The sequence below is a fragment of the Candidatus Zixiibacteriota bacterium genome (genome assembly GCA_040756055.1).
GTDB lineage: Bacteria > Zixibacteria > MSB-5A5 > GN15 > FEB-12.
Genome location: JBFLZR010000010.1, coordinates 1 through 52,045 on the forward strand (window position 1 = coordinate 1; position 52,045 = coordinate 52,045).

At 52.2% G+C, this 52,045-nt stretch carries 44 protein-coding genes and 1 tRNA gene; 37 read left to right on the forward strand and 8 right to left on the reverse strand.

The window, feature by feature from the left end; translation table 11 throughout:
• From AB1483_13835 to AB1483_13895, 13 genes are all read left to right on the forward strand, one after another.
• The coding region (locus AB1483_13835; protein MEW6413532.1) for a CHAT domain-containing protein at positions 1 to 389 on the forward strand (389 nt) is incomplete at its 5' end.
• A gap of 322 nt (positions 390 to 711) precedes the next feature.
• Positions 712 to 1,038: a hypothetical protein gene (locus tag AB1483_13840; GenBank protein ID MEW6413533.1), complete on the forward strand. Its 327-nt coding sequence runs from the start codon at positions 712 to 714 to the stop codon at positions 1,036 to 1,038.
• Positions 1,004 to 3,166, forward strand: coding sequence for a sigma 54-interacting transcriptional regulator (locus tag AB1483_13845; protein MEW6413534.1), 2,163 nt, complete (start codon positions 1,004 to 1,006; stop codon positions 3,164 to 3,166). The genes AB1483_13840 and AB1483_13845 overlap by 35 nt, the downstream gene beginning before the upstream one ends.
• Positions 3,167 to 4,714: 1,548 nt before the next feature.
• On the forward strand, positions 4,715 to 5,653 hold the full coding sequence (locus tag AB1483_13850; protein ID MEW6413535.1) for a hypothetical protein: 939 nt from the start codon (positions 4,715 to 4,717) through the stop codon (positions 5,651 to 5,653).
• Positions 5,654 to 5,780: 127 nt separating this feature from the next.
• The gene (locus AB1483_13855) at positions 5,781 to 6,536 is read left to right on the forward strand and encodes a hypothetical protein (GenBank protein MEW6413536.1); all 756 of its coding nucleotides are present in this window, start codon (positions 5,781 to 5,783) and stop codon (positions 6,534 to 6,536) included.
• A gap of 208 nt (positions 6,537 to 6,744) precedes the next feature.
• Complete coding sequence (locus AB1483_13860) at positions 6,745 to 7,167, forward strand: hypothetical protein (protein MEW6413537.1); 423 nt, start codon at positions 6,745 to 6,747, stop codon at positions 7,165 to 7,167.
• An 890-nt stretch (positions 7,168 to 8,057) separates the two neighbouring features.
• Complete coding sequence (locus AB1483_13865) at positions 8,058 to 8,426, forward strand: hypothetical protein (protein MEW6413538.1); 369 nt, start codon at positions 8,058 to 8,060, stop codon at positions 8,424 to 8,426.
• A 29-nt stretch (positions 8,427 to 8,455) separates the two neighbouring features.
• A complete protein-coding gene (locus tag AB1483_13870; protein ID MEW6413539.1) occupies positions 8,456 to 8,692 on the forward strand; it encodes a hypothetical protein in 237 nt (78 codons plus the stop codon).
• A 438-nt stretch (positions 8,693 to 9,130) separates the two neighbouring features.
• Complete coding sequence (locus AB1483_13875) at positions 9,131 to 9,532, forward strand: hypothetical protein (protein MEW6413540.1); 402 nt, start codon at positions 9,131 to 9,133, stop codon at positions 9,530 to 9,532.
• Between the two features lie 91 nt (positions 9,533 to 9,623).
• On the forward strand, positions 9,624 to 10,214 hold the full coding sequence (locus tag AB1483_13880) for an O-methyltransferase (GenBank protein ID MEW6413541.1): 591 nt from the start codon (positions 9,624 to 9,626) through the stop codon (positions 10,212 to 10,214).
• 301 nt (positions 10,215 to 10,515) lie between these two features.
• On the forward strand, positions 10,516 to 11,646 hold the full coding sequence (gene rsgA, locus AB1483_13885; protein MEW6413542.1) for a ribosome small subunit-dependent GTPase A: 1,131 nt from the start codon (positions 10,516 to 10,518) through the stop codon (positions 11,644 to 11,646).
• Between the two features lie 26 nt (positions 11,647 to 11,672).
• Positions 11,673 to 12,689: a phosphotransferase gene (locus AB1483_13890; protein MEW6413543.1), complete on the forward strand. Its 1,017-nt coding sequence runs from the start codon at positions 11,673 to 11,675 to the stop codon at positions 12,687 to 12,689.
• A gap of 267 nt (positions 12,690 to 12,956) precedes the next feature.
• On the forward strand, positions 12,957 to 14,411 hold the full coding sequence (locus AB1483_13895) for an FG-GAP-like repeat-containing protein (protein MEW6413544.1): 1,455 nt from the start codon (positions 12,957 to 12,959) through the stop codon (positions 14,409 to 14,411).
• A gap of 100 nt (positions 14,412 to 14,511) precedes the next feature.
• Here AB1483_13895 and AB1483_13900 read toward each other — a convergent pair whose 3' ends face one another.
• Positions 14,512 to 16,188: a fructose-bisphosphatase class II gene (locus AB1483_13900; protein ID MEW6413545.1), complete on the reverse strand. Its 1,677-nt coding sequence runs from the start codon at positions 16,186 to 16,188 to the stop codon at positions 14,512 to 14,514.
• A 323-nt stretch (positions 16,189 to 16,511) separates the two neighbouring features.
• Between AB1483_13900 and AB1483_13905 the strand changes: the two genes are divergently transcribed.
• From AB1483_13905 to AB1483_13920, 4 genes are all read left to right on the forward strand, one after another.
• Complete coding sequence (locus AB1483_13905; protein ID MEW6413546.1) at positions 16,512 to 17,276, forward strand: ABC transporter ATP-binding protein; 765 nt, start codon at positions 16,512 to 16,514, stop codon at positions 17,274 to 17,276.
• Entirely contained in the window at positions 17,273 to 19,945 is a 2,673-nt protein-coding gene (locus AB1483_13910; protein MEW6413547.1) for a Gldg family protein, read from the forward strand. The genes AB1483_13905 and AB1483_13910 overlap by 4 nt, the downstream gene beginning before the upstream one ends.
• 3 nt (positions 19,946 to 19,948) lie before the next feature.
• Positions 19,949 to 21,304 carry a DUF4340 domain-containing protein gene (locus AB1483_13915; GenBank protein ID MEW6413548.1) on the forward strand — a complete coding sequence of 452 codons (1,356 nt, stop codon included), beginning with the start codon at positions 19,949 to 19,951 and terminating at the stop codon, positions 21,302 to 21,304.
• A 185-nt stretch (positions 21,305 to 21,489) separates the two neighbouring features.
• Positions 21,490 to 22,230, forward strand: coding sequence for a carboxypeptidase regulatory-like domain-containing protein (locus AB1483_13920; protein MEW6413549.1), 741 nt, complete (start codon positions 21,490 to 21,492; stop codon positions 22,228 to 22,230).
• Between the two features lie 167 nt (positions 22,231 to 22,397).
• On the opposite strand, the gene AB1483_13925 is transcribed toward AB1483_13920, so the two are convergent.
• The 3 genes from AB1483_13925 to AB1483_13935 all read right to left on the reverse strand — a co-directional run bounded on the left by AB1483_13925 (position 22,398) and on the right by AB1483_13935 (position 27,618).
• A complete protein-coding gene (locus AB1483_13925; GenBank protein ID MEW6413550.1) occupies positions 22,398 to 23,456 on the reverse strand; it encodes an NAD(P)-dependent oxidoreductase in 1,059 nt (352 codons plus the stop codon).
• A gap of 141 nt (positions 23,457 to 23,597) precedes the next feature.
• The gene (locus tag AB1483_13930) at positions 23,598 to 26,435 is read right to left on the reverse strand and encodes a M14 metallopeptidase family protein (GenBank protein ID MEW6413551.1); all 2,838 of its coding nucleotides are present in this window, start codon (positions 26,433 to 26,435) and stop codon (positions 23,598 to 23,600) included.
• A 97-nt stretch (positions 26,436 to 26,532) separates the two neighbouring features.
• Complete coding sequence (locus tag AB1483_13935) at positions 26,533 to 27,618, reverse strand: AI-2E family transporter (protein ID MEW6413552.1); 1,086 nt, start codon at positions 27,616 to 27,618, stop codon at positions 26,533 to 26,535.
• Between the two features lie 416 nt (positions 27,619 to 28,034).
• Between AB1483_13935 and AB1483_13940 the strand changes: the two genes are divergently transcribed.
• Both AB1483_13940 and AB1483_13945 read left to right on the forward strand, forming a co-directional pair.
• Positions 28,035 to 28,439, forward strand: coding sequence for a hypothetical protein (locus AB1483_13940; GenBank protein ID MEW6413553.1), 405 nt, complete (start codon positions 28,035 to 28,037; stop codon positions 28,437 to 28,439).
• Positions 28,440 to 28,565: 126 nt separating this feature from the next.
• A complete protein-coding gene (locus AB1483_13945; protein MEW6413554.1) occupies positions 28,566 to 28,913 on the forward strand; it encodes a cupin domain-containing protein in 348 nt (115 codons plus the stop codon).
• 212 nt (positions 28,914 to 29,125) lie between these two features.
• Here AB1483_13945 and AB1483_13950 read toward each other — a convergent pair whose 3' ends face one another.
• Complete coding sequence (locus AB1483_13950) at positions 29,126 to 29,746, reverse strand: superoxide dismutase (protein MEW6413555.1); 621 nt, start codon at positions 29,744 to 29,746, stop codon at positions 29,126 to 29,128.
• Positions 29,747 to 30,047: 301 nt separating this feature from the next.
• On the opposite strand from AB1483_13950, the gene AB1483_13955 reads away from it, so the two are divergent.
• Positions 30,048 to 30,120 (forward strand) — tRNA-Lys (locus AB1483_13955).
• Positions 30,121 to 30,207: 87 nt separating this feature from the next.
• On the forward strand, positions 30,208 to 31,632 hold the full coding sequence (locus AB1483_13960) for an O-antigen ligase family protein (protein MEW6413556.1): 1,425 nt from the start codon (positions 30,208 to 30,210) through the stop codon (positions 31,630 to 31,632).
• Between the two features lie 45 nt (positions 31,633 to 31,677).
• On the opposite strand, the gene AB1483_13965 is transcribed toward AB1483_13960, so the two are convergent.
• Positions 31,678 to 34,020 (reverse strand): DUF5686 family protein, encoded by a 2,343-nt coding sequence (locus AB1483_13965; protein MEW6413557.1) that lies wholly within the window; start codon positions 34,018 to 34,020, stop codon positions 31,678 to 31,680.
• A gap of 218 nt (positions 34,021 to 34,238) precedes the next feature.
• On the opposite strand from AB1483_13965, the gene AB1483_13970 reads away from it, so the two are divergent.
• The 16 genes from AB1483_13970 (at position 34,239) to AB1483_14045 (ending at position 49,748) form a co-directional block, all read left to right on the forward strand.
• Positions 34,239 to 35,147 (forward strand): heme o synthase, encoded by a 909-nt coding sequence (locus AB1483_13970; GenBank protein MEW6413558.1) that lies wholly within the window; start codon positions 34,239 to 34,241, stop codon positions 35,145 to 35,147.
• A gap of 265 nt (positions 35,148 to 35,412) precedes the next feature.
• On the forward strand, positions 35,413 to 36,060 hold the full coding sequence (locus tag AB1483_13975; protein MEW6413559.1) for a cytochrome c3 family protein: 648 nt from the start codon (positions 35,413 to 35,415) through the stop codon (positions 36,058 to 36,060).
• Positions 36,057 to 39,035: a TAT-variant-translocated molybdopterin oxidoreductase gene (locus tag AB1483_13980; protein ID MEW6413560.1), complete on the forward strand. Its 2,979-nt coding sequence runs from the start codon at positions 36,057 to 36,059 to the stop codon at positions 39,033 to 39,035. Before AB1483_13975 ends, AB1483_13980 begins: the two co-directional genes overlap by 4 nt.
• 71 nt (positions 39,036 to 39,106) lie before the next feature.
• Positions 39,107 to 40,447, forward strand: coding sequence for an NrfD/PsrC family molybdoenzyme membrane anchor subunit (nrfD, locus tag AB1483_13985; protein ID MEW6413561.1), 1,341 nt, complete (start codon positions 39,107 to 39,109; stop codon positions 40,445 to 40,447).
• Positions 40,444 to 40,992: a DUF3341 domain-containing protein gene (locus tag AB1483_13990; GenBank protein MEW6413562.1), complete on the forward strand. Its 549-nt coding sequence runs from the start codon at positions 40,444 to 40,446 to the stop codon at positions 40,990 to 40,992. Before nrfD ends, AB1483_13990 begins: the two co-directional genes overlap by 4 nt.
• The gene (locus AB1483_13995; GenBank protein MEW6413563.1) at positions 40,982 to 41,620 is read left to right on the forward strand and encodes a cytochrome c; all 639 of its coding nucleotides are present in this window, start codon (positions 40,982 to 40,984) and stop codon (positions 41,618 to 41,620) included. Before AB1483_13990 ends, AB1483_13995 begins: the two co-directional genes overlap by 11 nt.
• Entirely contained in the window at positions 41,617 to 42,816 is a 1,200-nt protein-coding gene (locus AB1483_14000; protein ID MEW6413564.1) for a hypothetical protein, read from the forward strand. The genes AB1483_13995 and AB1483_14000 overlap by 4 nt, the downstream gene beginning before the upstream one ends.
• A 10-nt stretch (positions 42,817 to 42,826) precedes the next feature.
• Entirely contained in the window at positions 42,827 to 43,162 is a 336-nt protein-coding gene (locus tag AB1483_14005; protein ID MEW6413565.1) for a hypothetical protein, read from the forward strand.
• A gap of 26 nt (positions 43,163 to 43,188) precedes the next feature.
• On the forward strand, positions 43,189 to 44,058 hold the full coding sequence (locus AB1483_14010) for an SCO family protein (protein ID MEW6413566.1): 870 nt from the start codon (positions 43,189 to 43,191) through the stop codon (positions 44,056 to 44,058).
• A 6-nt stretch (positions 44,059 to 44,064) separates the two neighbouring features.
• Positions 44,065 to 45,030, forward strand: coding sequence for a cytochrome c oxidase subunit II (coxB, locus tag AB1483_14015; protein MEW6413567.1), 966 nt, complete (start codon positions 44,065 to 44,067; stop codon positions 45,028 to 45,030).
• Positions 45,023 to 46,642, forward strand: a complete 1,620-nt coding sequence (ctaD, locus tag AB1483_14020; protein MEW6413568.1) for a cytochrome c oxidase subunit I — start codon at positions 45,023 to 45,025, stop codon at positions 46,640 to 46,642. Before coxB ends, ctaD begins: the two co-directional genes overlap by 8 nt.
• Positions 46,642 to 47,289 (forward strand): cytochrome c oxidase subunit 3 family protein, encoded by a 648-nt coding sequence (locus tag AB1483_14025; GenBank protein MEW6413569.1) that lies wholly within the window; start codon positions 46,642 to 46,644, stop codon positions 47,287 to 47,289. Before ctaD ends, AB1483_14025 begins: the two co-directional genes overlap by 1 nt.
• A 4-nt stretch (positions 47,290 to 47,293) precedes the next feature.
• Positions 47,294 to 47,710 (forward strand): cytochrome C oxidase subunit IV family protein, encoded by a 417-nt coding sequence (locus tag AB1483_14030; protein MEW6413570.1) that lies wholly within the window; start codon positions 47,294 to 47,296, stop codon positions 47,708 to 47,710.
• Positions 47,711 to 47,809: 99 nt separating this feature from the next.
• Positions 47,810 to 48,742: a COX15/CtaA family protein gene (locus AB1483_14035; protein ID MEW6413571.1), complete on the forward strand. Its 933-nt coding sequence runs from the start codon at positions 47,810 to 47,812 to the stop codon at positions 48,740 to 48,742.
• Positions 48,739 to 49,338: an SCO family protein gene (locus AB1483_14040; protein ID MEW6413572.1), complete on the forward strand. Its 600-nt coding sequence runs from the start codon at positions 48,739 to 48,741 to the stop codon at positions 49,336 to 49,338. The genes AB1483_14035 and AB1483_14040 overlap by 4 nt, the downstream gene beginning before the upstream one ends.
• A complete protein-coding gene (locus AB1483_14045) occupies positions 49,335 to 49,748 on the forward strand; it encodes a DUF420 domain-containing protein (GenBank protein ID MEW6413573.1) in 414 nt (137 codons plus the stop codon). Before AB1483_14040 ends, AB1483_14045 begins: the two co-directional genes overlap by 4 nt.
• Positions 49,749 to 49,862: 114 nt before the next feature.
• Here the strand turns inward: AB1483_14045 and AB1483_14050 are convergent, their stop codons facing one another.
• Together AB1483_14050 and AB1483_14055 are read right to left on the reverse strand one after the other, a co-directional pair.
• A complete protein-coding gene (locus AB1483_14050; GenBank protein ID MEW6413574.1) occupies positions 49,863 to 51,143 on the reverse strand; it encodes a DNRLRE domain-containing protein in 1,281 nt (426 codons plus the stop codon).
• Between the two features lie 342 nt (positions 51,144 to 51,485).
• Positions 51,486 to 52,045, reverse strand: a 560-nt coding sequence (locus AB1483_14055; GenBank protein ID MEW6413575.1) for a hypothetical protein, incomplete at its 5' end; no start/stop codon positions are given.

Consider the following 52,045-nt stretch of genomic DNA (forward strand, 5'->3'; position numbering starts at 1 on the left):
CCGGAGACAGAAGTACCAACGACGGCGATGATGGTATTTTAACAGCTCTTGAGGTGTCGGGGTTGAATTTTGTGGGAACGGATCTGGCGGTGTTGTCGGCGTGCGAGAGCGGGGTAGGGGATCTGGTGGATGGCGAGGGGATCTTTGGTCTTCGTCGGGCGTTTCAGCACGCGGGGGTGAACAGTATTGTGATGAGTTTGTGGTCGGTACCGGATCGTGAGACCTCGCAGCTCATGGAGGGGTTTTACCGTCGGTGGCTGGGGGGTGAAAGCAAGCGTGACGCTTTGCGCGGTTCGGCTTTGGAGCTATTGAACCAGTCGCGGGCGAAGCGCGGCTGCGGCCATCCTCTTTTGTGGGGCGGGTTCATTCTGGCCGGAAATCCTAATTAGGAGTTGTCCGGTCCGCTTTCGGTCACGGCCGGTGATACTCTGCCCGAAAAGTGTCCTGTCGGATTTTTTTACTTGACATAATATGGATAGTGTGGTATCCTTTAGTCGACAATCGAAAGGAACAAAACACCGTTCGGGTGAGGGAGTGCTTTTGTCCGTCACTGATTCCCGACATTGATTTGCTGCTACCAGCTTAACTTGAGCCTGTTTCTCGGGCTTTGTTAAGGTGTACATCTCGGGACATTCAGCATTTACTCATCACAATCAAACGGCTTTGGAGCCGCTTTCTTACCCGACCGAATTCAGTTGGAGATATTGTGTTATGAAGCAGTTTGTGAAAAGCGCTTTAGTCGCGCTAATGCTGGTGGCCCTCGGGGTTGCCGTTTTACCTCCAACCGCCACAGGTGAAGATACATTACCGTATACCAGAATTGAGCAGGATGCTGTGGATGTGAGTGATGAACATCCATGGGGCGATAATTCTAATCCCGGGTCGAGTCCGGGTGTCTACCGCATTACGATTCAAATTGCCTTATCAGTCTATGATGCGATTTACGGTGGACAGATCTCTAACGAGTCAAACGTAGCGGACATGCATAAGAAGAATAGGATCAATGACGATACTCAAAACGTCACAACTTTTAGATAAAGCCAGGCAGCATCTCCGAAACAGAGACCATAAGAAGGCTCTGGATGTTCTTCGTGAGATTGATGCTGGATCGCTAGGCGACGCTCAACTGGGGCTGTATTACCTGGCGAGCGGCGAAGCTCTCATATTGGCTGGCGAGTGCGGACACGATTTTATCGAGAAGGCTATCGCTATACTGAAAGGTCTGGACGACAATTTTGCCTTTGCTCATGCCAAGTTTCTGAGGGGATGGCAACTTCAAGCGATAGGAGAGCCCCTGAAGGCGAAGGAACCGCTGATAGAGTCTTATACCGCGTTTCTCCGGATTGATAATTTCGACTCGGCTGCCAGAGCTTTGAACAGGCTGGCTATGATATCTTTTCATATGGGGGATGTTGATCAGGCTTCAGAGAGTCTTTCCAAGAGCATTACGTATTATACAAAGGCAGGAAACGATAGGTTGAGCAACGTTGCCAAGGGTAATCTGGCGCTCGTGCGTTTCTTGAGCGGCCAGGTGCAGGCAGCGAGGAGGAACTACGCGGAGATCGGAGAGCAGTTGTCGCTCCTCGATTTGAAAAATAGATGTGTCTTCCTCCTAGGTTACGCGATGGCGATAGCTCTTTCGGGCGACGTGTCTGGCGCGAAGAAGAAACTGGCAGAAGCAGGGAAACTTGCCGCGGACTTCAGGAGAGAAGAGGCAAGCTACTACGAATACCTCGGATGGATAGAAATCCTCGATAAGAACTACAAGGCGGCCGAAAAGGCGCTTGAGACGGGATTGAAGCTCTCGCTCGAGATAGCCCCGGAGTCGGCGCTGGTGTCGCAGATAAAGAGACTTCTTGCGGATACATACGTAGCGACCGGCAAGTTCGATGAGGCTGAGAAAGTTGGCAGGGAAGCGCTGGCAGTCGCGGAAAAAATAAACGAGCGCGTAGAAATCGCCGCCGTGTATCGGGTGTTCGCGCAGGTTGAAGCGCACAGAAAATGCAGCGCCAAAGCTTGCGAGTGGTACCGTAAGGCTATCGATCTGTTCTCGATGGCGAGCTCCCGCTACGAGCTTGCGGTCACAAGATACCTGGCGGCATCGAGCGGACTTCTTGAAAATGGTGAACGCACGGCAATGCTTTATCTGGCGCGTGAGTATTTCGTGTCGGAACAGCTTGACCACTGGATTAAGAAGGTCGATGAGGAAACATCGCGGGTGAGTCAGCCCGCTCCCGCCAAATCCGAGCGCGCAAATGAATCCGATAAGGAGTGCCCCACGATCATAACGGTCAACGACCGGATGAAAAAGATTCTGGCCATGGCCGAGCACGTGGCCCGGTGTGACATGACGGTGCTTCTTACGGGGCAAACAGGGACCGGCAAAGATTTGCTGGCAAAATATATTCACCACCACAGTGGGCGTAGCGGCAAATTCGTGACTGTCAACGCCGCGGCTATCCCGACCTCGATGATTGAGTCGGAGTTGTTCGGTTACGCGAGGGGTGCATTCACCGGGGCCGACAAAGAAAAGCCGGGGCTTTTTGAGATGGCCGATGAGGGGACATTCTATCTGAACGAAGTGGCCGATTCTACACCGGAGTTTCAGGCCAAGCTTCTGGAGGTGCTTGAAACCCGCGAAGTGCGTCGTCTGGGTGAAAACAAAAAGCGCAAAGTGGCGTTCAGATTGATAGCGGCCACGAACCATGATCTCGACGCGAGGATGCGTGAAGGCGCGTTTCGCCCGGATCTGTATCACCGGTTGAACGAAATTCCGATAAGCCTGCCTCCGCTTGACGAACGGCGAGAGGATATCGCGCCGCTGGTGGAGTATTACCTCACCAATCTGGGACTAAAGGTTGGTTCCAGCGGGAGCGGCGATGCCATAAGGCGGTTGGTAGACATTCTCTTAAAGCAGGATTGGCCCGGCAACGTGCGGGAGCTGATAGCTCAGGTACGGTATCTTCACATCACCGCCCAGGGGAATCTCGAGCGCATGATTGATCTGGCGCTGGGAGATGGTAGCCGGTCGGAGATTGAGAAGCTGACACAGGTGCTGGAGATGACCGGTTGGAACCGCAGCCGGACAGCATCGATCCTCGGCGTGAGCGAGGGGACAATCCGCAACCGTCTTCGCAAGTACGGTCTATCGCGCGACGATTCGTAGGGTTTAGCGCCCGATTCGTAATTTTTTCCATTCAATTCGTAGAATTTTCAAGTGCATTCGCAGTTTTAGGTCAGTCTCGTTTTCTTATTCGTAAGCTAAGCGGGGTGATTCGTAAAATTTCGACATTCGCGGTTTGCCGGCGTGCTTATTCAATCCACCTGCCAATTTACAACAGTCTTATTTGAAAGCACTTAGAGGTTTGTTGAGGTTTTCGCGTCTGACCGGCACGTGTTTTGTGGTGTGATTTTTCGAAGCGGATTTCTCATCCGTTCCTTTCGAGAGTGAGTCATCCGGGTCGGGGCCGTCAGCCTTAAGACTGTTGGGATAGATGTTGATGCGAACTGACAGTCGGTCCCGGCCGGGTGGCTGCTTGAACAAGCAGAGGGCAATCGGGGGACATACATTAATATAAAGGCGTGACCATCAACTTCGATCCAGGCCTATATAGGGTACTGGAAAAACTGCAACCCATCAACTGCCATAGAAGGGAGGTGAGTATGAAGGCAAAGAAAGTCATGGTGACTTTAATTCTGGTGTTTGCCCTATCCTTGGTTGGGACTGTCGCGACAGTTCAGGCCGGCCCTCCAGAGACAGTCACGTGGATCGGTGACTGCAACTGGAGTTTTTGTACAACGGAAAACTGTGTCATACACACAGTACTTTCCTGCGCTGCCGGTTTTTTGCGGTATATGTAGTCCGGGCTATTTAATAAAGAACCCTGAAAAATCTTGAATACTTGTGTTAGGCGCTTTGGCGCGGCGGAGGCCCCGGAAGGTTCCGCCAACGCAAGTTTTGAGCCTGTCATTTCTTTTCAAGTGGTGATTCTTTTGGCTTTTGCTACTGGTATTATCACTTCAGAATTTATTGACCTGGCAAGTACAGCGGTTTTTTAGATCTGGTTCTTTTGCCCCGACTGTTATCGCAGCAATCGGAGTTTTTTGTCCATCCCCACACCAATGCGTTTAATGAACCTTATCTTGTGAAAATTTCATGGTCATTGGTGTGGGCTCGGTAAATTTAGCTAAATCTTAGCATAACGATAAGGTAATTTGCTGGATTTGTGAGTTTATTTTCAGTAAAGAGGTGTAGTGACAGTACGTGATTAGTTGAGCAAATATGGCAACTTGACAAGCCTCATATGCTGCTATATGCGGCATATATCAACTAACTTCACCGCACCGTATTTATAACGGGGACAATCCTCAACCCCAAACCGCCATAGAAGGGAGGTGAACATGGAGGCGACAAAAGTAATCGCGACCTTGTTAGTCCATTGTGCTTTGGCTTTTACCTTGACCATATTGCCGGCCCGCCTGCGTCGTATACCTCGATCGGGTCATGGGACTGCGATTCTAGTTCGTGCAATACCGAGAACTGTGTGGTCTATGTACCTACTTCTTTTTGGTTCAAGGAGTTTTTCACCTAACGCGTTTTCCTATGGCTGTACAACGATCGGTATGAAACGAACTTCAGTGGTACTTTACGCTTTACACCAGTGAGCTCGTTTCATCAATCACAGTTGGAAAATCTATAAGGAGGCGATTTCAGATGACGGATTTTCGTCGGGAGTCAAGCCGGCATCAGATGAAGCAGAACTACCAGCCGAATATGGCAAAAGGCTGGGGCGTAGTGTTCGTCTTGGTTGTGCTTTTCGCCATTTGGACGGCCAATTGGGAGCAGGGTGAAATAGTTCGCCTTGATGTGAAGCAGGCTGGTCTGCCGTCCGATATCCGCTTTGACCCTGAGAGGGTTGAGCGATCATCTGAAATGGCCGCTAAGCGGTCGATCGGCGGATACAATCCACGCGCCCATGAGCATGACGGTTTTCTCGGCTTTGACGTGAAAATAATCAAAGACGACCAACCTCTTAGGATTGACATCGAGAAGCCGCCGGTTTATTCCACTGAAATAGAAGACGAACTGTCAGTTGGAAGTGATATTTCATTCTCGGTTATAGAAGCAGAAGGCGGGGGGATTTATGTTCCCGAGGGAACTGATCTGCTGGCTGAACACGAGGAGCAAAGCCAGAAACCGGTTGTGAACAGCGACGCTTGCCTGATCCGAAGTGTCAAACCGGAGGTCCCCTGGATAGCCCAGGAGAACAAAAAGGAAGGCCGGGTCGACGTATTGGTCCTAATTGATAAAACCGGTCAACCAATCCCATATTCCTGTAAACAGGCGGACGGGGTAAGTACAACGCCGGAGTATATGTTGGATTGCCGGATGAAAGACGGTAGCGTGGCCACTCTCGAGTTCTGTGTTTCTCCGCAAAGCAGCGACAATAAACTCCTTTATGTCGTATTGCACGAGGAACCGAAAGGTTACTATTTTGCCGAAAAATTAACCGAGAAACTGCCGGATTGGAAGTTTGCTCCGGCCATTCGCAACAATGAACCGGTGGTGCAGTTCGTTATCGTGCAGTTCAGATTTTGCAATCCCGATGACCCGGACTGCCAGTCAATTATTCTGGCCGGCGCCTCTACCTGAGGCCAGCTCTTTCCAAGTGTGACCGCGATTGTTAACGGTACACTGGGTTGACACTTTTTCACAACAAGCTATGCTGTTTTATTGGGAAAAGAGATGTGAATAGAGCCTTAAAATAGAGGAGGGAAAATTGAAGAGAATTTTCTTTATGCTGTTGCTGGCCTTGTTTTTGGTTGACAGCTTGGCTTATGCGCAGGATGTGGATTATGATCCCAATAATCCCAAAGCGTCAGATTCAGCCGGCATATTCGGCTATCAAAGCGGCAATTGTCCCCCGGTCAGGGCGCTTGATGGCCCTCTTCAGTTGGTGATAAACCACGATGGCCAGGAGCCGGTTATCAATTTGGTTCTCGATCCAAAACAGCGCTATCCCGTTTTCTTTGACGTCGGCAGAATATATTCCGATACTTTGCGGATTGAGGCATACTTACCTCCGGAAATCCCGAATAAATTTCCGACGCCGCCTGAATTCCGACCGCCGGATGGAAATTTCACGCTACTGGTCGTTTATCGGTTATCTAATGATACAGCCGAGTACCGGGTATCTTTTTCAGGAGATCCACTCACGCTGAATGTGGAAACAGTTCGTCATGCTGAATTCCTGAGGCTTCAGAAATTGCGTCAGAAGCCGGAGAATATAGCACTGCTTATTTTTAGCAGTTATGATCAGGCGATGGGTGCCAAGAAAAAGCTGAAAAAGTACGTTAAGTGTACCAGGCTGAAGCCGGGAAACTATGAAGGAATACCTTTCTTGATTGCCAAAGGCGAGCACGGGATGAATGAAGTTCCCTGCCGCTGTGTTATATTGGCGGTAATACTGCCGAAGGACGCCGAGAAGCGCCGGTTGGCCGAGGAGCAGTTAAGCCGATACCAGGTTATCGGCTGACAGACCTCTTTCGCCACCAGACCAGACTCTCTGTATGGAAGTCGGTTCTACTATACCGCCCCCACACCAATTGCTTTTGCAGTAGAACGAGTAATGAACATTTTGCCGGATTGGTGAGGGGGGCTTGACAAATTACTCTGCCAGGATAAGGCAGAGTATTAGAAATAATGAAAGATATTACACCTTTGAATAAAGGGTAGGAGGGGAAATGGCTAAATTTAGAGTACTAGCCTTTTTGATGGCGTCATCGGGCAACTTCGCTGGTACGATAATTTCTGCATTATTGTTTTTATCACTTGGCAACGAAGATCCGGATGGCATTGACACACCTTTTGGGGTGGTTATTGCCATATCGTCAGCAATTGCAATCTGGATACTGATAGCGAACTGGAAGACCCGGCTTAAGCTGATTCATCTATTTCTTTTTGCGGGCCTCTTGGCTCCCATCAGCTATCGTTTTTTGGTGGCGGGGAATACCTTTTTTACGATATTAGAGATAGTTCACGGACAATGGATGCCTTATCCGGAAAATCTTTTCTACAATCTAGTTTTGAGCGTGCTGGTCAACGGTACAATGATCATGGCGTTAGCTGTATTAAATGAGCCGGACAATCAAATTGAAAAAAGTTGACGACAAAACTATAACCGCTTTCATATGCTTAAAGCGACCTTCCTAAATTTCATTACACCAATGCTGGCAGGAAGGTGAGTCCCCGCCGTCGGGTGAATTCCTTGGACCGAACAAGATATTCCTCGTCAACGACGAAGAGGGCGGTCCGTCAAGGCCTCTTTGTAGAGGCTCGCTAGTTACTGCCAGCCTGGGCAATTCGTGGCGATATTCGAGTTATTCGTACAGTTAGGCGCAAAACTCGTAAGTCATTCAATCCAATTCGTAAAAAAATGAAGCCTGGTCGCAGGTTTTCGGAAGATACCAGCCCGGATTCGTAACGATAGGGCCGAAATTCGTAAAACCGGGTGATCGGGCTGATGGCAAAGACAAGGCCTGATTCCGTGCGGCCGCGCAATTATCTCGTAGATAACTACTTAACATTGAAATTTAGATTGAGGCGACGGCTGGCACGGGGTTTGTATTGCACTATTTTTGAGAACGGACTTCTCATTTAGTTCCTTTTGTTGAGTAGGTCGTCCTGGTCGGGTCCGGCCTTGCGGAGGGCAGTGGGACAGTGGAAAATGTAACATCGGGCCCGACCGGGGGACTAAAAAAGTTCGGCTTAAGCAGCAGTTACTTCGGAAATACTTAGCGTCGATGGTAAATATCACAGATAGAGATGTCGCAAGCCTGGCTTTCGGCATGCCCGTGCAGTTAACGTGGGTTGTGTTGGCTGGGAAACGTTTTGTCAAGGTTCGGGCAGACAGAAACCGGGGCAGCGATTTTCTCTGTTGATGGTGAGGGGATGTCCGATTGGAGGCGGCGGGTGGCTTACTTGTAGCTGGTGACCACCTGCCGCTTCTTAGAGGACATTCTTTAAGAGCAATCTTTTGAGAGGAGGTTTTGAGGAGATGGAAGACATCAGGAGGAAACGAACGACGGGCGCGGTCTTGTTGCTGCTGACAGTATTGCTTTGCGCGGCATTTATGACACCTTCGGTTGCAGCAGGTCCGCCGAATCAGTTGGAGTCCCGGATTGTCGCGGATGACCACCCGTGGGGAGACGAGCATCCGTGGGTCGACGCCCTGGCAGCATCGGATGATCACCCGTGGAATGACGGAAAGCCAACGATTGATGATCATCCGTGGGGAGAGGGTAAGCCGAAATCTGATGATACTCCTTGGGGTGATCGCGGGCCGAAAAACGACAATGATTCCGGAGACCTCGGAGCCATTGGCGAGATATTTTTCTACCTCAACTTGTGGATGGTAAATTTCTAATTGGCAACATTATCTGTTGAGGAGGCCGCTTGAAGACCCTTCTGATTCTCAACATCGTATTCGTGTTTGCAGGTATCGTTTTGCTGGCGATGGCGTATCGGGAGCGCAACAAAGACAACGCGCCGTTCAGTTTTAAGCTGTCCGCTTTTCGCGGTATCCGCAACCGGTTTACCCAAACCGGTCACCGGTATTATCTGGCCGGTGTTTTATTCGTATCGCTCGGATGCCTGTCGTCTTCTATCTACTGGCTTTCAAGATCAGATTAAACCAGGGAGGCCGGGCAGTCTTGGTCCAAGCGCTGTCCGGCCGATTCTTTGGGCATGTTGATAAAGTCCTCGTGTCTGGTTGAGGCAGGTCCTGTAAATCCGTGTAGCGAATTTATGTGACCTGGCGCTTGTGCCGCTCTTGGACTTATGTGTCAGGTCACAATTTCTGCAAGCAGAAATCAAGACCTGACACAACGGCGTAAAGGTTATTCAACAAGCCTCTGTGGCCGGACCTATCTTGAAATTACGTCACAATTTCAGCAAGCAGAAATCAAGACCTGACACAACGGCGTAAAGGTTATTCAGCAAGCCTCTGTGGCCGGACCTACCTTAAAATTTTGCCAAAAACAAGCTCGTTGACAAACAGGGGGAACATCGTATATTTCGTCGATTTTGTCCGCTTAAGTTAAAAAGCGAAAGGTCGTCGAAAACAGCGGTATGTCATTTTTGTCAACCTCGCGCAATCGCCTTGTTCTGGTCCTCTGGCTGGTTGGTATACATTCGATCGTTGTCGGATTCGGTCTGATCTTCCTGCCGCCGTCGTATGTACCGTTTTTCGGCTTCGCACCGTTTGCCGAAAAATTCTTTCCGGTGCAGGGGGGAGTATTTCATCTGGTTATGGCGGTAGCCTATATTATGGCGGCGGTAAGGCCGGAGCGTTATCCCGGGCTGATAATTCTCTCTTTTGTAGCCAAGCTGATGGCGGCCGCGTTTCTGCTCACATACTATATTCTAATAGATCGAATCTGGATGGTGCTTTTTTCGGGAGTCGGCGATGCCCTGATGGGGCTGGTGATATACCTTTTGTATCGCGCCTTCAACCGCGAAACCGCGTCATAGAATCACCGTATACAATAGTCATCGACGGCGAAAATAACGGGCAATTTTGTCCGAAGATTGAATTTCAACTTTGTTTGAAGGGGAGCGAAGTATGTTTCACAAGATACCGCAGGCGATAGCCGAGCGGATGATGTTTCTGGAAGAGCTCGACAGGCGCGATCGTCTGGATGGCACCAGTCGCAAGGTGCGGCTTCGGCAAATCCCGCCGGATACCGGGAAGTTCATAGCGTTGCTCGCGTCCGAGGCGCCCGATGGCGCCCTGGTGGAGATCGGCACGAGCGCCGGGTATTCTACTCTCTGGTTAGCTCTGGCGTGTCTTGAGACTGACCGTAAGATTGTCACGATTGAGATCGATGATGATAAGTTCCGGATGGCAACAGAGACTTTCCGTCTCACCGGCCTTGGCGGCACAGTTGAGCAGGTTCACCGCGACGCCCGGGAGGTGCTGGACGGATTTACGGATATAGCGTTTTGTTTTCTCGATGCCGAAAAGGAGATTTACGATAGCTGTTATGAGCTGGTGGTGCCGAGGATGGTACCGGGAGGTATCCTTGTTGCCGACAATGTTATCAGTCACCGGGAGATTCTCCAGCCGTTTTTGGACAGGGTGGAGGCTGATGAGCGGGTGGATTCGGTGGTGGTGCCGATCGGCAAAGGGGAACTTCTCTGCCGCAAGCGGTAGCCGGCAGGTGACACGATAAATGTTGACAGGCCTTTTTTATTTGATATAATAGGGGTGACTTTTAACCAGGGTCCGCGGATGGCGGATGGAAAGGAGGCGTATTTTATGACAGCGGTAGTTGAAAGAGTAGTTGTAAAGTTACGCCCGGGAGGCGGTCGGTAAACGACTTTCAGGACCATAGTCCAATTTATTGATAACCGCGGGTGTAGCTTTGGTCCGCGGTATTTTTGTATCTGGTAAACGGTGAGCCGCGGAATTTAATCTTGCGGCTCTTTACTTTTATAAAGGAAATTGACAAGCGATGAGTAACGATAATTCGAATACATCGATGATTTCACTTGGGTGGGATCAGCATTTCGAGAAACATTTTGAACCATACAGCCCCGACGGGCTCGTGCCGGGAAGAGTGGAAGCGGAACATCGCAATCTATACCGGGTGGTGTGCGAGTGCGGGCATTTCAGCGCCGAGGTATCCGGGCGGTTCATAAACAGCGCCGTATCGCGGGGTGACTATCCGGCGGTCGGTGACTGGGTGGTGATGAACCTTCTGGAGAAGGAACAAAAGGGTATCATTCAGGCGGTGCTTGAGCGCAAGAGTTGTTTTTCGCGCAAGGCGGTGTTATCGGGAGGTATGCCCGATACGGGTGGCAAGACAGCCGAGCAGGTGTTGGCGGCGAATATCGACACGGTCTTTCTCGTCAGCGGTTTGGACAATAATTTCAATATCCGTCGTATCGAACGCTATGTGACGGTTGCCTACAACAGCGGGGCGACCCCGGTTATCATATTGAACAAAGCGGATCTCCGCGATGATCTCGATGAGTGCGTGAGCGAGGTTCAGGAGATTGCGGCCGGTGTGGATGTTTTAGCTGTCAGCGCAGCTTCACACGCGGGCCTGGATGCGCTTCAGAGATATCTTGCGGTGGGAAAGACCGTGGCGTTTCTGGGGTCATCGGGAGTGGGCAAATCCACGATTATCAACACGCTGCTTGGTGAGCAAAGGCTCAAGACCAGGGAGGTTAGTGGTGAGGACAGCCGGGGCAGGCACACGACCACGCATCGTGAGCTGATTGTTCTCCCCGGCGGCGGGGTGGTGATTGATACACCGGGAATGCGCGAGATCAGCCTGTGGGATGATACCGGCGGTCTTCAGAAGGCTTTCGATGATATCGAGGCGTTTGCCCGCCAGTGCCGGTTTCATGACTGCACACACGAGAGCGAACCGGGTTGCGCCGTGCAGGCGGCGCTTGCCGATGGACGGCTCGATGCGGCGAGGTTTGGCAATTACGTGAAACTTCAAAAAGAGATCAGCGCCTTCGCCATCAGGAAAGACAAACAACTGTACCGGCAGACGACAAGGGAACGGGACAAGAAGCATCGCCGGTATTTTAAAGAGATGCAGAAGGTGAACAAGAAGTTTCGCGAGAGGTGAGCTCATTCGCGTTTGGAGAGAGAATAATGGATCAACAGACAGAGAGAATATTTGCCGACAACGAGCAGAAGGTGCTTTCTGAGGCAAGTAAACGATATGGTATGGCGCCGGACAGCCTGAAACGATTGGGTTCGTTTGAGAGTTTCGTGTTTGAGTATCGCTATCAAGACACAGACCAGATTCTGCGGGTCACCCCCGGTTCGCACCGCCAGGCGACTGCGATCAAGGGAGAACTGGAATGGGTCAACTATCTTGCCGACAACGGTGTTTCCGTTTGCCGGGGACTGCCATCGAAAAACGGTTCGTTGGTCGAGGTGATCGAACTGGACACGATCGATTCCGACCCGGATGCTTTTTACAGCGTGGTGAGTTTTACTAAGGCTCCGGGAAGGCGGGCGATCAAAGAGGACTGGAACGAGAAGCTGTTCACCAACTGGGGGCAGGTCATCGGCAGGATGCACGCCCTGACCAAAAACTACCAACCATCGGATCCATCACTTGTGCGCCACGTTTGGCACGAGGACGGTGACTTGCGAGCCGACAGGTATCTGCCGGAGTCTCAGACAAAAGTCCTGGCCAGGCACGCCGATCTGATGGATTATCTTCACAAGCTGCCGATGGATACGGATTCGTTCGGGCTGGTTCACGAGGACATGCATCACGGCAATTTCTTCGTCGATAACGGCAGTATCACGGTTTTCGATTTCGACGATTGTCAGCATCACTGGTTTGCCTCGGATCTGGCGATGCCTTTGTTTTATGTCATGCGCAACCTGACTCTCAACGACCAGTCGCTGGAATTCGCCCATCACTTTTTCGGTTGTCTTATGGAGGGTTACTCCCGCGAGAACAGGATAGAGAAGTACTGGCTGGAGCAGATCCCGCATTTTCTGAAACTGCGGGAGATGATTCTTTATATCATTCTCTATGCCGAAGAGGCGTTTGAAGCCAACGAATGGTGTCGGGCGTTCTTTAGTGGCAGAAGGGAGAGAATCGAAAACGGTGTTCCGGTACTCGATATGGATTTCGGACAGTTTGCTTAGTCCGTAGTATCTGTCGGGCACGCCGCTCGCCAAAACAGTTTGCTTTCACTCAGGTGGGACCGTACTTTTTTAGGCAGGCAATCTCTGCTGTCTGATTCGGCTAAAGCTAAATTGAGTCAGGGCCGATACAGTATATATTGGATAACCGGGCCCGTTTTTTCCAAGATTTATTTCTCTGCCGGCCCAATTCACTGTATAGACATTGGGAAATAGCCATATAAGCGGGCCGCATGAGGTCAGATCGTGCCGGCTGGAGGGAGAAAAGCCATGATCAAAACTTCTATCATCACAATAAGCTCTGTCATTCTTTTGACTACCGCGTCGGTCTGGGCGGTGTCATTTGAGATAGGGGAGAGTTATTCCGCCGGACAGGAGCCTTTCTGGTTGAGCAAGGCTGACTTTAATAGTGACGGGCATTTGGACTTGGCAGTCGGCCATTGTGATGAGCACCTCTATCCGGAGATAGACGCCAACAGCGGGATATCGGTTTTCTTCGGCAATGGCGACGGAACGTTTGCTGAGGCGGTTCAATACGTTACAGGTTTCGGAACGTTAGCTATTTGTGCTGGTGATTTCGACGGTGATGGCGATATCGATCTTGCCTCAACACGACCGGATAGGATCGGCTTCGTGGAGCCGGACTCGCTTTGCATATTGCTGAACGACGGCGAGGGAGTCTTTGAGCTTTCCCCAAGGTGCGAGACAGCGGTGGTAGGTTGCCTGGGTATGTGTGCTGTTGATGTGGACGGTGATAGCTCGGATGATTTGGTAATGACCGGTTATATGAACGACACTCTTTGTATCATGAAAAACGGCGGTACCGGCAGTTTCGCTCTCGACACATGTTTCGCAGCAGGAGACTATGTGACTCGGGTATGCGCGGGTGATTTTGACTCCGACGGAGACGATGACTTGGCCCTGGTAAACTTCGATAATCTTCTGATATACACCAACGACGGATTTGGAGACTTCACTTTTGCCGATGGATACAGTAATTCTGATCAAACCGATATTCTTGTGTCGGATTTCGACAGGGACGGGGACGGCGATCTGATGACAGTTTCACAGGCCACGGATTTAGTGACTGTCCGGCTGAATAGCGGTGATGCAACATTTCCATTCACGGCTTATATTCCAGTTCCATTTATGCCATTCTCGGGAGCCCTGGCAGATTTTGACGGCGACGGCAATGAGGATCTGGCTTTAACGTGTCATGTTTGGGACAGTGTTTCAATTCTGCTTGGGACCGGCGACGGGGCGTTTGTGATGGATTCAAAATATTCGATCGCTGACAGACCAATTTCTCTGGAGGCCGGTGACTACGATGAAGATGGTGACTATGATTTGGTTGTAGTAAACAATTACTCCAACGAAATTACAATCATGCTGAATACGACCGTGGTAACAGATGTGACCGAGGAGGATAAGGTTGCAGAGGTGCCGTCGAGCTTTGGACTGCGTCAGAATTATCCCAACCCGTTCAATTCATCGACGAACATCCAATTCGATTTGTCGCAGCGGGCATTTGTGGAGATGACGATTTACAATATCGCAGGTCAGGTCGTGCGCTATCTTGTGACTGAAGAGATGTCAGCCGGGGTTCACACGGTTGAATGGAACGGTTCAAGCGACGCCGGCGTGCCGGTGGCGACGGGGATTTACCTCTGTCACCTGAAGGCGGGTGACTTTGTATCGATGAAGAAGATGGCGCTCTTGAAATAGGGGTTCGCGTTTAGACACGACTAAAGTGTTCTAAAATCAAGAAAAAGCCGCCGCGAAGTGAACGCGGCGGCTTTGATATATATGGAATGACGTTCGGAAATCAATCGGAATTGACAAACCAGTCTTTGGCGAGATGTTCCGTGGCGGCGATTATCTCGCGGTCCTTCTCGTTGAGCGCTCCGCGCTCGATGAGGGTTTCCACCGCTTTGTGCAACAGCACCATCTTGTCGCGAACCGGAATGATGGCCGGATAGTATTCGTTGTTGAAGAATATCCAGAACCGCTTGGCCAGACGTTCATTCGAAAGCATCTTGCCGATAGCTTTCTCCAATTGAGCGCCGCCAAGGTCCTCCAACTCTTCCTTAGGGGAACTCATCAATTCGATAGTGTGCTTGAGGCTCTCCTTGCACTTGTATCTCATCTGCCATACTTCGACCATACCCAGCGAATTGACCAGTAGAACATTGACGCTGATCTTGTTGGTCTTGGGGTTGCCCTTGACTCCATCCATGAAGGGTATATAGTAGTTGTCGGTGATCGAGCCGTAGGCGCTGATGCCGCCGGCGAAGGGATCATCGATAATATCGCCGATAGTGAAATAAGGTTTGCGCTCGAAGCGGGCGTCCTGAATCTGCATGAACTCTTCTTCGGTGAAGTGGAAACGTTCCTTCCAGAGTTCTTCGGCGCTGAGGTCTTTGCGGGTGAGCGATGACTGGCTGGTAAGCATACCGATAGCCTGTCCGCCGCGCCACACCAGCGGCAGCACGCCAACGGCCCATTCGGCGGAGCCGCCAATCTCACCAATCATGGAGCACAGGCCGCGCTCATCGGGGAACTGAAGTCCCGCCAGACCGAGCAGCACAGCCGGCAGCAAGTCACCATCCTTATCAAACGGCGTGGCAATGCCGGCCTTGTTCAGCTCATCCATAGCCGGGTAATGGCGGGAGCGATCGAGGAAAAAAGCGCTCAGTTTGTCAACGCCGGAGTAGCCGTAGGCGTTGGCAATAATCTCGGCGGCATCGGTAAGTTTAGCTTCGCGCGGGTTGAATTCCGGAAAATAAGCGCCACCCATCCAGCGCTGGACATAAATATCCGGCAGATGACGTTTTACGTTGGCCTCGGTAACGAAGAGGGCCGTCAGGGAAGAATGCAGCCCCTTGATCGATTTCGTGGTACCATCGATAACGTCGTTGCCCATTGACAACTGCGTTACATTGCGCGGCATGCTCAGGCCATACTGGGCGCGATGTTGATCTTTGCCGAACACGGCGCCGACCGCGATAGTCGGGTTACCGCCGGCTTCCTTGCCGGGCTTAACTCTGACACCCTCGGTGATAGCCGACTCGATCAGAACCTCTTCGCCGACCGGCAGGGTCTCCGTCGTCTGCTGAAGGACTTCGGCCATAATCTGAGCGGCGGTGCGATCGTTGGCGCGCTTGAGATTGTTGGACAGTTCTTGGGTGACATGGTCTTTTGGAACGCTGTTGATGCTTCCCCGTCCGTTCAGTCCCACCGCTACAGCGGCAAGGGCCGCCGAGAGGGTGACAGACTGACGGACCTGGCGGTTGCGCAGGGCGCCCAGGTTGGAGTTGTGGCTGAACTTGTCGCAGAGCGTGGTGATAGTGAGGGCGTCGAGGGTGATATCGTAATTGTTGAGAACCGCCATGTGGCGATGGTTGAATTCGATCAGTTTGTCGCTGTTGAACTTGTAGTCGTCCTTCTTACCCTGATAAGTTAGTCTTTCGTCGGCAATGTTATAGCGAAGCTTATTCGGCATTTTGCCACCCCATAGTGTTTCAGGCCGGCTGGCGGTCTGAGATGAACGTTGTCACATTAATATTAGCATATTATCACTTAAGCGGCCGGTTTTCAAGCACTAACTTGTTAAGCGGGAACACACAAGGTCGGTCGGGCCGCCCTGGGATGCATTGTCCGCTTGTTGGCGGTGGTTTTGGGCCTTGTAAGCGGTTGTCATTTAATGTCTTGACAAATGCGGATAAGTTGGTTAATTAAGGTTTCATTTGTCGAACCAATTCGGTGTTAATGTGTACTTTATAGTAAGCTCTCTATTTTCAACATAGAACAAAGAGGATGATACCTATGGCCGAAAACTCATCTCCGACCATGATTGAGGCTCGCGGACTAAGCAAGTTCTACGGTCCATTTGTGGCTATTTCGGATATCACCTTTTCGATACCCAGGGGTCAGGTGGTGGCATTTCTGGGGCCCAACGGGGCGGGCAAATCCACCACTATGAAGATTCTTACCGGGTTTTTGTCCGCCAGTGAAGGTCAGGCGCTGATAGCGGGTGTGGATGTTCGCACCGACAGGCTCAAGGCGGTTGAACGGCTTGGCTATTTGCCGGAGAACGGTCCGCTGTATCTTGACATGACCCCTATGGATCTTTTGAAATTTTTTGGCGAGGCCCGGGGCCTTAAGGGCAATAAGCTCAAAAAGCGCCTTGATTGGGTAATCGATCTTTGCGCTCTGGGGCAGGTGGTGGGCAAACCGATCGGGAAGCTCTCGCGGGGGTACCGTCAGCGCACCGGCTTGGCGCATTCACTTTTGCATGACCCCGATGTCCTTATCATGGATGAACCCACGGCGGGTCTGGACCCTAATCAGATTCGTGACTTTCGTTCTCACATAAATAAGCTTGGCGAATCGAAGACGATTTTGATTTCCACGCACATTCTTCAGGAAGCGGAGGCGGTCGCTCAGCGAATTCTGCTGGTAAACAGTGGTAAGCTGATGTTCGATGGAACGGCGGCTGAGTTGAAGCAGAACGGTTCGTTCGAGGAAGCTTTCTATCGGCTCACCGATTATGGTCAGTCGATCGGTGGCGGCAGAGGGGGGCGCAAATGAAGATTAACTGGAATCTTGTCGTTGTAATCGCGAAACGAAATCTTCTGTCGTATTTCAGCAGCCCTACCGGTTACGTGTTTATCACGTTGTTTATCTTTTTGAGCGCGGCGGCGGCTTTCTGGCAGGGAAGATTTTTCGCCAACAACCTGGCCAATCTCGATCAGCTTAACGGCTATTTTCCATACTTGCTGTTGTTTTTCGTGCCGGCTCTGACAATGAGCATTTGGGCCGAGGAGCGCAAGCAGGGAACGGATGAACTGCTTTTGACCTTGCCGGCGACTGACCTTGAGGTCGTGCTTGGCAAATACCTCGCGGCGCTGGGAATTTACACGGTGTCGCTATTGATATCGCTGAGCCACGTGATTGTGCTTTTCTGGCTGGGCAGCCCCGATATCGGTTTGATGTTCTCCAATTACCTGGGTTACTGGCTTTTGGGCGCGGCGTTGTTGTCGGTGGGGATGTTCGCGTCGCTTCTGACCGCCAATGTCACGGTAGCGTTTATTCTCGGCGCGGTGCTCTGTTCGTTCTTCATTTTCGTGGATTCGGCCCGGGTGGTGCTGAGCGATTGGCTTCAGTCGATGCTGGCGCCGCTGGGGATATTCGAAAATTTCGAAGACCTGTCGCGCGGAGTGGTGAGTCTGCCGTCGGTGGTGTTCTTTGTCTCGATCGCCGCAACGATGATTTATTTCAACACGTTGATACTTGGCAGACGGCACTGGCCGGTGGAAGCCGATGGACGGAAATTCTGGTGGCATCAACTGGCGCGCGCGGCGGCGGTTATTGTCGCCGTGGTGAGTTTCAATGTTGTCATGGCCAACGCGTCGTGGCGACTCGATGTCACCGCCGAGCAGCTTCATTCGCTCTCGGATCAGACGCGCCAACTGATCAGCGAGTTGCCCGATGACAGACCGGTATTGATTCAGGCGTATATCAGCCCCGAGGTTCCCCGTGATTACGTGGAAACGCGTTCCAACCTGATAAGCAAACTTCGCGAAATATCAGCCATCGGCGGCGACAAAGTCCAGGTGCTGATTTACGACTGCGAACCGTTCACCGAGGCGGCTCGCGGCGCGAGAGAGAAGTACGGCATCGGTCCGCGTCGAATGGTCGGTACCGAAAGCGCGCAGGCAAGGGCGTATGATGTGTTTCTCGGGCTAGTGTTCACCAGCGGCGTTAACGAGGAAGTGATTCAGTTTTTTGACCGGGGTCTTCCGGTCGAGTATGAACTGGTGCGCAGTATCCGTGTGGCGGTGAAGTCGCAGCGAAGGAAGATCGGTGTTCTGGATACCGGCGCCCGTCTCTTTGGAGATTTCGATTTCCAGACAATGAGCCGCGTGGCGGCCTGGCCCGTGGTGGCGGAACTTCAAAAGCAGTACGATGTCGTGCAGGTCAACCCGCGCGAACCGATCTCCGAGCGGATGGACGCTCTTCTGGTGGTGCTGCCGTCGACCCTTACCCAGATCGAGATGAACAATCTGCGCGACTATTGCTATTCCGGTCATCCGGTGATGCTCATGGTCGACCCGCTTCCGATGTTCGATATTGGCTTGTCGCCGATACTTCCCAGCGATTACAACCGCAATCCTTATGCCGAGAACCAGGCGGTGCCGGATCCGAAAGGTAAGGTTGATCAGCTTTTAAAGGATATTGGTATTATCTGGAACAGCCGGGTTGTCGTGTGGGACGCCTACAATCCGCATCCCGACCTCAGTCAACTTCAGCAGGAGATTGTTTTTATAGGTGAAGGCAACGGCAGCAGCGAGCCTTTCAACACCCGCAATCCGGCGACCAATGGTCTCCAGGAGATAGTTGCCATGTATCCGGGTTATGTTTACAAAGGGATGGAGCAGGGATTCAGGTTCCAGCCGCTTTTGCGGACCGGCATACTTTCGGGCATAAATGACTGGAGTCACTTGGTTGGTCCGGGCTATATGGGGACGGGCTTCAGCCTCAATCCGAATCCGCGCCGACCACCCTCGGCGGAGTCATACATTCTGGCGGCGGAAATTCAGGGCATCGACAGCGTGATGAATGAGGACTCCACGTGGACGCACAAAAATATCAATGCCATTGTCGTGGCCGATGTGGACATGATTTCCGATCAATTTTTCCAAATGAGACGCATGGGTATCGAGGGATTGAATTTTGATAACGTGACGTTCTTTCTCAACTGCATGGACCTTCTCGTCGGCGACCAGACCTTCATAGATCTTCGCAAAAAGCGAATCAAGCATCGCACGCTTGAGACGGTGGAAGCTCAGACGAAGGAGTTCGTGGAAGAACGGATTGAAAAAGAAAGGCTGGCCGAGGTGGAAGCGCGCAAGGCGCTTGAGGAAGCCCAGGCCCGCTTGAATGAGAAAATTGCCGAAATTGCGAGCCGGACCGATCTTGATGAGCAGGCCAAGCAGATTATGGCGCAGAACCTTCAGGAAGTCGAGAACCGCCGTTTCGAAGCCTTGAAGGCCAATATCGAGGCGAAGAAAGAGGCGACGATCCTGGCCAGCAAGGAGGTAACGGAGCGGGAGATTCGTTCGATTCAGACGCGGATCAAGATGCTGGCGGTGCTTCTGCCGCCCATACCGGTTCTGCTCGTCGGCGTTTTCATCTTCGTGCGCCGCAAGAAGCTTGAGAAAGAAGGGGCGATGGCTGCCCGGAGGTTAAGGAGCTAAACTATGAGTGAGAATAGAAAGACGATCATCTTCGGCGGGGTGGCTCTTGTTCTTCTGATTCTGGCAATCATATCATCGCCCGGACGGATAACACCGGAGGCTTTTCAGGATCAGGGGGACGAGTTCTTCCCGGCCTTCAAGGACCCCAACGAGGCTACCACGCTCGAAGTGGTGGAGTATGACGCTGTCAACGGCACGACCAAACCGTTCAAGGTGACATTTGACGGGAGCCGTTGGACGATACCATCGCACCACAACTATCCCGCCGACGCCAAGGAGCGCCTGGCGCGAACGGCTGCCGGGATAATAGATATCAAGAAAGACGAGTACCGCACGGACAATGTTTCCGAGCATGTGGCGTGCGGTGTCGTGGATCCGCTGGACGCAACGGCCGGTACGGCAGGACGCGGCAAGCGGGTGACAATGAGAGGCGAGGGCGGCAATGTGCTGGCTGATTTCATCATCGGGCACAGTATCGAGGGTCGCCCGAATTACAGCTTCGTCCGTGTGCCGGGACAGAACCGGGTTTATGTTGCTAAAGTCGATGCGGACCTGTCGACACGGTTCGAGGACTGGATTGATACCGATCTGCTCCGGCTGGAGAAACGTAAAATACAACAGCTCGTGCTAAGAGACTACTCTATTAATGAAGCGACCGGCAGCGTTGACAACCGCGATAACGTGGTGTTGAGCAAACGCGAGATGGGATGGATCGCGAACAATTTGAGCAAAGGTCAGTCGGTCGACTCGGCATCGGTGGATCACCTTTTGAATTCGCTGGTGGCGCTGAGTATCGTAGGGGTGCGTCCCAAGCCCGAAGGACTGTCGGCCAGTTTGAAGGTGCGAGATGTGGAGAAGCCGCTGACACAGGCCGATGTTACCTCGCTGCAGGATAAAGGCTTCTATCTAACCCGTGACGGTCAACTGCTTTCGAACGAGGGGGAGCTTCAAATTTTCACCGCCGACGGATTGGCTTATACGCTGAGGTTCGGCGAAGTGGTGTATGGTTCGGGACTGGAGGTCTCGGCCGGTACTAATGACGAGTCTGCCGGAGACAAAAAGGGCGGGGAGAATAGATACCTGTTTATCACGGTGGATTTCAATCCGGGTTATTTCCGGGAGCCGGAAAAACCGACCGACACTTCATTCGTAAAACGTCCGGAGAAAGAATGGTCAACGGCCGACTGGGAGAATAAACGTCGCAAGGACGAGCATGAACTCTGGCAGCGCAAGATGACCGAGGGTCAGCAGATAGCAGCTGACCTGAGCAACCGGTTTGCCGATTGGTACTACGTGATATCATCGGACAGCTACGATAAGGTACATCTTAACCGGGCGGCTCTGGTCGTGACCCGATAGGGAAACGGTTAGATTGGATTGACGAGCGGGCTTCTGGCCCGCTCTTTTTTTGCATATAAGCTCGTTGTACAGTAATAAGTTACTATATAAAAAGCGATTTTTCTGGCCGATTTTTACACAAACAACACAGGGCCATCGTCTTTTATGTGTAATCCCCTCATGACAGCATTTTCGGGAGTAAAGGCTTGAGGAGGTGGGTTATTTTACGCAACATCACAGCAGCTACTATCGTAGTCGTCATTTCGGTGCTACTTATCAGTACGGGCCATGCCGAATCATCGGGAACGATAACCGGTGTTATCATCGATGCCGGATCAGGTGTGCGTGTTTCCGGAGCTTCGGTTATGCTGGTCGGGACCAATCGCGGGGTTCTGTCCGATTCGGAGGGCCGGTTTAGTCTCGAAGGCGTTACGCCCGGTTATCACGAGATATCAATTACCCACAAAGACTATCACAGTACGAAGGTTCCGGTTAATGCTAACACGACAAATGCTGGTCCCGGGGAGTGGTTACTGTTAGTGAGGCATGGAGAATTCTTCGCACCCGATCAGAATTCGAATGTCGACGGTAACCCGTGCGCCAAAGAAGCAAGAGATGATCAACGAGGAGAAGAAATACACAAATATCGTTTGGACGAATTGGGGGCGATACATGGTAGGCTGACAGATGCAGACAACGGCGAACCGATCGTTGGTGCGATCGTGTGCCTCGAAGGAACAGCGCGAGGAGCGATGACAGACCCAGACGGGTACTTCCTGATTCTCCGGCTGGCTCCGGCCGGCTATACCGCCGTATTCACGCACATGGAATATGAATCTGATGCGTTGCAGAACATAGAAGTAAGCCCCGTTAAGATTAGTGAATGCAGTTTCAGACTCAAGAAGAGGCCTCAAGGCAGTCTACCGATTATCGACATCCGCGATTAGGATCATTATGCAGGGCTTTGAATAAGGTCGATAGGTCGAAAAATGGAGCCTCCTCAGTTGAGAGGCTGAGCGGTTCAAGATAGGTGGGAGGGAGCGAGAAGGGACGGAGAGCACCTTGGTGTGCTCTCCGATTTATTTTTGCATGAAAATTGAAATCGACGCTTTGACTATAACCAGCGCTTGAACAACTTGAGAATGCCCTGATCCCATCCTACCCGGTGTGTGACGCCCGCCTTCTGGTGCTCCAGCTCATCCTTGTGCTCGAGATACCATTTGTGAGAGGTAATCAAAGCATCCTGGTTGGAGTAGTTGGATTTCCATCCGAGTTTCTGTTCGATCTTTTCCGTAGAGACATAGGAGTCTTTGTCGGCGGTTCCATACACCCATTTGTATAGCGGGGAGATTTTCATGAACTCGAACACCGCCAGAGCGCCTTTAACCAACCTGGCCGGCGTGGGCATAACTCTCGAGCCGTTACCGGCGAAATCGCATAGCGCGCCGACATCGAGTTTGACTTTATCATACATCTGCGCGCCGACATTGAAAGTGTCGTTGACGATTTCACGAGGGGCGGACGCGGCCAGAGTGATGGCCTCAATCAGATCACTTACCTCAAGCAACTGATAGAGATTCTCCCCTTTTCCGATGATGGGGATGCGTTTGCCGGAGTCGACCCAGTCGTAGAGAATCTGGAAGACGCCAAGACGGGCGGTGCCGATGAACGTTTTCGGACGAATTACCGGAACGCACATTCCTTTGGCGCGAAATTCCTCACAGATGCCTTCGCCGGCAATCTTGCTTTCACCATAGGCGCCTACGCCGATGAGAGGGTCGTCTTCGACAAGGGGGTGTTTCTCCGGAACGCCATAGACGGCGGTCGAGCTGATGAAGATGACTCGTTCGACATTGCATTTCTGGGCTTGTTCGAGCGTGTTGCGGACGCCATCGATGTTGGTCGTATAGATTTCGCTTTTCGGCCAGAGGGGAAGGGCCGCGGCGCAATGGATTACAATGTCAATTTTGTTGTCGTGGATGAGGCGATACATGCCATCGGGGTCGCGGACATCCTGATTTACCAGCAGCATATCATCGGAATATTCAGCTTCCAGAAACGGGGCGATATCGTTGAGGGCCAGGAAAGATATCCCTCGCCGGGGAAGATTCATGGCGAGGTGATAGCCCAGAAATCCGGCGCCGCCAGTGACCAGTACTCGTTTACCTTGCATTAGATTGTGCCTTAAGAATCCGAGTTAACTCAAGCATAATAAAGCCGCCACTGTTAGATGACGGCTTTTCAATATATGTCAGATTATACCAAATTTCAAGGATCTCAGACCGAAAATTCCGGTCTTTTACCTATCCTGGCTCTAATCCTTCTGTTCGTACGGTCCGCCTGACCAGCTTCCCATGCCGGGCCCGTACAGGATAGCATTGGCCAACATCTGGCGTGTGCCCTGAAAATAGGCGCGCAGGTTCGGCGTGCCGAGGAACATGATAATCTGTCCCCCGCCTTTGTACTCTCTGGTCAGGTATGCGGTGCCTGCCCAGCGCTGGCGAGCCTCCGGCCACAGCAAACCCGACAGCCGAAGCTTGGTTTCATCGACACTGAACCGCCCGACAGTTTTTACATCCTCTCCCGCCATCAAAGCGGAGCGGGTGTATACAATAGCCGGGACACTTTTGGTCATACCGAACGCGAGCCAGTCCTCGGTGTCAAGATCGACCCTGAGGATGGTTCCGCGAGGGAAGAATCTCCTCTGCCATTCGTCGATTTTCTTAAGCTCCTCTTTGGAAGCTGGCGGCTGTTTTTCATCTTTCGACTCTAACGGGGCGACTTTATCCGGGTGCCACAGCGCCATCGTATCGACGGTCGGCGCCTCGGCGCGAATTTCTCTGTCTGTCAGTTCTTTGTATTCGCCCAGTTTATCGAGCATATCGCATTTCAGCCGGACCTGACTGAGATTGTTGCTCGAGTCGGCGGCCCATATCGCCGCGTTGCCCGTGCATATGAGAGTGCCGCCGTCCTCAACCCATTTTGCCAGCGCCGAAGCGCCTTCCTTGCCCATGTAATGTCCGAGTGCCTGTCCCCAGGCGGATGGAATGACGATTACATTGAATTTGGCGAGGTCGTGCCAGGCCAGTTCGCTGAGTTGAATGAGAGAATGCGGAATGGCGAGTTCTCTGTCGATAGCGTACCAGATGGCTCCGAAATCGGAGAAGTCCAGTGGCATGCCGGTGAGCAAGGCGACTTTCGGGCCTATTAACAGTCGAAATGTAGGTGCGCCGAGATATGAACCCTCGGTTGCCAGTCCGGTATTGACGCCGTATATATCGAGGCCGATTTCAGCAGCCATTTTTTCGAGAATCGCCGGAAGGTTCTCGACATTGCCACGCTTGCGGACGACAAGAGCTCCGGCATTGAAAGAGCGGCCTTCAACCGTGAACCGCTTTTCCGAGGCGTAGATTACAAGCTCCTTACCGAAGAGCTTGTTGAGCATCAGGTAGGTTCGCTCGCCGACCATGTCGATAACGAAACCAAACTGGGCATCGGGGTTGTAAAGCTTTCCGACTTTCGGCTCGATCGCCGTAACCGGTTCGGTCGCGACCGAGAACATGGTGGTCGTTTCGTAGGCATCGAGATTGTACGCCACCGGAACCGACCACGCCGAAACTTCGTACATCCTCGTCTCATCGTATTTCTCAAGTTCCCGTCGTTCTTCTTTCAAGAAATCGAGCTTGAGATGCGGGTCGAATTCGAGGATGGCTTTGGCCAGTCCTCCCTGAATTTGAGAGGTTCTCACGATATAAGTGCCCGCCGGGAATTTTTGCGACGCGTGTTCGTTGAGCATGATATCCCGAACGCCGCGGACGGTGAAATCGGCGGTGGCCTTTTCGACTTTGATCCCCTGCTTGAGCAGCGACTCGATGAAGCGGTTCATCTTGAGGTCGTCCTTAATCGGGGCGAACAGATAAGTAAGACCGCTTTTTTCCCCCTGGCGGATAATATCGCGGCGAGTGTTATAATAATCGCGCAGAATTTCCGTGCGGTTGTTGGCCAGAGTGTGCAGATTCGCCAGCGACGATGTGAACTGGTGGTTGACGGCTTCGTGGTATGTCAGAACGTAGCCGTTGGGCTGGCGCACCATGCTGCCGTCGACACCCGCCTGCTCGTAGAGTACGCCGATACCGCCTGAGAAAGTGAGCCAGCTCGACCCGTAGCCAGGGTACCAGTGCTCGTGCCACTCTTTGACGTAATACGGCCAGCCGCGTTTGTCGAACGCCTGGGCTTGATCTCTGCTGACGACCTCCCACCATTTGAATACACTCTGCGGGGTATTGTAGTTGACCGGCTGGCGGGGCGGAGAGAACAGGAAATTGTCACTGGAGCCCATCTCGTGACCATCAACCATAAGCTGCGGATTCCATTTAAGGAGTGTCGAAAGTCTTCCTTCCGTTTCCGGCTGTGTCACGACAACCCAATCGCGGTTCATATCGAAAAGATAGTGATTGCCTCGTCCCCACGGCCACACGCCACCGTGCTGCTGGGCCTCGCGATCGTAGTTGGGGACATGGCTACGGTAGGTTAAGAGCATCGACATATACCGCTCGCGACCATCGGGGTTCTGAGTCGGGTCGATAATGACAACGACATTCCTCAGAAGGTGCATCGTGGCGGAGTCGGTTCCGGCAGCCAATTGATAGGCGAGTTGTACTGCTCCGTCAACGCCGGAGACCTCGTCGCCGTGAATGCCGTAGCCCATCCAGGCGGTGGCGGGAAGGTCGGCAAGCAAGGCGTCGAGTTCAACCGATGAATTGAGATTGGCCGAGGCGAGTCGCGCGGTTTTCTCGCGGATGGTCTCGATATCTGCGATGTATTCGGGCAGGCCGATGATTATGGCATAGAGGTCGCGGCCTTCGTAAGTCTTGCCGTGTTTTTCGACAATAACCCGGTCCGACCCCGCGGCCAGGGCTTCGATATAGTCGACCAGCTCGTTATACCGAAGAGGCCACTCGCCTATCGGGTGGGCGAGATAGTCGTTGGGTTTGGGAACAGACTGATCGTAGGTTCCATCGGGATAAAATGGTACGGTGTCTACCGGCACCTGGTCGGAGTACGAAGGATGGGTAGACGATGAGAGACCGGCCGCCAGTATCATCGTAAAGACGAATGCGACGACGGCAATAAGGTGAGAATAGCGCGACATAGCGACTCCTTGAGTGACATTAAACTCTGGCCTAAAAAAACCAATAAAGACAGATGTCCGCCCCGTGTAAAGAGCAAAATTGGGATAGGCGGTAAGACTACATTTCCAGTTCCCGGGAGAGGGCGGTCTCTTCTTCAGGATGGAGTTTGAACTCGAAGATTTTAAGAAGAGTCACGAAGACAGCGGCGATGAGCGGTCCGAGGACGACTCCGAGCAGGCCGAATAAATAAATGCCGCCGAGTATGGTGAAAAACAGCAGCAGCGGGTGCATGGAGGTGCGGCCGGAGATCAAAATCGGGCGAAGAACATTGTCGACCTGGCTGATCACGACCGTGCCTACGGCAATGACGATAATCCCCTTAATATATGAACCGCCGATGATGAGGATGATACCGGCGGGGATATAAACAATAAAGGCGCCCACGAACGGGATAATGGAGAGAAAAGCCATGATCGCTCCCCAGAAGACGGCTGATGGGATGCCAACGATAGCGAACAGAATGCCGCCGATGAGCCCCTGAATGAGGGCAACCACCACGCCTCCATACATCGTGGCCTGGATGACATCGTGAAGCTGCCGGAAAGTGACATTGATCTGGTTGGGTGTGAGGGGCATGAGGCGTTTGGTCTTGTTTATGATCAACTCACCATCCTTGAAGAAATAATACATCGTGAAAATCATCAGGGCGAAGTAAAACACAAGCCGCGTGGTGTTGGTGATAAGCCAGCTGGTCTGGTTGAGAATGACGCCGCTTATGCTTTCGATGGATTGCTTGATCATCTGGTCGAGATTGATTTTGGACAGGTCATAGTAGGGGGAGAGTTTCTCTTTGATAGTGTCGGCGAGGGGGAAATTGAACGCAAGAAGCTGCTCGAGTTCACCACTTTTGATCATGGCGTTTACTTTGGCTACGGCACTGGCAGCTTCGCCGACGAGGGCAACCGCCAGATAGGCGATGGGGCCGATGATCAAAACAATGATGATGATGCACATGAGAAGCGATGCGAGCCCTTTCGATTTTACTTTGGACAGAATCTTTTCGTAGAGAGGGAAAAATATGATCGCGAATACACCTGCCCATGCCATCGGCGCGAAGAACGGCACTATCAGTTGATAGAACAGATAGAATACGATTGCCGCTATCAGAAAGAACAGCGAAACCAGAATGTATTCACGTTTCATGAGTGATGCTCCCGTCGCATGCGAGAATAATCTAATCCAATCGGATTTTTGAGGCAACCATTTAAACGGCGTCTGCGAGAGCGTTTGTAAGTCGCACAGTGCGAGTGGATCGCACCGCGTCGCTCTGGCGGGTGGACCTTCAACTTGTTGTAATCAAATAGGTTCGTAGCTTCTGACGGATGAGGTGCGGGGCAAAATATGATTATAGGGCCAAATTAGTCGTCTTTCGATTTTGGTGCGGCAGGGCTTATCTAATACTAAATCGGTCGTCTTTTCTGGATAAGAAAATATAACCGATTGGGGTAAAGTATCTTAAAAAAATGGACGATTATAGTTTTATGACATTTGTGTACTGCGATTCGGTTCAGCCATAACCGTTAATCGTAATCTTTAACTTGTGAAACAAGGAGTGAATTATGGCTACGCGTAAGAAGACCAGAACCACCCGCAAAGCAGTTAGTCGCTGCAACAAAACCAGCCGTCCGTGGACCCGGGAAGAGATCGCATTCATGCGTGCCTGGTATCGTCGTCACGAGACCTCCTGGGTAGCCCGTCAGCTTGGTCGCACGGTGTACTCGGTCCGTTACAAAGCGGTCGACCTTGGTATTCGCAAGGCCAATCCGTCTGTCTGGAAAGGGCAGAGGGGTCCGGTCAATGCGTTTAACAAGGGCAGAGTCTCGGTTCGTCGGTCCAGACCGGTCAGCCGCAAGAGAGCCGCTTCGCGCAAGACATCTCGCACTCGCTCCTGGCGCGCCACCTCCAAACGTCGCACGGCCCGCAAGGCTTCCAGCCGTCGCCGCCCGCGTCGTCGGTCCCGCTAAGACAATACCCGATAGCCGATATAGACTATTTGGTTGGAATTAAAAAACCCGCTTCCGCCCGGAAGCGGGTTTTTTCGTGACCGACCGACAGCCGTTGCGTATATTCGGTGAATATAAGGAGGAAATATGGCGGTTATAAAATACGGGAAGATGAATCTCAAGCCGATCCGGATGGATAAAGCTGATAAAGTCTCCAAGGCAATCGTGATCGGCAAAGATGAGGGCTGGGATGGTTACGCGATGCGTGTGTTCAGCATCAAACCGGGAGGATTCACCCCCAAGCATCAGCACGACTGGGAGCACGTCAACTACATAATTAAGGGGAAGGGGAAGCTGGAACTCAACGGTGAAATGAGCGAAGTTGTCGAGAATGACTTTGCGTTCGTCCCACCGAACGCGGAGCATCAGTTTTCCAACCCCTACGACGAGCCATTCGAATTTATCTGTATCGTTCCCAATCGTGGGGAGTACTGATTGTCGGTTTTTCTGTGAGTGTCAGGTCACACCCCGACTTCGTCGGGCCAAGACCTGACACAAAAGGATTGGCTTTATCGCCCCGTGTCAGGTCACACCCCGACTTCGTCGGGCCAGGACCTGACCTCACGGGCAGGGACACATTTTATCATTAATAAAAAAGGCCGCCCCTGTGAGGTTGAGGCGGCCGGAATGACTTATCTGAGCGAGGCTCAGGCGGCTACAGCCGATTTCTTCGCCTGCTGGTACAGCTCGTTCACTTTCTCCCAGTTGATGACATTGAAGAAGGCCGAGATATACTCCGGACGGCGGTTTTGGTATTTGAGGTAGTAGGCGTGCTCCCAGACATCGATTCCCAATATCGGGGTTTTGCCGACCGACAGCGGGGAATCCTGATTGGGGGTAGCCATTATTTCCAGCTCGCCATTGTTTAAAACCAGCCATCCCCAGCCGCTGCCGAACTGGTTCGCGGCGGCGTTGGAAAACTGCGTTTTGAAATTGTCGAAGCCGTCGAATTTATCGTTGATAGCGTCGATAACCTCGCCTTTGGCCTTTACGTCTTTGCGGAGGATCTCCCAGAAGAAAGTATGGTTGACGTGGCCGCCGCCGTTGTTACGGACGGCTGCGCGGATAGATTCCGGCACGGAGGACAGGTCGCTGACAAGCTCTACGGCCGATTTGTCGGGCGCGCCCGAGTGCTGGCCCAGGGCGGCATTGAGCTTGTCGACATAGGCCTGGTGATGTTTGGTGTGGTGGATGGTCATCGTCTGTTCGTCGATGAACGGCTCCAGGGCGTTGTAATTGTACTGTAATTTCGGTAAGGTATGTTTCATTTCAATCTCCCTTTCTCTTTTCTGGTCTCACAATCTGTGTTGTTTACAACAAGCCGGAGCGGCGGGAGTTCCCGCAAACGGGAATTAACTTGACTAAATTGGTCCATACACTCCCGCCGGGGAGGGTATGCCGGTAAACCGGTGGGGGCGTTCGCGTTTTGCGCCGGTTTTCGGGCTGGTCCTGAGGCTGGTTTCGGCGCGGTTTTGCCGGCCGCGAAAAGGACTTGCGGAAATTGGCCCCGCGCCTTATTATTGGCCTGCGAGAAATTCACTTCGAGTGAATACTCCAGACACAGCAAATGCGCCATTAGCTCAGTTGGTAGAGCAGCTGACTCTTAATCAGCGGGCCCAAGGTTCGAGTCCTTGATGGCGCATTTTTTCTATTAATCCCGCTGGTTCACTCGGGCTGACGTTATACTTAGCCCTTGAAATATAGGCCTGATTATGATATCCTTTTCTCTATGATTATCGAGTCCGAAACCGTCGACGGTTTCACAGATATCAACAGGGTAGTTCTCAGTCGCTACGGGGCGATTCTTCTTGGTCTTACTGTCCTTCTCGTGGGGTACCTCCTTATTGAGCAGGAGTTCAGGTATCTTTACCTGCTTCTTTTTCCGGTGTTTTTTGTTGCCGCCGTTTCACACGCTCGGTTCGCCGTCTATCAGTATCTCTTTTTGCTGTTTACCAACATAGCTGTGGAGACTTCGCCGTTCGGTTTTTTACTGGTGGATATTTCGGCGGTCATACTGATATGCACCGCGGTTTTGGATTTTCTATTGAAAGGTTCACGGATTGGCCGGTTCCCGGCCCTCAGCGTGAATTTCGGTCTGTTACTGGTGGCGCTATTTGTAGTCGCCCTGCTTGGTCCCCGTCCGTTTCTGGCTGTTCATTCCATCATGCGATTGATTCTGACCACGTTTACTTTTCTGGCGTTCTATCGCCTGTCGCGGTATTTCACTTTGATGCACCTGGTAAAGGTATTCTTCTGGTTCTCGGTAATCCATTGCGTGATAGCGTTACTGATGTCTCTTCAGTCCGGTCATCCCGAGAGAGTGTTCGGGTTGGCGCCGAAAACTCTCGATGACTTGACTATGATATCTTTTCCTGTCGGGTTGGCCTTGTATCTCTGGCTGCGCGAGGGCAGGACCGTTGCCTATTTGTTAGGCTCGGGTGTTATTTTTGTCGCTTTGCTTGCGACCCAGTCGAGACTGGCGATATTGCTGGGAGGAGGCTTCTCTTTTCTCGTTGTGGCCTATTCGCTTGGCAGGAGGGTAACAGACCGGGTGAAGGGGGCCGGAGAAAGTGGCCGGGTCAGTAAGAAAAGGACAAAGTACTTGATCGGGTTTGCGTCCGTGGCGTTTCTCGCGGCGATTTTCAGTAACCTCGAGTTTGTTGCGGCGGTCATCAACCGTTTCAGTGAAGTGTTGAGACACTCGCCGGGTGGAACTTTTAGTCTGAGGTTGCTTTTGTGGGATGCCGGGCTGAACGCCTTTTGGGACAATCCGATCATAGGAATCGGACCCGGCAATTTCCGCTTTATTCACGAATTCTATCCATCTATGCGGTTTCATCCTGACCAGTTCCGTATCGAGGGGCTTACCGCGCACAATCTTGTTATTCACTATCTGGCCGAAACCGGTATCGTGGGGTCATCGATGCTGATCGCACTTTTGATTAACCAGCTACGCAAAGCCGTTAGGTACTTCAAGGAAAATATCCGTGGGGGGCAGCCGGCAGTGGCGATGGTGATCTTAATCTCCGCCATAATATTTTTCGTAACAGCGTTTCTTGAAGCTGGCTGGATGTGGGGTCAGACGAGTCTTGTTTTTGCCTTCTTCATGGCCATCATATCAAAAGCCTACGATAGCATGAGTCCCGAAGCATAGATATTTCGCCTGTCAGAAATGTAACTTAATCTCCATTCGCGGATTTTAAAATACCGGCCAGGAGACACCCCAGGTCCACCTGTTGGTGGGATAGTCGGACAACTGCCAGGTGAAGACGAAGGTCAAAGGTAAGGGGACAAGACGGTCGATTCCAAAACCGGCCTCGCCGTAGGGCTTTTTTGCCGTGAGAAGGAGTTCGTCGCCCGTGTGGTAAGGGTGGTTGTGGAAATCAGTCCAGAAGGCGCCGCCGTAAAGGGAAAGCCCCAGCGGGATCTTCTTTATGAGCGGAAGGCCGCTTTTCTGAAAGAGTTTGCTGCCGAAATCGATACTACCGTAAACCACGAGAGCGCGGTTGCCGTAAAAATTGGTTTCGGCCATGGTTTTGAAGGCGAACTCGTGCTCGGTCAGGCCAGCGTCGAAATCAGCCACAAAGTATTTCTGGGGCGGCAGAGAACCATCGGAGGCGCCGGCAAAAACATACAGATTGCTAATCGCCCATCCGAACAGACGGTCCATTCTCTGGAGCGAAGCGCTGTATCTGGTGAATTCAAAGTCGTTGTCGAAGAGGTCATCCGAAGCATGCTCAACGAAGAACCTGACCTCGGTTGAAGGAAAAGAGAGCAAGACGCCCTTGCCCTTCTTGTCGCGAAAACGCGGCCGAGAGTCGTACGTGAGCAAAGCTGATATGGAACGAAGTTTGCCATCGACTATCGATGGGTTCGGCCTGTTCAGTTCATCATTATTAAAGACACTGTACTCGCTGTTGTTCCTGACGGACTTTTGGTCGAAGTCATTATAGGTGAGGTAGAGACCTGTTTTGGGCAGCGGCGATAACCCCATTTTGACAAGAAACCCTTCTTCGGCGAAGTAATCGTAGGCATCGATTTTGGTCAGCAGCGCCATGAGGGTGGCATTTCCGTCGGGCCGGGCAAAAATCGTGGGGCGGGTGCGGATTTTATCGCGGTACTGAGCCCCGAATGTCAGTTTCTGTCTTTTTGACACCGTATAATCGAAGCCGTACTCGTGTTGCCACAAATCAGCATCGAAAGCATAGCCGGTCTTCACCCGGAGGCCGAGCCGGTCGGTTATATTCCTGAAGTACTGTCCAAAGCCGAGATACGGACCTTCGACTTTGTTGAAATGAATGAAATCTTGCGCGGACAAAACAAAGATTGACAGGGCGAAGGGGGCGATAAGCAATTTCATATACAGCGGTTGATGGTTTTTCACCGAATCCACGAAGAAATATCCCCGTTGCTCGAGGGGTGTGAGCGGTATCAGTCGTCCGACATCCCACTTGATCGAGTCGATATCATCGGCCGCCTCGTGGACTTCGAGCACGTATTCGCCGAAGAGAGAATCATCGAAGCCCGGCTCGAACCTGAAGTTGTGCAGGGCCGCCTGGTAATCGATAGACAGGGGTGGAAGAATGGGGAGATTGAAATCCAGGCTCGCGCTGGACTGAATCATGGTTGGCATCCAGTACTTGCCCTCAAAGAGAGCATAGACCTGCCGGTAGGAAATATTGGACAGGTACGGGTTGTCGAACCCTTTGTTCAGTGTCAATTCGACGCCAACGACGGCATAGGTCGAGTCTGCTATTTTGATGGTGCCTTCGAAAAGCGCGTCGGTTTGGTTTTTCGGCTCGATCTCAAGGACAAAAACGGCGCTGTTTTCGGTGAAGATCGTGTCAATCAGGTAATACTCGTAGTTGTCGAGAGCATCGGTAGCGGTGGGGGAGACTATAGAATAGCGTCCGAAATCTATCCGGTTGGCGTTGAAGTTGGTAAGCTGCCCGACTTGCAGCAGGTTGCCTTCGGCCGGGATGTTCGTAGTTTGCTTCCGGGCCAGTATGATCTCCTTGAAATCATCCGGGTATTTCCAGAACGCCTCCACCTGCGATTCGAAAATAGCAACAACGCTCGAGGAATCGGCTTTGGAGGTGTCCCGCGCCACCAGTTTGGTGTAAGCGTCGAAGCTGTATTCTTTGATCTGAGAGAGTAACTGTTCTTTGCGGGCGATAGCCTCGACGATTATCCTCTGGGCGGCATCGTACTGACGGTCGTACACTTTGATCAGCCCGACATCGATCACAGCCGGCTTCAGGTAAATGTCCACAGCTTTTGCCGAATCATCGACCGCGACCTCAATTGTCTGCGAATAGTGAGAGACATGGCTGAATTTGAGTTCATAGGTACCCGGTTCAAGCCTCAGGCGGTACATGCCGGACTCGTTGGAACTTATGGATTGTCCGGTGTTTTCGATGCTTACGGTGGCGAACCCGATAGCAAGCGAGTCATCGGCATCATAGATGGTGCCGGTGAGAACACCCGCGCTGAGACTCCGGGTCATGAAAAGCAGCGCCAAGATTAGTGTGGATCGGATCATCGGTTTATAACTCCCCTGCGTTAAATGGCTTTGTTGAATGGCTATAATGATGCACCGCCCGCCGTGGTTCGTCCAGATATTTTTTGGTTTGAAGATATTACCCCGTTTAAGGCGTAATGTTTCAAAAAAACCGTTCAAGCCGGGGTTGAGCCACAACAGTTTAGATGAATGGCCGGCAGTGTCTGAAAGCGGAACCTTTTGTAGCTATCTCTGTTTGTATGGTAAACTTAACGGCTGCCGCGGTGCATCGAACAGGTATGAAGACCACAATAACAGGTTATATTCAACTCACCAAACCATCGATCATGCTTCTGGTTTTATTCACCGGGGCTACATCGCTGGTGATAGAGGGAAGTCTGCTGTCTGATCCCTGGCGGTTTTTTCTGGTGATGGTCGGGCTGTATCTTACCGGAGGCAGCGCGAATGCGTTGAACCAGTATTTTGAGCGCGATATCGACGCCCGCATGAAGCGGACCTACCGTCGACGGCCCCTGCCGCTGGGGCTTATCAGCTCAAGGGGGGCGCTGATATTTTCCGTTACAATCGGAGTACTCGGGGTGTTGTTGTTCGGGTACTTTTTCAATTTGCTGACAGCCCTCTTGTCGCTCGGTACGATACTCTTCTATTCGCTCTTTTACACATTGTGGCTAAAGCCGAATACCGACCAGAATATAGTCATCGGCGGAATCGCCGGCGCTATGGCTCCGGTGGGAGCGTGGACGGCCGCGACCGGGCACATGGATATAGTACCGTGGATACTGTTCGCGATTGTCTTTTTCTGGACGCCGCCTCATTTCTGGGCGCTCGCTCTGTTTTGTAAGGACGATTACATTAAGGCGGAGCTCCCCATGATGCCGGTAGTGAGAGGCGAGACGAGTACGCTCAAACAGATAATTTGGTACACCGTTGTATTGTTCGCGGTCAGTCTGTCCCTGCTGGCCTTTGGTGGCGGATGGTTTTACTTAGCGGTCGCGGTGCTTCTGGGCGTAATCTTTTTGAGGAAAGCCGTTCAGGCTTTCAGAGTCAGGTCAACCGGATCGATGAGAAGTTTGTTTGGTTATTCGATAATTTATCTCTTTGGTGTGTTTACGGCGATTATTATAGATGAATTAATCAAACGGAGCTGATGACGCTTGAGTAAGTTGTTAGGAGAGTGGATTTTCCGGGAACAAGAGATTACCGGGACGGTTTTTAGTAAGGGTTTTGAACTTAACCGCAGCTTATAAATTGATATTGCCAACAGTGGCTTTATCGACCATTTTAGAGTAATGCAAGCATCGCAGGGCAACATCAATGGACATCGAAATCATCAATTTTTGCGGAGTGCATGTTAATGGTGATGGTCGTGTTGACCCCTGATAGATTTTTAAATCCATAAGTTGGGTTTAGCAGTTGGCGCAGATATTTCCACGATGGACTAACAGGCTTCCGGTGATATTGCTCGCGGGAGGTATATTGTTGGCGCTGGCGGTGGTCGGGTTCTTCTGGTATTACGGCTCGCCGAAGTACACCGATGTCGGCTATCGTCCCCGTCAACCGGTGCCCTATTCCCACAAGCTTCATGCCGGTGATCTGGGAATCGATTGTCGTTACTGCCACTACTCGGTGGAAAAGTCGGCGGTCGCCAATGTCCCGCCAACATCGGTGTGTATGAACTGCCATACCTTGATATTACCCGAGAGCGAGAAACTTCTGCCGGTGCGCGAAAGCTGGGCGACCGGCGAGCCCATAAAGTGGGTGCGGATTCACAAAATCGGCGAGTACGCCTATTTCAATCACAGTATTCACATCGACCGCGGGGTTAGCTGCATAAGCTGCCACGGCAACGTTGCTGATATGGAGGTTGTCGAGCAGAAGAAGCCGCTCAGTATGGGATGGTGCCTGGAGTGCCATCGCAATCCCGGTCCGAATCTCAGGCCGGTCAGCGAGGTCACGAATATGGGCTGGATAATGCCCGATGATCACGCGCAGTGGGCTGAAAGAGTAATTAAAGAGAAGGGGATAGCGCCGCCCGAAACTTGTTCGGCGTGTCATCGATGAGAAGTAACGAACACGAAAAACCAGACTCAAATATGCAGTGGCGCAGTCTCGATGAGCTGGCCGATAAGCCGGAATTCAAACAGTGGCTTCACCGGGAATTCCCGCAGGGCGCGTCGGAAATGAACAACGACTGGAGCCGCCGCAGTTTTCTGACCCTGATGGGTGCCTCGATGGCTCTGGCGGGACTGGCCGGATGCCGTCGCCCGGAACAGAAGATCGTGCCGTACGTGAAGCCGCCGGAGGAAGTTGTTCCGGGCAATCCCGAATATTTTGCGACATCGATGCCATTCGGAACGAGCGCGTATGGATTGATTGTGGAGAGTCACGAAGGCCGTCCGACCAAGATCGAAGGCAACCCGGCGCATCCATCGACACTCGGGGCATCCAATGCCTGGATACAGGCTTCCATACTGGGGCTGTATGATCCGGACCGCTCGAAGCGCGTCATGCGCGAGGGGCAAGAGAGCCGTTGGGACGACTTCGTGACTTTCTGGCGCGAGCATTCCGCTAAGTACCAATCCAACCGGGGCGAGGGGCTGGCGGTGTTGTCGCAGTCGTTTTCATCGCCAACCTTGGCGCGGCTTAGAAGAGAATTCTTAGAGAGATACCCAAATGCCCGATGGGTAGCGTATGATCCGGTGGGCGGTGAGAATATTCATGAGGGGATGATGCTTGCCACTGGCTATGCGTATCAACCGACGTACGATTTGAGCCGGGCGGAAGTAATACTGTCCCTCGATTCCGATTTCTTGCTTACGGAAATCGAAAGCATAGCCAATTCCCGCAAATTTGTCGACGGACGCCGGTTGAAATCAGAACAGGACGCTATGAATCGTCTCTATGTACTCGAAACGGCGTTTACATCCACCGGTGCTTCGGCTGACCACCGGTTAGCTGTGAGCTATCGGCAGGTTGGTTTGTTCGCTGTGGCGTTGGCCCGCGCTCTGGCCGCGAATGGCCTGACTGATCTGAAAGTCGAAGGCGAAATTCCGCTCCACGGCGAAGTCAGGCAATGGGTGGAACCGGTGGCGGAAGATCTGCTGAGAGCCGGAAGCAAAGGGGTGGTCGTTGCCGGCTACGGGCAACCACCCGAAGTTCACGCCCTGGCGTATGCGATCAATTTCGCGCTAACATCGGTTGGCGACTGCATGTATCTCTCACGGCCTGCTGCCAGCACAGCCGGCGGCCCGGGCCGTTTGAAAGATCTGGTCAGTGACATCGACGGTGGAAAAGTGTCCACGCTGATTATGTTGGGGGGAAATCCGATTTACAACGCTCCATCGGATTCGGGTTTTGTCGAGGCGTTTGATAAAGTAGAAAACAAAGTACATCTGAGCGGTTATAACGATAATACGTCTCGCAGGGCAACCTGGCACATTCCGAGGGCGCATTACCTTGAATCGTGGGGGGATGCTTTCTCTTACAGTGGCACTCGCGGCGTCATTCAGCCGCTTATTGCCCCGTTGTTCGACGGGGTGTCGGATGCCGAACTGCTCAACTTGATCGCGACCGGTGAAAACAAATCAGGATACGACATCGTCCGCGATACCCGCGACACCTCCGGCACCGGAGATCCTGAGGTGAATTGGCGAAGCGCCCTGCACGAGGGAGTGTATGGTCAACCATTTCATATCCCGGCGAATAACATCATCAAGGTGAATCTGGCTCGCGAGACCGCCGACGTAATCGTGTCGAACTACCGCGTCGAAGATAAAGGGAGTCTCGATGTTGCCTTTAGACTTTCACCCTCAGTATATGATGGACGTTTCGCAAATATAGGCTGGCTGCAGGAACTGCCGCATCCTATGACAAAGCTCACCTGGGACAACGCGGCGCTTATCAGTCCGAAAACCGCCGAACAACAGGATGTCAAGAACGGCGACATGGTGAAGATGTCCTACAAAGGACGGGAACTCGAGATGCCGGTGTGGATTCTGCCCGGCATGGCGGATAACACAGTGGTGCTCGAACTCGGATACGGGCAGGAAAATCTCGGCGGTGTTGCTGATGGTGTCGGGTTCAACACCTACACTCTGCGGACATCGGATGCGATGTACTACGGTACGGGCCTCACGATGACCAAGACCGGCAAGACCTATCCACTGGCTTCAACGCAGGACCACGGTAGTATGGAAGGTCGCCCGCACGTGCGGGAGGCGACGCTTGAGGAGTATCGCAGAGAACCCGATTTCGCGCCGCACGCGGTGCATCACCCGCCGCTGGTCTCCATGTGGGAAGATCACAAGTATGATAAGGGCTATCAGTGGGGGATGGCGATTGACCTCACTTCCTGCGTGGGCTGCAACGCCTGTACGATTGCCTGTCAGAGCGAAAACAACATACCGATTGTCGGTAAAGACCAGGTCCTCAACGGGCGCGAGATGCACTGGATTCGTGTTGACAGATATTTCACCGGCGACATCGAGCAACCATCGGCCGTTCATCAGCCGGTAGCCTGCCAGCATTGTGAGATGGCTCCATGCGAGCAGGTTTGTCCGGTGGCGGCGACAATGCACGACGACGAGGGACTTAACACGATGGTCTACAATCGGTGTATAGGAACCCGCTACTGTTCCAACAACTGTCCTTACAAAGTCAGGCGATTCAACTTCTTCAATTTTACGAAAGATACGCCGGAAGTCACAAAGATGGTGAACAACCCGGATGTTACGGTGCGATCGCGCGGTGTGATGGAGAAGTGTACTTATTGTGTCCAGCGAATTAACCGGGTGAGGATCAAAGCCAAGCTGGAGGACAGGGAGATTCTCGATGGCGAGGTGGTTCCGGCCTGCCAGCAGGCATGCCCAACGCAGGCGATAGTATTCGGCAACGTGATTGATCCGGAAAGCCGGGTTTCCAAAGTAAAACAGCGTAATCGCAATTACGATCTGCTGGCGGAGTTGAATGTCAGACCGAGAACATCGTATCTGGCGAAAGTCAGAAACCCTAATCCGAAAATGCCCGGCAACGACTGAGTAGAAAAGGCAAGTAAGTGAACGTAACGGCCAAAGAGTTATCGGACGAGTCAAAGCAGCAGGAAATCCTGGTGTTGGGCAATCCGACTTTCGAGAAAATCACCGAGGCGGTGAGCCGTATCGTTGAGAGAAAGCCTACCAGATGGTGGTATGGTTTGTTCTCTGTCTCGGTTGCCCTGACCTTGATGCTCGTGGCCAATCTGGTTTATCTGTTCTGGGAAGGTACGGGTATATGGGGGCTGAACAATCCGGTTGGATGGGGCTGGGCGATCGTGAATTTCGTCTTTTGGGTCGGTATCGGGCACGCGGGTACGTTGATATCGGCCATTCTGTTTCTGCTTCGTCAGCGCTGGAGAACATCGATTAATCGTTTTGCCGAGGCGATGACCATTTTCGCCGTGATATGCGCCTTATTGTTCCCGGCCATTCACGTCGGCAGGGTATGGGTGCTTTACTGGGTTTTCCCTCTTCCCAATCAGATGTCAATGTGGCCGAACTGGCGGAGTCCTCTTCTGTGGGATACGTTCGCGGTGGGGACCTATTTCACCTGCTCGCTTTTGTTCTGGTACGTGGGGCTGGTCCCCGACCTGGCGACGCTTCGTGATCGCGCGAAATCGAAAATTCGCAAAATCATGTATGGTCTGTTTTCGCTCGGGTGGCGCGGCGGGAATCGTCAGTGGAAGCACTATGAACTTGCTTATCTGGTTCTGGCGGGTATATCGACGCCGCTGGTGCTCTCCGTACACAGTATCGTTGCCACGGACTTTGCCACCTCGCTTTTACCCGGATGGCATACGACCATATTCCCGCCTTACTTTGTCGCCGGGGCGATTTTCTCCGGATTCGCCATGGTCATGACACTCAGCCTGATAGCACGCAAGGTTTTCAATCTCGAAGACATCATCACACCCAGAACACTCGAGAGGATGAACAAGATTATTCTGGTCACCGGTATGATGGTCGGTTACGCGTATTCGATGGAGTTCTTTATCGCGTGGTACAGCGGTAACGAGTACGAGCGATTCGCGTTTATCAACAGAGCTTTTGGTCCTTACGCGTGGGCGTACTGGATTATGGTGTCGTGCAACGTGATCGTGCCACAGCTTTTCTGGTTCAAGCGCCTGAGAACTTCGATACCGGTCATGTTCGTGGCCTCGATACTGGTCAACGTGGGCATGTGGTTTGAGCGGTTCGTTATTGTGGTGACCCTTTCGCGCGATTTCCTGCCGTCGAGTTGGGACTACTACAGCCCGACTATTTACGATATCATGATATTCGTTGGTTCGTTCGGCCTGTTCTTTACGCTGTTTCTTTTGTTCTTGAGGTATTTGCCGATGGTGGCGATGTCGGAGGTCAAGGGTGTGTTGCCGCAGGCGGACCCGCACCACTCGCACGCGGGAGGACACCAATGAGATCGATTTTCAAACCGCTGCGGGGGCTGGTACTGGCCGAGTTCGAATCGTCGGCGGCGCTGCTTGACGCGGCCAGGAAGGTTCGGGAAGCGGGCTACGAGAAATTCGACTGTCACTCGCCGTTCCCCGTGCATGGCATGGATGAGGCGATGGGGTTGAAGCGTTCGCCGCTCGGCTATGTTGTCGGTGTGGTTGGATCGCTCGGATTGCTGGGCATGCTCGGCCTGACCTGGTGGACCAGCGCTGTTGATTACAAGTTCTTGATATCGGGCAAACCGTTTTTCAGCTGGCAGGCGTACATTCCGATTTTATTCGCCATCACGGTGCTCTGTTCGGCATTCGGAGCCTTTTTCGGGATGCTTTCGCTCAATCAGCTTCCGCGCCTGTTTCACCCGATATTCAATTCGGAGCGATTCGCGAAGGTTACCGATGGCGGCTTCTTCGTATCAATTCAGTCGGACGATCCCTCTTATGATGAGAACAAAGTGGTGGCATTTCTTCAGTCGATCGGCGGCCGGAATGTGGAGGTGGTGAATGGTGATTAGACTTACGCGACATCGCCTTGTTGTCATTCTGTCGGTCGTGTTGACTCTGTTAGCGGGCTGCGCTCGCGAGAGACCGTCGCAGGAACCGCCCGTCCATATCAACCCGAACATGGATCTTCAGCCCAAATACCGTCCGCAGGCGGAGAGCAGGTTCTTCAGCGATGGCGCCACTATGAGGCCTCTGGTGCCGGGTACGGTGGCGCGCGGTGAGTTGAACGCGGATACCGCCTATTATGAGGGCAAAAATGGCAGGGGTGAGTTTATTGTCGGTATGCCCGATTCGGTGATGATAACGACGCAGCTTCTTGAGCGCGGTCAGGAGAGATTCAATATTTATTGTTCCCCGTGTCACGGCCGGGTCGGCGACGGCAAAGGGATTATGGTTAATCGCGGGTATGTACCGCCCCCGACGTTCCATTCCGACAGGATTCGTCAGATGCCGAACGGACAGATATTCGATGTTATTACCAACGGCGTGCGCAATATGCCGGCATATAGATACCAGATACCGGTTGACGACCGCTGGGCGATTATAAGTTACATTCGGGCGCTTGAGCGAAGTCAGAACGCAACGATAGAAGATGTACCCGAGTCGATGCGCGAGAGGATTCAGCAGGAAAGCAGATGAAATTTGATCGTTCGACATACAGGCTTACCGATGCGGGCAGCCTGGGCAGGATTGCGCTGATTGTCGGCATTGTCGGGCTTGCCGCAAGTGCGCTTGGGTTGCTTCAGGACAAGACACAGTTCTTCCTGGCGTATATGACATCGCTTATGTTCTGGCTCACGATTGGGCTGGGTGGATTGTTCTTCACCATGCTTCATCATTTGACCGGCGCCAAATGGAGCACGGTTATCCGGCGGATGTCGGAAAGCGTGGCGGCCAGCATGCCGCTGATGCTCATTCTGTTTATACCGCTTTTGTTCGGACTTCATGAGTTGTTTCACTGGAGCCACGAAGGTGTGTACGATCCATCGTCACCTCTGTACGATGAACTCCTGGCCAAAAAACAGGCTTATCTCAACACACCCTTCTTTTTGATTCGGGCGGCGATCTATTTTGGCGTCTGGATTTTGCTGTCGCGGTGGTTGACATCCGGTTCTCACAAGCTGGACACACAGTATGATCCCGCGATAATAAAGAGGCTTCGGACAGTAAGCGCTCCCGGCATGGTGGCTTTCGCGCTGACTATCACATTCGCTTCGTTCGACTGGCTGATGTCGCTCGATGCTCACTGGTTCTCCACCATATTCGGAGTCTATATATTTTCGGGGGCTTTCCTGGCGGTGATGTCATTCTTAATTGTTCTGGGGTTGTACCAGAGAAAGCATGATGTTATGGCGGACGTGATCACGGTGGAGCACTACCATGATATGGCCAAGCTGATGTTCGGGTTTATCATTTTCTGGGCCTACATGGCGTTTTCACAGTATTTCCTTATCTGGTACGCGAATATTCCCGAAGAAAACTACTGGTATTTGTACCGGTGGGAAAATTCATGGAAATACTGGAGCCTGGCGATCATCTTCGGTCATTTTGTCATCCCGTTTTTGGGGCTCATTACGAGAGCGGCCAAACGCAGCGGGCCGTTTTTGGCCTTCATGTGTACATGGATTCTGATCATGCACTGGTTCGATATATACTGGCTGGTGATGCCGACGCATCATCAGGATGGTATCCACTTTTCATGGATGGATGTTACGACACTTGTTGGAGTAGGCGGCCTGTTTGTCTGGTATGTGTGGCGGCATTACAGCGCTCATCCGCTTGTACCCGTGAAAGATCCCGGCCTGAAGGCCTCGCTGGAGTTTGTTAACACCTGAGGTGTGTCAGATGAATGATAAAAATGTGAAACATCAGGCCACGAATGACGGTTACGAACACAAAGATATAAATATCAAGAAGACCGTTTTGATTGGTCTTGCTATCATACTGGTGATTGTGATATCGCTGGTGGTGCTGAACGAGTATTTCATCTCGGTAAAGGAGGGGCTGGTGTACGATATGGTGTTGAAGCCGCAGTCAACGGCGCTGCGGGACTTCCGAGCCAGGGAAGATGAGACACTCAATTCCTATAAACTTCTCGATTCCACCGCCGGCAGGTATCAGGTGCCAATCAGCCGGGCGATGGAACTCATTGCCGAAGAGGCTTACAAAGGTCTGAAATAGCCGGTCTGAAGCCGGAATTGAACAAAATGGGGCGCTACAAAATCATATATTGGACAATATGGCTCGCTATAGCCGCAAGTGTTCTCATCTTGACAGCCGGTTCCGCTCGTTCGCAGGTTGTCATGGACAGCGTGGCGCAGCTTCAGAAGATCGACGTTGAGGAACATCTGGGCGACACTATCCCCATGGATCTGATGTTTACCGACGACGAGGGCAACAGTGTTCGAATCGGCGATTACTTCGGGCAGGATAAGCCGGTGCTCATGGTGCTGGCTTATTATGAGTGCCCGATGTTGTGCAATCTCATTTTGAACGGTATCGTGCAGGGGATAAAGGACCTCGATTGGCGTCCGGGCGAGGACTATCAGATCGTTACGGTGAGTATCAACCCTCGCGAGACGTACGAGCTGGCGGCGGCCAAGAAGAAAAACTACCTGTCGTCGCTTCAGATATCCTCAGCATCGAAAGGCTGGAGCTTTTTGACAGGTGAGGAGAGCCAGTCGAAAGCGCTGGCGGATGCTTTCGGCTTCAAATATTACTGGGACGAGAAAAAACAGCAGTATGCTCATCCGGCGGTGATTTACCTGCTTTCCGAGGATGGAAAGATCACGCGTTATCTCTACGGTATCGATTACAAAAGGCAGGATTTGAAGCTGGCCCTGCTTGAGGCATCGGAGGGCAAGATAGGCTCGACCCTGGATAAATTGATTCTGTACTGCTATCACTATGATCCCGACTCCGAGGGCTATGTGGTTTTTGCCGGGAACGTGATGAGGCTTGGCGGTGTTTTGACTTTAGTTCTATTGGCCATGTTCCTGGGCGGGCTGTGGTACCGGGAACATCACAAGAAAACTCGGGGGCGAAGCGCGGACAAGCCACTGAATCAGGCGCGATAAGCACATATGGATACAACGGGCACCATCTTTCTTCCCTCAGGGCATTCCACTATCGCGGGTGAAGTCGACGCCCTTTTCAATTTCATCCTGTATGCGTCGATTGTCCTGTTTCTGCTGGTCATTTTTCTGTCGGCTTATTTCGTCATTCGATACCGGCGGCAGAAAGAGGCGGGGCTTACCTATGGCAAGGATCACAATATCAAGCTCGAGATTGCCTGGACCCTGATCCCTACCATTCTGATTATTATCGTCTTCGTCTGGGGCTTCCGTACCTATTTAAAGATGCATATTGTTCCCAAAGACGCGATAGAGATAAAAGTCACCGGCCAGAAGTGGTTCTGGAGCTTCGAATATCCCGAGGGAGTGACGTCGGTAAACGAAATCGTGGTGCCCGAAGACAAGCCGGTGAAACTTCTGATGTCCTCGAAGGACGTTATCCACAGCTTTTTCGTACCCAACTTTCGCATCAAGATGGATGTCTTGCCGAACCGGTATTCGGTGACGTGGTTTGAGGCCACCAATGCCGGTGAGTACAATCTGTTCTGTACGGAGTTTTGCGGCACCGGCCATTCGGAGATGATTGGCAAGGTTCGGGTAGTGTCCGAAAGAGAGTATGCCGAGTGGCTTCAGGCCGGTACGGCGGTTGGCGAGGGTATGACGCTGGAGGAATTCGGGGCGAAGCTGTACACATCGAAAGCTTGTATTACCTGCCATTCTATCGATGGCTCAGTGGGAACCGGACCGAGCTTTAAGGGCAAGTACGGCGAAACGGAGTTGATGGCCAGCGGCGACCGGGTCAAGATCGACGAGAACTATATTCGCGAGTCTATTTTGAACCCTCAGGCGAAAGTGGTGGCCGGCTATGCGCCGGTGATGCCGACTTATCAGGGTGTGCTCAAGAGCCGTGAAGTCGACGCGCTGATCGAATTCATAAAGTCATTGCAGGAAGAGGCGGACACAGAGAATGAATAAACTTCCCGACAAAAGTTATCTGAACGACCCGAAAGGGCTCAAGTCGTGGCTGCTGACCCGCGACCACAAGCGGATCGGCCTGATGTATCTTTACGCCATCATGACCGCTTTTCTTCTCGGCGGGATCTTTGCGATGATTATCAGGCTGGAATTGTTATCCCCCGGGAAGGACCTCATTGACGCCGACACTTACAACCAGTTTTTCACGCTGCACGGCGCGATAATGATATTTCTTTTTATCATCCCCTCGATTCCGGCGGCTTTCGGTAATTTTGTCCTTCCTTTGATGATTGGCGCTAAAGATGTAGCCTTCCCCAGACTTAATCTCGCGAGCTGGTACATATATATTCTCGGGTCACTTTTCGCTCTATACTCAATCATAACGGGGGCGGTCGATACCGGTTGGACATTCTACACGCCGTATAGTACCGAAACCACTACATCGGTAATTTCCATGACGCTGGGGGTATTCATTCTCGGCTTTTCGTCGATTTTCACCGGCCTGAATTTTATCGTAACGATTCACAAGCTGCGCGCCCCCGGGATGACCTGGTTTAAGATGCCGCTGTTTGTGTGGGCGCTTTACGCTACCGCGATAATCCAGGTGCTGGCGACGCCGGTGCTCGGAATCACCCTCATTCTATTGATAATCGAACGTGTGGTGGGAATCGGGATTTTCGACCCGGCCATGGGTGGCGATCCGGTGCTGTATCAGCATTTCTTCTGGTTCTACTCGCACCCGGCTGTTTATATCATGATTCTTCCCGGTATGGGCATTATCAGCGAACTGATATCGGTGTTCAGTCACAAGAAGATATTCGGCTATAAGGCCATCGCGTTTTCATCGCTCGGCATCGCTTTCGTAAGTTTCCTCGTCTGGGGGCACCATATGTTCGTCAGCGGACAGTCGGAACTGGCGGCGATGATATTTTCGTTTCTGACTTTCTTCGTCGGGATACCATCGGGAATAAAAGTGTTCAACTGGGTGACCACGATGTACCGCGGTTCTATCAGTCTTGAGGCGCCGATGCTGTATGCCTTATCGTTTTTGTTTCTGTTTACCATCGGGGGCCTTACGGGGATATTCCTCGGAGCGTTGTCGGTGGATGTGCACCTGCATGACACCTATTTCATCGTGGCGCATTTTCATTACGTGATGATGGGTGGAACGGTGATGGCGTTTCTCGGTGGTTTGCACTACTGGTGGCCCAAGTTCTGGGGACGCATGTACAGCGAATTCTGGGCGAGGATTTCGGTGGCCCTCATTTTTGTCGGCTTCAATGTCACTTTTTTCAGTCAGTTTATACTCGGTTCTCAGGGAATGCCTCGCCGCTATTACAACTATCTCGACCAGTACCAGCCGCTTCACGGTTTCTCGACATTCGGGTCGTGGATACTCGGTCTTGGTTTTGTGGTCATGGCCGTTTACCTGATTCACGCCATATTCAGAGGCAAGGTGGCCGGGGCGAACCCGTGGGGAGCGTTAACTTTCGAGTGGACCACACCTTCGCCGCCGCCGCACGAGAATTTTGATAAAATACCGACCATGGAACACGGTCCTTACGACTATGACAAGATAGTCCCCAGAAGCACGCTGGCGGAGAGCGATTGATGGATCAAACCGTGGGACACCCTGAATTTCTGCAGCATCATTTCAGCGATGTCGAACAGCAGCGCGAGTCGGCCAAACTCGGGATGTGGATATTTCTGCTGACCGAGGTGCTTTTATTCGGAGGTCTGTTCTGCGCCTATTCGATATACCGATCGTGGAACCCGGAGATTTTTCATAACGCTCATCGATTTCTCGATGTTTATCTGGGGACGCTCAACACGGTGGTGCTGATTGTCAGTTCGGTGACCATGGCGCTGGCGATAAGGTCGATGCAGCTCGATCGGAAAAAGCAAACCTTGATATTCCTGATTGTCACCCTGGCTCTGGCGGCGGCGTTTCTGGTGGTCAAATATTTCGAGTACAGCCACAAATTTCACCTCGGGCAGCTTCCGGGCAAATTCTATACGTTTACCGGGATAGAGGGGACCAATCCGCACATATTCTTTTCGGTTTATTTTCTCATGACGGGATTACACGGGATCCACGTTATAGGCGGGATGGCCGTTATCACCTGGCTGATTTTCAAGACGAGGGGCCGTACATTCTCTTCGCAATATTACACGCCGATAGAGATGACGGGCCTTTACTGGCATCTGGTGGATTTGATTTGGATTTTCCTGTTTCCACTTTTCTATCTGGTAGGTTAGAGTTATGAACAAAGAAGCAACCCACACTGTCCCTCACATTTTGCCGATGAAGCTGTACCTTGGCGTCGGCGCGGCGCTGATAGTCCTCACGGCGATAACGGTGACTGTCTCATTCTTCAATTTCGGTCCCTACAATCTGGTTGTGGCTATGTTGGTCGCGGCCACGAAGGCGTCGCTGGTTGCCTTGTTCTTTATGCATCTTAAATATGATAACAAAATTTACCTGGTGATATTCTTGACGTCGGTTGTGTTCCTGGCGGTGTTTATAGTCCTGACCATGTTCGATACCCTGCGCCGGGATGATATTGATGAGTTGAAGGCGGAGCCGATTCGCCGAGAGGCGATAATTTACGATAGCGTGCAGGCTCCGAAGCACGATACGGCCGATTCGACTTTCAAAGTACCGGACACCACCGAATAGGGGTGATCCGGATTGTTATGATATAGATAGTGCCGCAATTTTAGCGACGGAGAAACGATGTAACCGGCCTTTCGAGGCTTTCCGGAAGGGATCCAAAATATGAAGAGTTTTCGTCGTTTCGCTCTGTTTACCACACTGGCGACGTACTTTTTGATTTTTATGGGAGGTCTGGTCCGGGTATCGGGCGCGGGACTGGGTTGCCCGGACTGGCCTAAGTGTTTCGGTCGATGGATTCCGCCCACGAATGTGGAGCAACTTCCGCCGAACATTGATCCGGCGCAATTCAACTTCGTGCTGGCGTGGATTGAATATGTCAATCGACTGACCGGAGTTATTGTAGGGCTTTTGATTGCCGCGACAGCCGTGTGGGCCATCAGCAGTTTCAGGCGTCAGCCGCGCATCGTCCTTCCCGCCGTGGCGGCCGCCGTGCTGACGGCTTTTCAAGGCTGGCAGGGAAGTGTCGTGATTTCATCGCAGCTCGAACCGGTCGTCGTGACGGTGCACATGGCGTTGGCCTTGATAATCGTGAGTTTGCTGATATACCTGACGCAGGAGGCGTACTACCGGGAGAATCGCGAAGCGTTCCTGACTTTGAGGGCGCCGCGTGGAGTGATATTTTCACTCGGGATGCTATGGGTGATTGCCATTATTCAAATAGCTCTCGGCACCCAGATAAGATCCGCGCTCGAAATCCTCGCAAGGAAATTCCCTCTATCAACCAGTGCGGAATGGATAGGCAAGGTTGGCCTGCTCAATCACATACACACCGTGCTTGGTGTGCTTCTCGTAGCTTTCTCGTGGGGTGTGGCCTTTTCAATCTGGAAATATCGTGACAGGATGAGTGCCCTCATGCGCCAGTCAGTGGTGGCAATGGTCACACTCGCGACTCTTCAGCTTTTTATGGGCCTGACCTTCATAGCTCTCGACCTGACACCAATAGTACAGGTCTTCCATCTCTGGTTGGCCAGCCTCTATGTCGGCTCGGCGCTTCTGCTGTACACCATATTTAGAAAAAGGGAGGCAGCATCGTGAAGGGAAACGCAGCTTTTCGGACGCTGGTCCTGCTGGCTGTAATTGTCATTCTGGCAGGAGGCGCGTACTTCGTTATAAAGCAGGCACAGACTTCAGTATCGGACCTTCCGGTGCTCGGCCAACTCCCGGATTTCGAATTCACCGCGCAGTCCGGGGGGATGTTCGGGCGGAGGGAAATGCGAGGGAAGGTTAACATAGTCGATTTCATTTTCACCCGCTGCAAGGGTCCCTGCCCGATAATGAGCGGATTTATGTCGGAGTTGTATCAGTTGTACGGCGGGACGGACTCGGTGCAGTTCGTGTCGATAACAGTGGATCCCTCGTACGATTCGCTGAAAGTGCTACAGGCGTACGCGGAGAGCCATGGGGTAAAGGATAGTCGGTGGGTATTTCTGTGGGCGCCGATAGATTCAGTCGTTCAACTCAGCGAGCAGGGATTCATGCTGGCGGCGGATGACCTGCCGGGGTCACATACGACCAAATGGGTACTGGTGGACAAAGATGCCAACATCCGCGGGTACTACAGCGGAACCGATGAAGCGAGCATTGAAGTGCTCAAAACACACGTTGCCCGGCTGGTGAAAGAGATGAAATGAGCGTTTCGGACTTACCTACATTAAATGCCGCTCTCAACTTGATCAGCGCTACCCTGTTGGCCTTTGGATACGTGAACATAAAGCGGGGGCGGCAAACCGTACACAAGCGGTTTATGGTTGGTGCACTGGTATCATCGGCGCTGTTTCTAATCAGTTATTCGATATATCACTATCACGCAGGTTCGGTGCCATACCCCCACCACGACTGGACGCGACCGGTATACTTTGCTGTTCTCATACCTCACGTGATTCTCGCGGCGGTCATGACGCCTTTCGTTATCGCGACAGTCTGGTTGGCATTTCGTGAGAATTTCAAAAGACATCGTATGCTGGCCCGATGGGTCTGGCCGGTGTGGATGTTCGTGTCGGTGAGCGGCGTGATTGTATATCTGATGTTGTACAGGCTTTAGAAGATTTCCCTTTGATGCGATCCCTTGGCCGCGAGGCCGAAAGGAAACCGGTGCGGAGCATTTCCGCACCGGTTTCAGCTTTTGTGTCTGATGTGTCTGACCTGAGCCTACAGCTTAGGAATCGCTGCCGTCGTCATAACCCGTCGAGTCGTCATCGTAGTAACCAGACGAGTCGTCGTCATAATATTCCGTGGAATCATCGTCGTATTCCGTCGAGTCATCGTCGTACCCCGAGGAGTCATCATCATGGTACCCGGATGAATCATCATCGCAATAGTCCGATGAGTCATCGTCATAGTAATCATCATCGTAATCCCAGTAGTAGCAATGACCGGGGCCGATGTGACCGCTGTTGTAATCATCCAGCGTGTCCTTCCAACCCAGAATCATCTTTGTCTGCGCCGAGTCGAGGGCGTACCAGTCGCCGTAACCGTGGTCGGCCAGGAAGGCATCGGCCTGCGAGATGATGTCCATTACGGCCGCGTCATCGGCGCCGGCCGCGACGTTCAGCTTGGCCGCCAGAAGCTGGGCATAGAGTTTGATGATTCCGTTTCGGCGGCTGTCCCAGCTCATCGAGAGGATCTCGTGCGATGTTGCCGTGTTTTCCACTGCGATGCTGGCCGAGCCGCCTTCAGTCCCGAGCCACTGAGGCAGATACTGGCTGACTGAGTCAGGTTGCGGACCGAGACCATCCCAGTTACGCCAGAAACCCTTGGAACGCGTGCAGTTGCTGTCCGTGGGCAGCACCTCGGTTTCTTCGCCGAACACAATCAGGGTCTGACGCTCCATGTCACTTTCATCGGCCCACCCGGTGAACAGATACGGCATGAATCCGTAATTGTGGTCAGGGTTGGTTTCCCAGATGTACGCGTCACCTATGTCGGCAATCTGGATACACCCGTCGCTGTCGGAGGTGCTAAAACAGATTTCGATATAAGGGGGCGACATGGTGGATGAGTCCCTGGATTGATACTCGGCCAGAGGATAGGCCTCGTCAACCTGATCCAGAAGGATGCCGTAGTTTTCATAGGTGCTGTCAAGCCACGATTGTACAAGGGATGTGATGTCGACCGAGACCATTCCGGTATTCTCGGCCACGAAGGAATTGATTACGGTCGGATCGAATGCTCCGGCGAAGCTGTTAAATGTCACCGTCGCCTCGTCCCATGACCCGGTTATTCGGTGTATGTTAACAGTTTGATTATTGGCCGCCTGTACGTAGATAACCAGGCGTGCCGAATCCAGCGTGGCATCCTGCGGGAGATCGAATTTTCCCAAAGACAGAGGTTGACTCGCGAAATTCATTGTTGAGTCTGTCGGACCGGAATCGTTCTGACAGCTTACCAGAAATATTGCCGTCGCTCCGACCAAAACAAACACGATTAATGCTCTCATAGATTAGCTCCCATTTTTCCCATTTCTGTGGAGATTTCTTCCAGTTCGTTCTTTGTTACAAAAATATATTTGAGTGGTTGCCCGAATGTGGCACCCCCTGACGCGCAGTGTGTTCTGTAATCTCGATTTGCTTTTTGTTATACGGAAGAAAACTGCTGGTTATTGTGGTTTATCCGACAAAAACACCCGTTTTAGTCGATTTAATTGTGGCGCAACGGATTTCGAGGCGACCCCCGGTGGTGAGGCACGGCAAGCTGGTGCGCATTGGACTATCACATGATAAAAAAGCCCGTGTGGAATATCCACACGGGCTTTTAATATCAGTGAGGTTATCGTGAGGATTTAGTCTTCTTCTTCGTCATCGTAGCTGTAATCATCGCAGTGTCCGGGTCCGATGTCACCATTGTTGTAGTAGTCGAGGGTCTCCATCCAGCCGAGGACCATTTTCTGGTCATCCTTGCTGAGAGAGTACCAGTCGGCATAACCGTGGTCGGCCAGGAAATCATCAGCGTCGCTGACAACACCAGCCACCTCGGAGTCATCGGCGCCGGCGGCGAAGTTCAACTTGGCGGCCAGAAGCTGCGCGTAGAGTTTGATGATACCGTTCTTTGGGCTGTCCCACGCCATGTCGAAGATCTCGGAGGATATGGTAGTATTGGTGACGGCGATACTCTCGGTCCCGCCCTCATTGCCGAGCCACTGAGGCAGATACTGGGTTACTGAGTCGGGTTGCGGTCCGAAGCCATCCCAGGCTCCCCAGAATCCGATAGTGCGAGTGCAGCCATCCTCGGTCGTCGGCTCATATTCTATATCGAACATAAGCAACGACTGTTTTTCCATATCAGTTTCGTTGAGCCAGCCGGTGTAGAGCCTTGCCAACAGACCGAAGTTGTTGTCCGGGT

What these genes read in the sequence shown, in the direction of transcription:
- AB1483_13840 (MEW6413533.1), top strand. Translation starts at nt 712, where the DNA reads ATGAAGCAGTTTGTGAAAAGCGCTTTAGTCGCGCTAATGCTGGTGGCC.
- AB1483_13845 (MEW6413534.1), top strand. Translation starts at nt 1,004, where the DNA reads ATGACGATACTCAAAACGTCACAACTTTTAGATAAAGCCAGGCAGCAT.
- AB1483_13850 (MEW6413535.1), top strand. Translation starts at nt 4,715, where the DNA reads ATGACGGATTTTCGTCGGGAGTCAAGCCGGCATCAGATGAAGCAGAAC.
- AB1483_13860 (MEW6413537.1), top strand. Translation starts at nt 6,745, where the DNA reads ATGGCTAAATTTAGAGTACTAGCCTTTTTGATGGCGTCATCGGGCAAC.
- AB1483_13865 (MEW6413538.1), top strand. Translation starts at nt 8,058, where the DNA reads ATGGAAGACATCAGGAGGAAACGAACGACGGGCGCGGTCTTGTTGCTG.
- AB1483_13875 (MEW6413540.1), top strand. Translation starts at nt 9,131, where the DNA reads ATGTCATTTTTGTCAACCTCGCGCAATCGCCTTGTTCTGGTCCTCTGG.
- AB1483_13880 (MEW6413541.1), top strand. Translation starts at nt 9,624, where the DNA reads ATGTTTCACAAGATACCGCAGGCGATAGCCGAGCGGATGATGTTTCTG.
- rsgA (MEW6413542.1), top strand. Translation starts at nt 10,516, where the DNA reads ATGAGTAACGATAATTCGAATACATCGATGATTTCACTTGGGTGGGAT.
- AB1483_13890 (MEW6413543.1), top strand. Translation starts at nt 11,673, where the DNA reads ATGGATCAACAGACAGAGAGAATATTTGCCGACAACGAGCAGAAGGTG.
- AB1483_13895 (MEW6413544.1), top strand. Translation starts at nt 12,957, where the DNA reads ATGATCAAAACTTCTATCATCACAATAAGCTCTGTCATTCTTTTGACT.
- AB1483_13900 (MEW6413545.1), bottom strand. Translation starts at nt 16,188, where the DNA reads ATGCCGAATAAGCTTCGCTATAACATTGCCGACGAAAGACTAACTTAT.
- AB1483_13905 (MEW6413546.1), top strand. Translation starts at nt 16,512, where the DNA reads ATGGCCGAAAACTCATCTCCGACCATGATTGAGGCTCGCGGACTAAGC.
- AB1483_13910 (MEW6413547.1), top strand. Translation starts at nt 17,273, where the DNA reads ATGAAGATTAACTGGAATCTTGTCGTTGTAATCGCGAAACGAAATCTT.
- AB1483_13915 (MEW6413548.1), top strand. Translation starts at nt 19,949, where the DNA reads ATGAGTGAGAATAGAAAGACGATCATCTTCGGCGGGGTGGCTCTTGTT.
- AB1483_13925 (MEW6413550.1), bottom strand. Translation starts at nt 23,456, where the DNA reads ATGCAAGGTAAACGAGTACTGGTCACTGGCGGCGCCGGATTTCTGGGC.
- AB1483_13930 (MEW6413551.1), bottom strand. Translation starts at nt 26,435, where the DNA reads ATGTCGCGCTATTCTCACCTTATTGCCGTCGTCGCATTCGTCTTTACG.
- AB1483_13935 (MEW6413552.1), bottom strand. Translation starts at nt 27,618, where the DNA reads ATGAAACGTGAATACATTCTGGTTTCGCTGTTCTTTCTGATAGCGGCA.
- AB1483_13940 (MEW6413553.1), top strand. Translation starts at nt 28,035, where the DNA reads ATGGCTACGCGTAAGAAGACCAGAACCACCCGCAAAGCAGTTAGTCGC.
- AB1483_13945 (MEW6413554.1), top strand. Translation starts at nt 28,566, where the DNA reads ATGGCGGTTATAAAATACGGGAAGATGAATCTCAAGCCGATCCGGATG.
- AB1483_13950 (MEW6413555.1), bottom strand. Translation starts at nt 29,746, where the DNA reads ATGAAACATACCTTACCGAAATTACAGTACAATTACAACGCCCTGGAG.
- AB1483_13960 (MEW6413556.1), top strand. Translation starts at nt 30,208, where the DNA reads ATGATTATCGAGTCCGAAACCGTCGACGGTTTCACAGATATCAACAGG.
- AB1483_13965 (MEW6413557.1), bottom strand. Translation starts at nt 34,020, where the DNA reads ATGATCCGATCCACACTAATCTTGGCGCTGCTTTTCATGACCCGGAGT.
- AB1483_13970 (MEW6413558.1), top strand. Translation starts at nt 34,239, where the DNA reads ATGGTAAACTTAACGGCTGCCGCGGTGCATCGAACAGGTATGAAGACC.
- AB1483_13980 (MEW6413560.1), top strand. Translation starts at nt 36,057, where the DNA reads ATGAGAAGTAACGAACACGAAAAACCAGACTCAAATATGCAGTGGCGC.
- AB1483_13990 (MEW6413562.1), top strand. Translation starts at nt 40,444, where the DNA reads ATGAGATCGATTTTCAAACCGCTGCGGGGGCTGGTACTGGCCGAGTTC.
- AB1483_13995 (MEW6413563.1), top strand. Translation starts at nt 40,982, where the DNA reads ATGGTGATTAGACTTACGCGACATCGCCTTGTTGTCATTCTGTCGGTC.
- AB1483_14000 (MEW6413564.1), top strand. Translation starts at nt 41,617, where the DNA reads ATGAAATTTGATCGTTCGACATACAGGCTTACCGATGCGGGCAGCCTG.
- AB1483_14005 (MEW6413565.1), top strand. Translation starts at nt 42,827, where the DNA reads ATGAATGATAAAAATGTGAAACATCAGGCCACGAATGACGGTTACGAA.
- AB1483_14010 (MEW6413566.1), top strand. Translation starts at nt 43,189, where the DNA reads ATGGGGCGCTACAAAATCATATATTGGACAATATGGCTCGCTATAGCC.
- coxB (MEW6413567.1), top strand. Translation starts at nt 44,065, where the DNA reads ATGGATACAACGGGCACCATCTTTCTTCCCTCAGGGCATTCCACTATC.
- ctaD (MEW6413568.1), top strand. Translation starts at nt 45,023, where the DNA reads ATGAATAAACTTCCCGACAAAAGTTATCTGAACGACCCGAAAGGGCTC.
- AB1483_14025 (MEW6413569.1), top strand. Translation starts at nt 46,642, where the DNA reads ATGGATCAAACCGTGGGACACCCTGAATTTCTGCAGCATCATTTCAGC.
- AB1483_14030 (MEW6413570.1), top strand. Translation starts at nt 47,294, where the DNA reads ATGAACAAAGAAGCAACCCACACTGTCCCTCACATTTTGCCGATGAAG.
- AB1483_14035 (MEW6413571.1), top strand. Translation starts at nt 47,810, where the DNA reads ATGAAGAGTTTTCGTCGTTTCGCTCTGTTTACCACACTGGCGACGTAC.
- AB1483_14045 (MEW6413573.1), top strand. Translation starts at nt 49,335, where the DNA reads ATGAGCGTTTCGGACTTACCTACATTAAATGCCGCTCTCAACTTGATC.
- AB1483_14050 (MEW6413574.1), bottom strand. Translation starts at nt 51,143, where the DNA reads ATGAGAGCATTAATCGTGTTTGTTTTGGTCGGAGCGACGGCAATATTT.